This window comes from Alteromonas sp. Mac1 (assembly GCF_001562125.1).
GTDB lineage: Bacteria > Pseudomonadota > Gammaproteobacteria > Enterobacterales > Alteromonadaceae > Alteromonas > Alteromonas stellipolaris.
The window spans coordinates 3,438,916-3,496,586 of record NZ_CP013932.1; the positions used below are offsets into that span (position 1 = coordinate 3,438,916).

Sequence of the window (57,671 nt, forward strand, 5' to 3'; positions counted from 1 at the left end):
TAGCATCGAAGTAGCCCAGCTGGATTAATCATGGCGTATTGGCTTCTGCCGCAGAGTTTTTTGCGGCAGGGCTCAACCTACTTAAAACCTTAGAATCGATGAATAGTCTTGCAAACTCACCCGCTCGGTTTAGACTTATACATGGCAAATTGATGACCCAAAAAAAAGAACCATCAAGGGGTTGGAGTTCAGTCTGTCTTGGATATGGGATATCTGTAGACATGAGCGAAACCTTTCAACTTGGTGACTGGGAAGTCAATACATCGCTGAATTCCCTGTCTCGTAACAACACATCTGTTCACCTAGAACCTAAGATGATGGACGTGCTTGCCTACCTGTCAGCCCATGCGGGCGAGGTGATAAGTACCGAACAACTGCTTATAGAATTCTGGCAAGGTACGTTTTATGGCGATGCCCCGGTACAAAAATGCATTGCTATGTTACGCAAGAAGCTTGGCGATAATTCAAGGCAACCTTCATACATAGAAACCGTTCAGCGCCGAGGCTACCGTATTATTGCGAAGGTGGTGCGATTAGACGAACGTCAGCGGTGGGGCAACCTTCAAAAACTCACTCAGTGGAACCAAGGCTCACCGTATCTGGGATTACAAACTTTTCAACCCCAGCACGCGGCTATTTTCTTTGGTAGAAACAAAGCTATTGCTGAAGTGGTTCATCACCTCAACCAAGCAATGGATGATAACTTCAGCTTCTTATTATTAATGGGGAAAAGCGGCAGCGGTAAATCATCATTGCTGCGTGCTGGCGTTATTCCCTTTATTACCCGAAGTGAAGGTTTGGCGGGTATAAAAGTGCAGCACTACACCGTTATCACCCCTACCCGCGGCAAAGCCAGTAGTATATTCAGGCAGTTATTAGGTGCCCTTAACGATATGGGCATGCTGGTTGATACTTGGAATTTAGACGCCCATGCCTATGACCTAAGCCAACACCCGTCCCACTTAAAAGCACTGCTTAAAGAAAATGATAGCAATACTGAATTAAACGACAATGCGCCATCAACTCAGCCAGTAGCACGCCCTAACAATCTAATTGTTATCGACCAATTTGAGCAAGTGTTGCAAGACGCAAACTTGTCGAAAGATGACGCGGCTAGCTTAATTAGCTTTTTAACCGTGCTAGTAAAAACCCAGCGCCTTATTCTAATTGTGTCGTTACGAAACGACTTCTACGCCAACAGCATGGAATTAGAGGGGTTCGCAGGGCTTAAAGACGAAGGCCAGCAATACGATCTTCAACCTCCAAATGCTACAGATATTGCCCGTATGATACGCCTGCCGGCACTTTCCGCAGGGCTTAGCTTTGAAGAAAACCTACAAACGGGAGAAAAGCTTGATGAGGTATTGCTAGAAGCGGCGATTGGGCACCCCGATGCACTGCCCTTAATGGAGTTCACCCTAGACTTGCTTTACCAGCGTCGCGACAAAGAAAACACGCTGCTGTTTTCTGCCTTTGCCGACATTGGCGGTTTAGAAGGCGCAATAGCGCAACAAGCCGAAAGTACTTACCAAGGTATGAGCGACACAGCTAAAGCGAGTTGGAAGAGCGTAATGCACGAGTTGGTAAGCGTTAACGATGTTAATCAAACCGGCTTAATTGCTAGAAAAGTACCGTTTGAGCAATTCAGTGATGAGAACGACTTAGCCTTTATTCAGCAGTTTGTTGATGCTCGATTATTTGTTACCGAGTCTGACATTGCAGCCAATGAACATGCTTCTAATAATCCGGCCCCTGATGTGAAAAGCAATAAGCGCGTTTGTGTTGCCCATGAAGCCTTATTAAAACACTGGGATCGCATTACCGACTGGGCACAAAAAAACCGTGCGGCGTTGCTAAAAAGAACGGAGCTAATTACAGATTGCAGTCGCTGGTTAAATGCGGGCAAACCTCAAGACATGTTGCTGCCCTCTGGCAGAAAGTTAGACGACGCTCGCTGGATGGCCAAACAACCCCACTTGCACTTAACACCGCAGGAAACACTATTCATTCGCCTGTCTGAAGGCCAGCATAAAAAAACGCAGCGCTATAAAACCACGGCCATCGCCGCGCTAGCGATATTGGCTGTGGCCACAACGGGCCTGGCTATTTATAGCAATAATCAAACTCAGCTAGCCGTTGAACAAAGTCAACAAGCACAGGTACTGCGAAACAAAGCTGAAAGCTTAGTCGATTACATGCTGGGCGACTTACGCAGTCAGTTAGAGCCCATAGGAAAGCTGGACGTACTCGAAGGCGTTGGGCAAAAAACATTAGATTATTATGCAGGTATTGAAACCGGTGATGGGCTAAGGCAAGCCAACTCGTTGAAGCTTTTAGCCGAAATAAACATTAACCGAGGAGAGTTCGATCATGCCGGCGAACAGTTATCTCAAGCGTTAAATATTTTGAATAAGCAGGACACTCTGCCACTAAAACCGTCCTTTGGCTTGTCGCAAGAAACGGCACTAGATGGCATAGTTTCAGCAAATGCGACTTCACAAGGTACAGCACAAACTAGCGAGCAGGTGCTGTTCTTAAAAGGGAATATTCATTATTGGATTGGCGTCATCGCCTACTTTAAACAAAACTATACCACTACCATTGAAGAGTGGACGAAGTACCTTAACTACTCACAACAACTGTTAGCGCTTGATGAGCTAAATCCCAAGTGGATGCTGGAAGTGAGTTCTGCTCAACACAATATTGGTAGTTTAGCGCTTCGTATTTCCCAATACCAAAAAGCCAGCCAAAGCTTCCGTGATTCCATCGCTTTAAAACGCAAAATGCTAATTTCGCAACCTAATCATAGTGAAGTTCAAACTTCGCTGCGAGGTTCTTTATTGGGGCTAGTGGCTGTCGCCTTTCAAACTTTTGAATTTAAAGACGCCGAGCAACTGGCACAAGAAGCCTATACCCTTGCTGGTAAGTTGCTACTAGAAAACCCTGAAGACTACAACATTGCCTATCAAACCTTGTCATCTGCTAATTTGCTGATACAAGCCCAAATGGCGGTTGGCAACAAGCCTGGTGCAGAAAAAACAATAAACGACGGTGTAGTACTGGCACAAAAACTGGCTAAACAAGAACCTGAAAATGAAGCCTGGATGACCAAAGTTGCTACATTAATGTTCTTCTATTGGGATTATCATTTGCTCTTCGACACACAAGAAAAGAAACCTGACCCAGAACTGCTTAACCTCACTCGTGGTGCATATAAAAAAACTAAAAATCTGCCTATAAAACAAAAAATTTACAGTGTGAAATTGGGGTTCGAAGACCGCGAACATTCACGGGTGATATTAGATATTGCTAAGCCATCCCTAGACTTCAATAGTGAGTCTACCCCGCGCCTACTTTGGGAACTGCATTTAAAATGCAGTTATCACTCCTGCACTATTGGTAAGGATACCGGGAAAGATGTAGGCAAAGGAGAAAGTGAAAGCTTAGCCCTCGCACATTTCACATCAGCGCACACTAACAAACCATCGAAAGATATGAATGATTCATTAACTGAATTCTATTTTTTACTTGTGTCATCTAAGCGAAGTGCGGCTAAAGATGTGCTGCTAGGTCTGCAAAAACAAGGGTATTTACATCCTCAGTTAACAGACGCCGTTAATCGCGCTCAAGACGACATTTAACCCCTGAAAGGAGTTTCAGATGAACCATCAAGATGATCTTAGTCAAAAAAAGGCGCACAGCTACACCTTATATTTATCAGTATTTACCGAAAACCTTTTAGCTCAGACATTAAAAGAGGGCGAAGGCACTGAAGAGGGGGAAGCCTACTTTTTCAAATACGAAGGAGAAGACTATACAAACGGAAAGTTAATAATACCGCAAAGCAAGTTTGACGAGGGGTATGTGAAAATCACTATCATATTAAATCAAACAGCATCGGGTAATAAGCTCGAGAAATCCGGCTATAAATTCGCTTGGATCCATGCTCGCCGAGCTGGTGAAAAAGAAGACTACATTGGCCGAGGCCAGAGATTCGAAATGCAAAGTTGGGAAAACCACAGCGTTTCATTCTTCTTAACCGATAAAATGCAATATAAAACGGCGAAAGGTTGGAAAAGCCTAAACTCCTGCGCGCTGGCGCTGGATGTATGGGTACAACATACTTACCAATCGCAACTCACCAAGAAACTCACTGTTGATAAAATTAACTGCGACCCACAAATTGAGATTCAACCTGTGTAACGATGAGATTTGTTAGAACAAAAACTAGTGGGTGAGAATAATACTCTTTACACTTTAAGGGTTATTTAAGCTAGACTGGCAATATCAAATATTAGTTATATAAGCTAGCTGCATAATCTGGTTTTGCGCTAATAGATGAATGCAACATTTTTACTAACCTTAATACTTGCACTAAATTCGGCAAAAGGAGTTTCACCATGAAAAACAAAGCAATTGCGTTAGCATTATTACTTACTATTGTAGGCTGTTCTGAGTCAAACGAAGAGTCAGCAGAAGAAGCCAAAAAAGAAGCCATGATGGAAATGGAGAAAGCTGGCGACGCGACAGCTGAAGGCTACAAAGAAGCAAAAGAAAAAACAGTTGATGCTTGGGACGAGACTAAAGATTCAGCATCAAGTGCTTATGAAGACGGCAAAGACATGGCCTCTGATGCGTATGAAGATGGCAAAGATATGGCGTCTGACGCGTATGAAGATGGTAAAGAGAAGGGTGCAGAGATGATGGATGCTGGCGCTGAGAAAGTGCGTGAAGCATGTATTGCAATGAAGAAGAAAATGGGTGGTGACGTAAGCGAATGTGATAGTAAAGACTAACTTTACGCCCCCAACATTGTGTGTTTGGTACGTTTGTTACCAAACACATAATGCTTTCTTGCCTTTCTTATTTAGGCTAATGTCTCAATCAGTGCACCAAGCAATTTTATACTCTCAGTGCGAACTTCCTGTGAGCCGTCAATAAAGTTGAAGCGTAAGCAATTTCGGTACTTCCCTGTAGCCGAAAAAAGCTGCCCTGGCGCAATATAAATACCATATTCTTTGGCTTTATCTGCCAGTTTAACCGCGTCATATTTCGTATTTAATTCAACCCAAAGTACGTAGCCACCTTGTGGGTAACTCACACAGGTATCTGTGGGGAAATAACGCTTTATATCTGCCCTAAGTGCATCTCTTGCACTTAAATAATAGTGGCGCATTGCACGTATGTGTTTATCGTAACCGCCTTGCTCAATGTAGCTTGCTATAGCTAACTGAGGCAATGTGGGGCACATGGAACTGCTAACATACTTTGCATGAAGTACTTTGTTCCTGAAGCTTCCGGGAGCTATCCACCCTACTCTAAACCCCGGCGCCAGCGTTTTTGAAAACGACGAACACAGCAATACTCGACCATCCTCGTCAAACGATTTAACCGTTCTGGGCCGCGGATATGAATAGGCAATGTCGCCATAAATATCGTCTTCAATAATAGCGACATCGTATTCTCGTGCCATATCGTAAAGCGCTTTTTTCTTATCATCAGGCATAACAAAGCCTTGAGGATTATTGACGGTAGGGGCTACTAGAATAGCTTTCACAGGCCACTGATCTAGTGCCAGCTTTAGGGCATCTAAACTCAAGCCAGTTTCGGAGTCGGTAGGTATTTCTAGTGCTTTTAAATTCGCACCTTTTATCGCTTGCATGGCACCGTAAAAGCCTGGTGATTCAACCACAATCACATCACCCGCATCGGCTACCGCACGAAGGCATACCGACAATGCTTCTTGGCAACCAGAGGTAACAATGAACTCGTCAGACTGTAGTCTGCAACCCGAGGCTGCGGTAAGTCGGCTAAGCTGCTTCCTGAGATTGCGATCGCCCTTCACATCACCATACACCATGCCATCAAGTGGCCGGTTTTTCGTTAGCTCATGCAGGCGCTTTGTTAGTGGCTTAAGGGTTTTAGCGGTCATATTAGGCATGGCGTGCTGGAACTGGCATCGCGTTTCAATATCACTGTCTTTGTTGAACGTATTCAACAACATGTTGAGTACATCTTCCCACTGAGACACATCCATAGGCCGTTGCGGCGGCTTGGTCATTTTAGGCGTGTTATTCAATGTGGAATTTGACGATACGAAATAGCCTGATTTAGGCTTCGCTTCAACGTACATTTGAGACTCTAAAACCCGATAGGCTTCTTGCACGGTAGCGATGCTAACGTGATGCTCTGCAGACAATTGCCTTACCGAGGGAAGCTTATCCCCTTCCCCAAATAGGCCGCGATCTATTTGCGCTTTTAGTTCACTCGCAAGCGACTCATACAGTGTCATTTATATTTCTCAATACAGACTATCCCCATACAGATAACTATACCTTAAATTATCACCATAATTTACCATACAGTTGTAATGGTTATAGAGCATACAGTCGCCTAAAACGCGTATCTGTATGGCAAACTTTTAGCACTTTTGGCTCTAATGCATACACACATTTCACCGTACTATTCTTTGGCGTTATGAGTAACGCTGATTAATCTGCTACTCAACTGTCACTTATTAGTTTGAATAAAGAATAGAGAAAGGATTACCATGGAAACTTCGTTACTTTTTGCACTGGCCACGTTTGCTTTTGTTAGCACAGTAACGCCGGGGCCCAATAACCTAATGCTATTGGCATCAGGGGCGCAGTACGGTTACAAAAAGTCGATTCCGCATATGATCGGAATTGTTATTGGCGTAGCAGGCCTAATGATTAGTACGCTGTTGGGTGTAGGGGCACTTTTCACCTTATTTCCCGCCTTGTATACCGTACTAAAAGTACTGGGCATTACTTATTTATTGTGGCTGGCTATAAAAATTGCTACCGCCCCTACTGATGAAATTGAAATTAAGAAAACCACCCGACAAGGGCCACTAAAATGGTGGGAAGGCGCATTATTTCAATTAATTAACCCTAAAGCGTGGATGATGGCATTGGCTAGCGTGGGCACATTTACGTTACCTGGCGAACACTATGCAGAATCTGGATTAGCTATTGTGTTAGCGTTTGCCTTAATCGGTTTTCCGTGTATTTCAATATGGGCTGCCGTGGGCGCAAAAATTAAAATTTGGCTTAGCTCGCCCATGCGCAGAAAGCGTTTCAACTTCACCATGGCCGCAGCCACCGCTGCTACCTTGTTTTTGATTGTGTGAAAAGCAGTAAAGAACATGAGAGTATGTTAACGACTAGACGATGGACTCCCCCATACCAACGCCCTGATAAAAATGGTTTAGCCGCTTTGGCTTGCAAGTAAGCTAAGGATAACTTGCTGCGGCTAAACCCGTTTTAAAAAAGCATTAAGGCGCGAAAAAGAAGCCTTTATCTACCCCACTAAAATTGTTTTTATGATTCAACAAGTACCTTTTGTTCTTCGCGCCATCTATCAATCGTAAAATATTGTTCTGTGAGTCGTTGTTAGCCATATTGCTGATACTAAAATTCAACTGCGTAACATTTTCTGGCATACCGAGAATTTCAAAGATAAACACCGACAAATGATCATCGAGTTTTATTTTGCCTTCGCCCAAATGTAATTGGCTTTTGATGACTTCTTGCGTTTTTTCACCTCGGCTAAACGCCTTCACATCAAAGGCTTGTTTAATGTGGGCCACTAATCGTTGCTTATACGCCGTGCTGTCTTTTGATATTGTCTTTAACTTGGCCTTGTCGCTACTGCTGGCAATAAGCGACTGGTCGATACCGTACAGTGGCGTCATTACTTCATATATCCAGCGGCCATCATCTAAATGACGAATTTGAAAAGTGGCAATATTGCTATCGTGCGCATTACTTACGCCTGAAAACATCAATGCACAAATCAATAAGATAAATTTAACTTTTTTACGCATTTGCAGCACCTGTAAGCCTTATGCCGATATATCTAAGGGCATAAGGCATCAATTTGAGGTTATTGAACAGAGAAGTCGTTTCTATCGACGTAGCTTCCCATCAAACAGACCGGTACAGTTGGCGCCCCCGTTTCTAATGCATGGTAATGGTATGCGCCATCTGGGAACTCTTCGGTGGCATGGGTATGGCCATTACACTCATCAATAGTGGCTACATCAGCAGGAAGGGTGTTGGTCCCGTCAATCAGATCGTAAGCAGCGTAGATAGGAAAACCGTCTTTCGCTAAGCCCGCAAACGCAGCGTGATCTTCGTATTCAATATAAGTATTGGTACAACTAATGCCGTACAGATTAGTGAAGTTGTATTCTGGTGCATCGAACACCGTATTGATAGATTGAGGAATAAAGTGCCAATGATAATACCCGGCAGGATCAGCATGACCACCGCAATGATCTAACGCGGGGATGTTTCCGCTACCTGTGCCACCAATACCCGCTTCAGCAGTTGTCACACTGGGCGGATCGCCTTTAATTGGAATACCATTAATACCTAAACCGATACTGCCAACGGTAGGAATATAATAGGCTTCAGAGCGAAATTCTGGGGTGACGGGAATTAAATACGTTACTGTTAAACTTGAGTCGAAAGCCATAGATAAACAGTAACTGAAGTCGCCACCGCCACCAGAGCGAATATTCCCATCCTCATCAACAATATCGTAGCCGTCTGCGTCCATTCCTTGTGCCGCATCAACTAGCGATTGAAAGCCAGGGTTGGTTTCACCGTCGTAAACTCCTAAACCAGCTTCAATTCTAGGCGTAGATATGGAATCGGGGCAATAAGGCCCAACGGTCCCCTCACCTTCGGTATCACCCACGGTATTGGCTGCAAAGGTTAGCTCATAACAGGTGGTTTCGCTGCCGTTTTCAAGGGTACAGCTCACTTCGTTCTCGGTAAGTGGTAATACGGTAAATAAATCTACGTTGTAGTAAGTAGTTATCTCGTCATCCACTGTGTCGTCTACAGAATCATCTTGCGTATCATCATCGACAATGACCTCATCCACAACACTTGTATCATCACTTGACCCACCACAACCAACTAAGGTTACAGAGAATATGAACGCAATTAGAAACACTTTAACACTATGCATATTGGCAAACCTTTTAATTCCCAGAATGAGATGGTATGCCTAATTTTTTAGTTTTGGGAGTTTGAAAGGAAAACTTCACAGTAATTGCACATTTCGTAAGTGCTGTAACGCACATGACTGATCAATACGTGACTAAGATATGATGGCGGCACTGGCGGGTAAATACTTCTGACATACTGACATTCTGTCGTGAGAACTTATCGGTAAGGATTTTCGCCCATAGCAACCACAACACAAAACAAACGTAAATCTAGTTCTAACTGGTGGTAATCCGGCTCCATATAACAACAAAGTTGATAGAAGCCCTTGTTGTGATCTTTTTCTTTGAAATGAGCAAGTTCATGTACCACTAGCGCCTTTAATAATGGTTCGGGGGCGTGCAATAAGTCGCTGTTAATGGCTAAGTCATGTTTACGTGTTTTACCCTGCATACGATAGGTATGCGTACCTAAGGCATTAGTAACCATATCACCTTGCTTTTTAAAGGCCGCTCGGCCAAATGGGGGCGCATTTTTTACATAACGCTTTTTAAGGTCGGTAGCATAATTATAAAGTAACTTATCGGTCGTTATAGTATGCGCATTGGGGTATTTTTTAACGAGGTAATTGCTTAACTTGTTGTCAGCTATTAGTTGAAGTGCTTGCGCAACAACACTTGCAGGGTAGCCATTAAAATATCGTGCGTAGTCACTCACTTCACTTTCTCCTTAGTACGCACAATTATAAAGGAATCCCAATCAAGCCTCTATCGAATCCCCACATTAATTTAAAGTTACTATATAGTCAGGTCTATCCTGATGTGGCAGTATTTATTTAATTCGAAGGCCTGCGTTTTGTTGGCCGACTAGATAAGGGAAATCTATGCTGATGAACGCGCGTAAATATACTGGTATTGCTCTTGCAGTAACTGTTGCCATTTTAAGTGGTTGTGGCGGCGGAGGGAGTGGCGGTAACACAGTTACACCCGTAACAACTACACCACCTGTTAGCAGCGGGCCGTCATGGGAGCCCGGTGTTTTTGAATCACAGTCAACGTTCATCGCAAAGTGTGAAACACCAAGAACAGGCACAGATCCTTTTACGGGTAGTGCTTACCCTGATTCGCAAGGCTCAGCACTAGAAGAAAAGTTATGGCTACGTTCATGGACTAACGATACCTACCTTTGGTACGACGAAGTTGATGACAACAACCCAGATAACTTTTCGGTATTAGGCTACTTCAATCAATTAAAAAGCAACGAATTAACCCCAAGCGGAACTGCAAAAGATAACTTTCACTTTTCTCAGGATACCGCTGAATACAACGAACTAACCCAAACCGGTGTCTCTTCTGGCTACGGCTTTGACTGGGAGTTTGTTGCTAACACTTCGCCCCGTGAGCTTGTGGTTCGATTTACTGAACCAGACTCTCCCGCAGCGTTAGCCAATGTTCCTCGCGGCGCTTCATTGATTACAATTAACGGGATTGATTTCGTTAACGACAACAGCCAAAGCGGTGTAGATGCCATTAACGCCGCACTTTTCCCCGACAACGCAGGCACGGTAACTAGCTTCGAGTTCGAACTTATTGATGGCAGTCCACTGGTGGTAGATATCACATCTTCTGATATAAGCGTAGCGCCGGTGCAAAATGTGAACATTTTTGACACTACAAACGGTAAAACTGGCTACTTTCAGTTCAATACGTTTATTCGCACGGCCCAAGATGATCTTATCGATGCGTTTGACTTATTCGTAAACGAGAACGTAACCGAACTGGTTATAGATTTGCGTTACAACGGTGGTGGCTTGTTAGCACTGGCTTCTCAGGTTTCTTATATGGTTGCGGGGCCAAGCCAAACCAATAACGCTATTTTCGAAACCACCCGCTTTAATGATAAGAGCACAACAACGAACCCAGTGACCGGAGAGGCGCTACAATCCACACCATTTTACCGCAATGAAATAGACTACAATGCAGGCGTATTAACCAGTACCTTGTTGCCTAGCTTGTCACTCACTCGCGTATATGTGATCACCACAGGTTCAACATGTTCTGCCAGTGAAGCGGTAATGAACGCCTTACGTGGTATAGATGTAGATGTGGTTCAAATAGGATCCACTACCTGTGGCAAACCCTATGGTTTTTACCCTACCGACAACTGCGGCGAAACCTATTTTACTATTCAATTCCAAGGCGTGAATAATAAAGGGTTTGGTGATTATGCCGACGGCTTTATGCCAACAGATTCACCAAACTTCGACTTTGAACTACCAGGTTGTGCTGTAGAGGACGACTTTACAGCAGCACTAGGCAACCCCGAAGAAGGTATGTTGGCAGCAGCGTTAGGATATTCTGCGACAGGAAATTGCCCAGTAGTGACTTCAGTAGAAGATTTAGCCGATGCTTCGACCGGTAAAGAGAATATGGCGAGTACTTCGGAAAACGCTCAAGCTCAAGGAAGCGCTTTGCTAGCCATCGACAACCCAAACACACAAAGAGAAACGTTAATTTTACATAATAAAATTAACGAACCTGTTATTGAGGAGCGCAAATAATGGCGCTTAATAAGCCCCTCATGATTAACGCTGTAATAGGTTTAGTTGCCATTCCACTTGCCTTCGCAAGTGGTTGCGCAACCACCGCGCCCAACCAAGAAATCGACTTAGTTGAAGCTTATGCTAGCAACTTGAACTTAGCGCAAAAACAGCAAATTGAGAGTAAAATAAGCAGTTGGTTTGGCGGGCTAAAAATTACCCTTGCCGACGATGTTTTTTCTGAGTCTTCGCTGGTCAGCATTGAGCGTAAAGCACATATGGATGAGCGAAGATTACCTATTGAAGGAAGGCACAACAACCCTGCGTTTACGTTTACTTTGCTGACCGATGGTAAGCATTGTATTTTACGCAACAATCAAACCGGTGAAACCGAAACGCTTTCTGGTATAAGTTGCAAATAAAAAAGGGCAAAAATGGGATCAGAGTACTTTTCAAGCAAAGCAATAACGTACTCTGACACCATTAATTTAGATTCTTACTAACCGCAGCACTTCTTATACTTTTTGCCGCTACCGCAAATACAGGGTTCGTTACGTGCAGGAACTTTCTCTACAGTTACAGTGCCCTTTTTATTAAGAAGCACTGTTAATTCTTGTATAGATTCTACCGCGCCTTCCTTTGTATCAACGGTAATATCGGCATACAAACCAGCTTCAGCCACTAATGCATCTACTTCTTGTTTTCGAGCTTCATTGGTTACCACTAATTTAAGCGGGTATTTTTTACTGCCTGCAATACGGCTAGCGTTTCTTTCATAACCGTATGTTAGGGTCGTTTGACGGGCGTCTTTACGACCTTTAAAAAAAAATTTATCTGACATTTGGTGTTCCAAATATTTAAAAGTAGAAAGTGGGTATCATCATTCAATCGTCACAAAAATTAGCTAACTAACCTAAACCTTGGATAAGGAATATCAAAACGCAGTGATTCCGACCAAACATTTCAATTAGTGAACTATTGGCTATCTATTTTCAATCCATGCTGGGCGGTAAAAACAGAGAGGAAAACTTGGCTTACAGGCGTTGCTTATCTGAAATTAAGGTTAAATAACACACCATAATTACTAAGTGATGATTTGCTTATGCGTATTCTACTACAAGTGCGAAGCTCACACACAATCTACCTGCGATTAACGTAGCCTTTATAACAAAATACAAGCGGGAAGGAAGACTATGGGAAGGCAGATCTTCAAGCCTCGACGCTGTTGAATAAAACGCAAATTTCATCTAAAGCGCTCTGACTAATGTACTCAGCTGATGTATTCGGTTAATGTGCGTGGTTACTATATTCTGAACCCATTAATTCTGGAAATAAGACTACAACATGCAACCACACGACCACTCACCGCTAGATGACTTTATTGAATATCCAGAAAATGAAATGATGTCGCGCAGCGCTGATTTCTTGCAAACCATGCAACGCAGGCACAGCATTCGCCATTTTAGCGACAGGCCTGTAGACAAAAAAATTATCGAAAATTGCCTACTAACGGCGGGCACTGCACCGAGCGGCGCAAATCATCAGCCTTGGCATTTTGCGGCGATTAACTCTTCTACCGTGAAACAAAAAGTAAGGGAGCAGGCTGAAGCACATGAGCGTGGGTTTTATGAGGGGCGTGCTGGAGAGCAGTGGCTTCAAGACCTCAAACCATTAGGCACAGACGCAAGCAAACCCTATTTGGAATTGGCACCTTGGCTTATTGCCGTATTTAGCCAGAAGTCTGGTGAAACAGAAAGCGGAGATAAGCGCCAGAATTATTATGTTCACGAATCGGTAGGCATTGCGGTTGGAATGCTGATCACTGCCTTGCACAATGCGGGTTTGGCTACGTTAACTCATACCCCAAAGCCCATGAACTTTTTAACGCAAGTGTGTAACCGGCCAGAAAATGAACGGGCTTATATGCTAATCATTGCCGGCTATCCTGCAGCCGAAGCCACCATTCCGGCTCATGCTAAGCAGAAGAAATCACTTGAAAGTATCGCCAGCTTTCTTTGATAGAATGAATAAAATGGGGGCAGAGTACTTTTACAATTAATTGACTCTGACCCCATTATTTATCTACTTATTGGGAACAATAAGGTATTTCTCGCCTGTTTTCTTAGCATTGTATAAGGCTACATTTTCAGGCTGTAGTGCTTCTTCAAGGGTTAACTCTTTGGTATATGAAGACGCAAAAGTAGTGTTAATTTCAGCAGCAACTTTTTGATAAAGTGCACCAACACGTTTTTTGTCTAGTTTGCCTAAGAAGCGCATTAGCAACCAGCCACCAATTCCCCATGTCATGCCAAATGCGCGATTTAGAATAGTTGGAGAGAAGTCTAAGCCGCCGTAGATATAAACTTGCTTGTTGCTGTCTGAACCATAAGTATTGAAGCCTTTAGCATCTTTACTGCCAGACGCTTCCATCATGGTAAGAATGTCGCTGACTAATTCGCCGCCGCCAATAGCATCGAAGGCCAACGTAGCGCCCGTTTTATCGATGGCTTGATAAAGCTCTGCTTTGAAATTCTCACTGGTAGAATCAAGCACAATTTTAGCGCCTAAATCTTTAAGAATATCTACCTGTTGCTGGCTACGCACAATGTTAACCAAATCTACGCCTTCTTCTAGACAGATTTTGTTTAGCATTTGGCCCAAGTTAGATGCCGCTGCGGTATGTACTAAGGCTTTGTGACCTTCCATACGCATGGTTTCTACCATACCCAATGCAGTTAACGGATTTACAAACGAAGACGCCGCTTGCTGCGCCGTTGTGTTTTCCATATGCGGCAAACACACTTGGGCAGGAACACATGCATACTCTGTGTACGCGGCACCAGTAAGAATAGAAACAGTTTTGCCCATTAACGCCTGAGCTTCAGGGCTATCGCCTGCCCCAACAACCGTTCCCGCTCCTTCGTTACCAATAGGTAAAGTTTGATCTAGGCGCGACTTAATACGCATCAACATTGATTTATGGACCGGTGCCACCAACGCATTTTTGCTGGCATCAAAGGTGGCTTTATCAAGGCTGGCAGGGCCGAACATGGGCCACATATCAGAAGGATTGATAGGAGAGGCTTCCATACGAACGATAACTTCGTGGGGCTTAGGCTCAGGAACGTCTACCTCTTTAATAGATACCTCTAGTTCGCCTTCCGACTTGATAAGAGTAAAAAGCTGTTTGGATTTATTCATTTTAGTTGTCTCGCTATGTTAATCAAGATCTACGTGTGAGCTAAGCTAACATGTCGTTAACATCAGTAATATTTATATTGGTAATATATATAGGTGCAGATGAGTTATAGAAAAATAACGGGGTCAGAGTCCGTTTTATGAAAAAGTACTCTGACCCCATTATTTAATCCGTTTTGGGCGATCCATCTTCGTTAAATTCAGCAATTGCTTCGCCGGAACTCTCCCAACGTTCACGTTCTTCATCGGTCGCCTTTGGAGAAAACAGCCCTGTATACGCATAAAAAATGCCTATTAACGGTGCGGTCCAACATGCAAAGGCCAAGGGTATATACAAAAGATTTTCTAGATTATCGCCCGATACGCCAAGCCCCAGTGCAGAAATAACAAATGCCCCACCCGCATTCCATGGAATTAAAGGCGACATCAAGGTGCCACCCTCTTCAATTCCCCTGGCAAGGTTCAAGGTAGAATATCCCATTCCACGATATACCGGTGAGTACATACGCCCGGGTAACGCCACAGACAGGTAAGGGTCGCCAGCTACCAAGTTAGTCGCAAATGCGGTTCCAACAGCGGCAGTTTGTGTGCCTGCGAATGTGGTTGCTTTACTTTTTATTGCATTAATAATACTTCGCAAACACCCTGTAGTTTCAAGCGCGCCACCAAAGCCCAGCGCAATTAATACAAGCGAAATGGTCCACATCATCGACTGTATGCCACCGCGATTTAATAAACCGTCTATCTCTGCAATGCCGGTTTCAATTGAATATCCGTTATTTGCAAAATCAAAGACCGACTGCAAATTTTGCCCTTGGGTAATCATTGCCATAGCACTCCCCACCACTACACCAGCAAAAAGCGAGGGCAATGGCGGGCATTTCTTAAGTGCCAACGCCATTACAACAACAGCGGGTAATAGTGCCCAAGGAGAAATATAGAAATTGTCTTCTAGCGCGTTCGTAATACCCGCAATCTTCGCAAATGAAACGCTTTGTGTATCGATAACGAAAAAGCCAACAGCCACATAAATAGCCAGCGCAATTAACATGGCAGGAATAGTGGTGGCCATCATATTCTTAATATGAGAAAACACATCGGTGCCCGTCACTGCTGGGGCAAGGTTGGTAGTGTCAGACAACGGCGATACTTTATCACCAAAAAAAGCGCCGGAAACAACCGCTCCGGCGGTCCAATACATGGGAATATCGAAGCCTTCACCGATACCCATTAATGCCAGCCCTACTGTACCGACACTTCCCCAACTGGTGCCTAGGGAAACCGACACTACTGCACATATAATCATGCCAGCAGCCAAGAAAATTTCAGGAGAAAGCGCTTTTAGACCGTAATAAATGATGGTGGGTACGGTTCCGCTGGCTATCCAAACTCCGATAATCATACCAACGGTTATCAAGACCGATACCGATGGTAATGCAACATGAACAACGTGGAAGATACCTTCTCGGATGTCTACCCAAGTGAGGCCTAAATACATGCCAACTAAACTGGTTAGCGCTAAACCGAGGGTAAGAGGAATATGAGGCTCAAATACCCCGAAGTAGAAAATTTGTGTACCCAAAATAATCAGGGTTAACACCACAGGAGTTAAGGCAAGTAACAAACTAGGTGTGACAGGTTGCTTATCATTCATGTCGATGTCCGTTATTTAGAAATCCATTCCTAAATCAGATACGGGTATTAACTGTTAACAGATCGGCTGGAAAAAAGTGTCGTTGCATCACTGCTCTTAGTTTTCAACACTGGTATACTAGTTAAGCAAATTGAATAAATACATAGAGCACCTTTATAAACAATGATGAAAACACAACACCATTTAGCAGGCAATGAGTGAAAATACCTAAACGCCTCCAACCTCTTGTCGATGATGGTTTAATCGATGAAGTACTAAGCCGCTTGATGAGCGGGAAAGAAGCCGATGTTTTTGTTGTTCGCTGCGGTGAACATATTCGCTGTGCAAAGGTTTATAAAGATGCCGTTAAACGCAGCTTCAAAAAAGCGGCGCAGTATCAAGAAGGCCGAAAAGTAAGAGGCGGACGCCAGGCACGCGCCATGGGTAAACGTTCTAGCTACGGTCGCCAAATAGAAGAAGAAATTTGGCAAACAGCAGAGGTGGATGCCCTATCACGCTTGAACGAAGCGGGCGTGCGTGTGCCTGATACGTACTGTTGCATTGACGGCGTGCTGCTGATGGAGCTGGTGTCGGATGAACACGGCGATGTAGCCCCACAACTAGGGCACGTTAGCTTTAGCAAAGAAGACGCCATAGAACAGCATAAAATCATGATGCACAACATTATGCTCATGCTGTGCGCGGGTATTATTCATGGCGATTTATCCGAATTTAATGTACTTGTTGACAACAACGGGCCGGTGATCATCGATTTGCCCCAAGCGGTTAATGCTTCGGCCAATAATAATGCCGAGGCCATGTTTGCCCGCGACGTTAACAATATTCGTCGTTATTACGGCGAGTTTGCCCCCGATCTTTTGCAAACTAATTACGCGAAAGAAATGTGGGCGCTGTTTGAAGAAGCCAACCTAACCCCTAACTCGGTGCTTACCGGTGAGTTTGAAGATGACAGCGAGGATGCTGACGTAGACGCAATACTAGAAGAAATACAAGCCGCTGCTGATGAAGAGCAAGAGCGCTTAGCCCGCATTAATTTTTCAGATGATGATAACTAATAGACAGATAAAACAATGAGGCAGAATCATTTTTAAAAAAAATGTACTCGGCCTCTTTGGTCTACGCTCTATAAATTTCACCGCCCTCCGCTACGCCTACCCCAAATTGATTAAATTTAATACAATCAATAACTTATACTGTCAGCTTTACTTACACATTTTTATCATTCACATCAAATGATAAAAATTACCTATTATAAATCAGATAGTTACCTTGTGGCATGGAATTCGCTATCTCTCGGCGCGCTACACTATGAATAAAAACAAAAAATTAACTATAAGGATATAATTTATAATGAAATTTAAGAACACACTCCTTGCCGCCTCCCTCTCTTTTGCTGCACTCTCTTTTCAGTCTCACGCTGACGTTATTATCTCGGGCATGGGAGGCGAAGCTGGCTATGGTTCCGACCAAACGTTTTCCGAGTTTTCTCCTACGTTCAACCTCCCTTTCGATGTAAATATAGATGGAATAAACTTCAACACATTTAGAGCATTTACAAACGGAAACGTCGATTTATTTGGCGGTGAGTCAAACTTTGAACCAATGGTAACTAGCCTGACTGTGTTTGAGGCTCGAGGGAATTACGATTGCGCAAGCTGCGGTGACACTTATATTGGCTCACCGTCGGAGGGTGTTGTCGCCGTTACTTGGCTAGACATGAGCACAGATGCATTTCATAACGGCGACGACGAAACCAATCGTCAAAATACCTTTCAAGCATTAATCATCGACCGCTCTGACGATACAGGCCAAGCTGGCGACGTAGATATAGAGTTTCGCTACGACGAGCTTTCATACCGCGATGAAGGGTTCTCGCTTGATTCGTTTACTTTTGGGCAATCAGAAGCTGGATTTTTTCTACCTAACGAAGAGTTTATCGCATTGCCAGGCAGCGGTACTGCTGACATTTTAGAACTCGTTAACACCTCAAATGTTGGTGAGGACGGTATATGGGCATATTCTGTTCGTAATGGCGAAGTAACGCTAGCCACTGCGCCAACAGGTAGCGAAGGTACAGGAACTGAGCTTGACCCTTTTATGCCTTCAGATGATGTAGATGGCAGTTGGGAATTCGAGTTTAGTATTTCAGACAATGAAGTGGTATTTATCGACCCTGACGTAGCGATTGGTTACGACTATGTGGTGGAGTCTGGTCCAGAAATAGCATCAGTTATTCTGCCAACGGGCTTTGATGCTGACTACGAATTGTGGTTAATGGGTGCTTCTGGGTGGGAATTCACTGACAACCTAACAGCCGAAGAAGAGTACCTCTTTGGTCCTGACGGTGTAACTGAATTTCGCGTTTTAGGTATCGACACTACGAACATGATTGACCCAGACGATGCATTGGCATTTGTTACCGGTTTATCATTTGTTGAATCTGGCGATGTGGTTATGACGCAAACACCTATCACTGAATTTGTTGCCAGCCCAACATCAGTCAGTGAGCCTAGAATGTTTTTCGTTCTGCTAACAGCTTTTGGATTATTCGCCATCCGCGCTCGTAGGAAAACTAAATAAACTGCTAGCAGTTTATTTTATTTGCATTTTTTGGGGCTTTACAGCCCCTTCTTTTTACCCTGGAAATTGTCAATGAGTTACATATTATCGCAAATCAAAGTTGCGACATTAGCCGCCCTTTTTCTCATCTTCACCCTAAACGCTGGGGCTCAAACTTCCCTCAACTCAAGCTCTACATCAACTGATGCCACAATGCCTTCGAAGAACAGTGTTTCAGAAAGGTGGAGCTATCAGTGCAAAGATAAGCATTGCTTCATTAGCCAAGTATTGATTGCTCGCAACAACGAAAAGGCCGGCGTGGTAGGTGCTATAAACATTGCACTTTCCGCACAAAAACAACCTATTCTTACTCTAAGATTTAGCAGCACTGCAAAAAAAGAGTTCGGTTTAGGAATAAAAATAGATGAAGGTAAGCCGGTTCGAGTTAGCATTCAGCAGTGTGACACTAAAGTGTGCGAAACCAACATTGTTGTAGACGAAATCATGCTAGCAGAACTTAAAAAGGGCAAGCGCTTTATGGTTGCTTTTATGAATGCAGAAAAAGAACAAACCACTCTCCCCTTTTCTTTAAATGGCTTCACGCAAGCCTACGAAAAATTGCTAACTCACGGAAATTAAAGCAATAAAGAAATTGGCTTAAACAGACGGTGTAGATTTCATAGGCCTGAATGCCCGTTACGCTTTTTAACGGATTGTTAGGTAATTAAAGCCCGAATTACTCGGGCTTTTTTGTGCTCTTTCAATTTAACCTAACACATTTTTACCTGCTAATTACTCGGCTGAAGTTTTATTAAGCGGCCGCCTTCTTTGTCTTCAAGTACGTATATGTTGCCCATATCATCTTGTTCCACTTCACGAACCCGTTTACCCCATTCGTAACGCTCGGCTTCTTCCACACTCCACTTTTGACCGTCTTGACTAAACGTAACACGCACTAACGCTTCTGAAGACAAACCGCCTATGAAGCCATTGCCTTTCCAGTCTTTATGTAAATCACCTTTATAAATAATAAAGCCCGCCGGACTTATGGCAGGTACCCACGCATTTACTGGTGCTTTATAAATAGGAAATTCTTCGTGATTCGGTATTTTAACGCCTGAATAATGGTCGCCTTGCGAAACGATGGGGTAACCGTAGTTCCGCGCTTTTTCAATAACATTGAGCTCATCACCATGACGGGGCCCCATTTCATGGGACCACAAGTTTCCCTGCTCATCAAAATCGATACCGAGGGGGTTGCGGTGCCCTAGCGTCCATATTTGTTCTGTCACGCTACCGTTACCATAAAAAGGATTATCTTGTGGCACACTACCATCAGCGTTTAAACGCAAAATTTTTCCCAAGTTCATTGCCATATTTTGGGCGGGCGTAAATTTTTGTCTGTCTCCAGACGTAATAAACAAGTAGCCATCCGGCGAAATCACCATTCGATGCGAATAGTGGCCATTTCCGGTTACTTTGGGGGATTGGTGCCAAATAAGCTCTCTGTCAGACAAGTTTGCACCGCTATCAGAAATGGTTAGCGTTGCGCGCTCAATCACTGCCCCGCTGTAGGGATCGTCTTTAGGATCGCGCTCTATGTAAGAAATATAGATGGTGCTATTCGTTTTAAAATCAGGGTGAACAATGACATCCCCTAAACCGCCCTGCCCTCGCGCGGTAACGTCGGGAGTACCGGTTACTGCAAAGCGTTTCTGTTGGCTCTTATCAAGCAACCACAGCGTGCCAGCCTTTTCTGTTACTAAACTATGTCCATCAGGCAAAAAAGCCATTGCCCAAGGGTTATTAAATGAGGCTATGGCTTCTCCAACAATTATAGTGCCCTTACTACCTTTCATTTCAACCTTAACGGGCAAGTCTGACTGAGCCAACGCAACGAAGGAGGTTGCTAGCATAGTAATAAGAAGAGTGATTTTTTGTCGCGTGATACGTTTTCGCATAGTCGTGGTTACCTTATGAAAAAGGTTCGCGTAATACTCGTCACACCATAATGTGGCACGCAAATAATAATTAATAACGATGTTTACGCGTGTTTATTGGCTACGGCTCACTTGCGCTAACATCGGCTAATTTTGCTTTGTTTCATCGCACGCTATTCATCTACCGATACGATGATGGCGGGCTGTTGTGATATCTAGCCCAAAGGCGCCTAAACTGCCTTGAGTCTTCAAACCCACAGCGCTGGGCTATTTCTTCTACTTGCAGCGGCGAGTGCTGCAATAATTGCTGGGCCAAACTTAATCGCAATTTGTAAATATACTCTTTACTGGTAATGCCGGTGCAGTCTTTAAATATGCGCGCAAAGTGGCGTTTACTGCAGTGCCCTAAATCAGCCAGTTCGTCTACACTCCAATTTTTCGCAGGGTCTTGCTGAATTTTATCTTGGATAGTATGAATTCTTTGCTGTAAATGGTTTCTGTGCTCCAAATACGGTGACAAACTAGGATCTTGCATACCACGGCGAATAAACAATACCATCTGCCTGGCTATCTTTGCTGATATTTGGGGGCCAACTTGCTGCTGTACCAAGTGAAGCGCCAAATCAATTCCAGCCGATACGCCAGCGCTGGTATAAACATTACCATCTTGCACAAACAAACGATTTTCGAGTACTTGCTTAGCGGTAAGTAAAGCAGATAACTCATTGCAATGCATAAAGTGCGTGGTGCATTTTTTATTATTTAGCAGCCCCGCTTTTGCCAACACTAACGCCCCCGCACAAACACTGATCACTTTGGAAAATTGCTGCTGTGCTAACCACCCACATACCTTTTTCATCAGAGTCGTATCAAGCTTGATTTCATTACCCACCATGCCGGTGACTAACAGCCAGGCGTTTGGCTCGACGGTTATTGGTAGAGGGTCTACCGTTAAGCGCATACCAAGGGAGTTTTTGAGTGTCGTTTCTGGCCCAACAAAATGTAGTTTAAAATGGTTTTTTCCGTAGCGATTAGCATAAGCGAACACTTCTGCGGGCCCTACCACATCTAACATCAAAAGTTCTGGTAGTAATACTATATAAATGGGAATAGTGTCATTTTCGGTGCAAGTATTGGCATCTGTACTTATGTCAGTACTGAGAGTGCTAATATCGAGAGTGCCAGAACCGAGAGTGTCAGTTTCAGAAGTATCAGCTTCATGAGTGTTACCAGACTCAGCCATCATACAGTCACTGCTACTTTACGGCGAAAACGGCCACCAAAAGTATTAAGTAGCAGGCCAAATAAAACCAAAATAATGCCTAACCACTGCATAGGCGTTATGCTTTCATTAAGCATTAGTGCTGCAGAGCTTAGCCCTACAACAGGAACGCCTAACGACAATGGGGCAATTTGGCCAGCGGGGTAACGAGTTAGCAGGTAACTCCAAAGCCCATATCCCGTAATAGTGGCCCCAACCGCCAAATACAATAACGCGCCAAACGACACCCAACTAAACCCACTTAAACTGGTGATAATTTGCTCGGGCCCTTCAATAAAATAACTGCCGATGAAAAATGGTATAGGCGGTACCCATGCACTCCACACAACTAAATTAACGTTCGAATTAAAGCCCCGATTGCTAATGCTTCTCGCGCTAATATTACCCAAAGCCCAGCTTGCCGCGCCAGCCATCGTTAAGCCGAACCCCAGCGCAGTAATGCTGTGTTCATCTTTACTCAGTGCAATAAAAGTTAAACCAAACGCAGCAATAAAAAAGGCCCACACCTGATAATTTTTTATTGATTCTTTTAAGAAAAGCATCGCAAAAATCATGGTAAACAATGCCTGTGCTTGTAGTGCAAGCGACGCTAATCCGGCGGGCATGCCATACGCCATAGCAGAAAACAGAAATGCAAATTGCAGGAAGCTAATGGGCACGGCATAGGCCACCCACCATATAAATGGGGTGTTGGGTCGTTTGAAAAACAACGCTCCCACCGAAGCTACCAGTAAGAAGCGTAAACCGCCCATTAATAAAGGAGGCATACCTTCTAATCCCCAAGCAATGGCAACGAAATTCACGCCCCATATCACCACGATAAATATTGCGATCAATAAATCTTTACCTAACATATCCTTCCCTTTTCGCTGCCATTAATTGATTAGCGCTGATGCGCCGGAATATGTTTAATTTTGTCTACAAATGTAGTGATCTCTTGGTCGCTACGTTGCCCTAATACCCTTTCGGTACTTGCACTGTGATGCTGTAAACCCAGCCCTGGCCGATAGGCTTTTTCAGGGCGTATAGGCCTTCTTTGCAAGTCACCGCCGCAGTTAGGGCAAACCCCTTGCAATATTCCCCTTAAACAATCTTCACAAAATGTACATTCGTAAGTGCAAATGTAAGCCTTTAATGAGTTTGCAGGTAATGAAGCATTACAACATTCGCAATTAGGTTTAAGTATCAACATACTGGTATGCCTAGATGATTGTTGATAAAGATATTATGCCTGTTTGTACATGGATGGTAGGGCAAAAACTTAATCTTAGCGGGTCAAAAAGGACATAACTAAGAAATGATAAGTTAGAAACAGGAATACAGAAACAGAATTCAAAAAAATAGTCTTCAAGTAGAAGCAGCGCAGAAATGAAACCTGAGTAATTTTAAGTAGAGTAAGAACTTTTTGGGAGATAACGTACTTTTGGCTAGCCAGTGTACTATGCCCCCTATATTCAAGTATCATGGCGCCAATTTTAAAGCGTTGTAGGGTTCCCTCTTATGTCATTTAGCGATTTAGGCTTATGTACTGAACTTTTAAACACCGTTGCTGAAAAGGGCTATACCTCGGCCTCCCCAATTCAGCAGGAAGCCATTCCAGCAATATTGAGTAAGCAAGACCTTATCGCGATTGCACAAACAGGAACGGGGAAAACCGCGAGTTTTTCATTACCCATTTTGCAGCTATTGGTAGACAAGCCGCGCCTAGAAACCAAGGGTATAAGGGCGCTTATTATTGCCCCTACTCGCGAGCTTGCCGCGCAGGTTGCTCAAAACGTTGAACAATATAGCCAAAATCTAAACATTCGCTCAACGGCTGTATTTGGTGGCGTGCGAATTGAGCCTCAAAAATATGCGTTAGCGCAAGGTGTCGATATTCTTATTGCAACACCAGGGCGCTTGTTAGATTTATATGAACAAGGTGATATTAACTTCGACCATCTTGAAATATTGGTGCTAGATGAAGCCGACCGCATGTTGGACTTAGGCTTTATTGACCATATTCATCACATACAAAAGCTACTGCCTAAGCAACGTCAAACGCTACTCTTTTCAGCCACGTTTTCAAAAGAAATTAAAACACTCGCCACCACGATGCTAAATACCCCTGTGACTATTGAGTTAGCCAAGGCCAATGATCACATCGAAAAGATCACGCAAATATTGCATCCGGTAGACAAGGAGCGAAAAAACGAACTTCTTATACATCTTCTTGAAAATAATGACTGGTCTCAAATATTGGTATTTACGCGCACCAAACGCGGTGCAGATAGCTTAAGGAACGAGCTTGAAGCGAAAGGCATTCCGGCAGAGTCTATTCATGCAAATAGAACGCAGCAAGCGCGCACATTGGCGTTAAATGGTTTTAGAGATGGCAGCCTTAAGGTTCTGATTGGAACAGACCTTGCCGCTAGAGGTATCGATATTCAGCAATTGCCCTGTGTTATTAATGTCGACCTGCCCTATGTAGCTGAAGACTATATTCATAGAATTGGTCGTACAGGCAGAGCGTCGTCGGAGGGCTTGGCTATTTCGCTATACAGCGACGACGAAGCCAAACAGTTAAGATCAATAGAACGCCTTCTTGGCAGACAGTTTAAAAAGACCTTTATTTCCGGTTTTGCGCCAAAACCAAAACCGAAGCCACCTGCAGCTAAGGTAGAAGAAGACTTATACGGGAATTTTGAAGCTGACGATAAGCCTAAGGGTAAAGGCAGATCGAAAGGACGGAGAAAGCGCCGCTAGTTAGAAAAAGTAAAAAATGGGGTCAGAGTACATTTAACAGGTAGAGCACTTTAGATAGCCTAAGAAAAAATGGGGTCTAAGTAATGTACTCTGACCCCTTTATTTAGACCCCTTTATTTCAGCGCTCAAAAAAAACATCAACCAAATCGGCAAGGGTTTCTTCCAACTCTTCTTCGAAAACATCAATATCAATATCGAAGCTGTTCATATACTTGTCAGCATTCTCTCGCGATACCGTAATGTTTTTCATCTGGAACTCTAGCTCGGGAAGTGATTTGTCGTAACGAGGTTTCACAACCCAACGTAAACAATGACCGCGGTTGTCTTTCAGTTTTTGTTTGGCGAAAACGCAAAATTCCTCAACGTAGTCTGTTCCTTGAGGCCCAAGACAGCCAGGTTCAATACGGCACATCACCAACAACTTTTTGTACAGAGGGAGTCGAGTTTCCATTATATCTTTGAATAGTTTAAAGATTTGATTATCAGCAAATTTTGTTCATTTTTCCAGTATGGAATAGAGTCAATGTTAATTTTGTAAGTATTGAGTCCGCGAAATGGCTTCTGACCTTATAAAGTAAAGACTGTGAGAAAACCCTTTTCTTTTAATTTCAAACCGGCTTCCTACAACTAAGGTATAAGTAGGCGTAATGCGTTCTGTCAAACTTCTTTACAATTAATTTTAAAATCCAAATAAAAACACTATAAATCAATATTTTAAACAATGGCGCACTTCATGCTTAAGATTAAATTAAAATATAATAGAGTATGGCTTAAATGTTGTCGTTGAAGCAGTTGTTATGTGTAGTTTTATGTGTATCGTCAGCAAATGTGCTGGCTACGGTCAGAGTTGTCGATTTCGATTTGGATGCAAATTTAAATAGAATTCAAAATGGACAGGTTATCGATGATGAATACGCTGATTGGGGCATATTAATCTCAAGCTGTAATACAAACGGCGTCGCCGCTGCTGGTACAGACAGAGTTACAGGCGTATGTAATGACGACCCTAATGCTGCAAACCCTGACTATAGCAATAGACAAGCAGCTTTCAATACGCAAGCTAACAACACACAAGACCCTGACCTTGAGTTTGATAAGATTAACGGCAGCTGGGTAGGCAGTATTTCGGGCGATGAATACGATCAGCTTACAGATTACAAAAGCTACTATGCTGATATTAAAGCTCAAGCGGGCACCGGGGGCGGTTTATGGTCTCGCCCAGGCAATGCGTTAATTTTAAATGAGCAACCGTGCAATGCAACAAGCTGTACAAACCCTGACGACGAAGGAACACGTCCTGGTGGATTCTTTGTATTCGATTTTACCGATGGCCCAGTAGATATCCTTAATTTAGACTTTTTCGACGTTGAAGGCGTTGAGCGTACAGATACAACATCTCCTCAAAACCTTATCTACTTTTTCTACGCAGACGGCACGTCAGGTAGCACCCAAGTGCTAGCGCCGGGTAACAATGAATACGCAAGGAAAGATTTCGTTTCTACGGAATTGGCGTCGCTGTACACTAATGTGACTAAACTGGTTGTTAACCTTCCAGGCTCAGGTGCCATCAATAACCTTATTGTAAAAGCCACAGAAGTTCCTGAACCAGCAGGTATCGCGCTATTTTTAAGTGCTGGTGTTATTTTACTACGACGTAGAAAGTCGAAGTAGCTTGCTATGAATTAAACACAACGGCGCTGTAAAGCGTCGTTTTTGTTTATCCACTTTACCTTTTTTCGTAAACTGAAATCCCCCTTTAGGCCAAATGGTTGCTCCATGTATTACAATCGTATTGTCATAATCACCTTAATGTTTCTACTGTTTTCTATATCGAGCAATGCCATTGAGGTTGAAGAGCAGTATTTTGAGTCTGCTTTAGAGTCTATGTCACAAAATGATACGGAAAGCGCATATATTCACTTGAAGAATGCTCTTGCAGCCAATCCAAGTCATGTGCCCTCGAAGATATTGATGGGGAAGATCCTTTACAAAAAAGGCTTTTTTGATGCTGCGCTACAAGAGTTACATGATGCAGAGCAACTAGGAGCAGATAAAAACCTTACCGCTGTGACAATTGCGCGAGCGTTACTTGTATTAAAAAGTTACTCACGTATTTTGAGTATTGATACTGCTAGTTTGAAGCAGGATATTGCATTTGAAGTACTTCTTATTAAAAGCAGCGCGCAGCATCAATCGCCAAAACCTAAAGAGGCTATTCAGTATTTAAACCAAGCGAATGAACTACAGCCCAATAGCTTACGCGTTCTACAAACTTATGCGTCGCACTATCTCAACCTAAATGATTTCGAGAGAGCCAAATCTTATATCCAAAAGGCATCGAGCAAATATGGAGAAAACCCTCAAACACTTCATTTACGTGGCCAGTTAGCTTATCGACAAGGTAATACACAAGAAGCGGTGAGTTTCTTGGAACGCGCCCACTCTTTATCTGCGGAAAACCCTATTATTATGCGCTCGTTGGCAAGTGCCTACATGGCTATCGACAATAATGATGACGCATTAAAAATTGTACAAACAATAGTAGATCAAACCCCTGGAGACCCTTACGTTAAATTGCTTTTAGGGCAGCTTCGCGCTAAAAATAATCAAACCGAAATAGCCAAGCAAGTATTCGATGAACTTTTAGCGGCACTAACTTTATTGCCTGAAGATATTATGCAAAGCAGCCAAGAGCTGCAATTTATCAATGCATTTGCGTCGTACTTAAATGAAGATTATGAAAGCGCCGTGAAGGCATTTTCTACTTACCTTGCTAATAATGAAGACAGTGTAAAAGCGCTAGCCTTGCTAACTGATACATATATTAAGCTAGATACGCCGAAAGATGCCCTCACGCTATTAGATAGACGGCAAACCTTGGTTACTCGCAATATACCTCTGACGGTGACCTTGTGTAATTTATTTATTGAAAACAATCGCAGTTTTAAATGTGACAGGCTTATTGAACAAGCAGAATTCATTCATGGGCCACAAGCAACGTTCAGTTATGTACGTATGAACTCGTTAATAGAGCGCAGCCGTTTTGACGATGCCTTATCGGTATTTAACGAAACCTTTAGCGAAGCACAAGACGAGAAACTAAAGCTGTTGGGCATCCAATTAAAAATGCAGACGTCCTCATATCAAGCGGCTTTGGATGACATTAAAGACCTTTATCCTACGACCGAAGATATGAATCGGCTTAAATTACTTGAAGCAAAAGTTCAGGATAGTTGGGGTAATTTAGAAGCGGCGAAAGCCATCACGCAAGAGATTGTAAAACACAATCCCAACGCACCGGGAGCTTTAATTTTACATACGGAAGTTTTGCTCAAGCTGAATGAAGTTGACGAGGCGCTAGTCATTGCTGAACAGCTATTCCAACGCAACCCCAACCTTGCACATACTCTACTCTTAGGCGAAGCGTTGGCAAAATCTAATAATATCGAGGCCGCATTGTCACTCTTAATTGCCGCCAAAAGGGATATACCGCAAAGTACTCCAATTTCAGGCTTACTGTTAGAAATCTACATTAATTCTGAACAGCATGAAAACGCACTGATAGAAGTGGGTGAACTGCTGAAGCAAAACAGACTAGATCAAACTGCATTGGTTGCAAAAGCTTCGCTTTTAACAAAAATGGGACAATATGAAAAAGCCAGGTTAGCGCTGAATATTTTATATGGCCTTTGGAGCGACAACCCTAGGCTTTTGGTTAAGCTTAGTAAATTACAGATTAACGCAAATGATCTAACTGGCGCACGTACCTCGCTAACCGACGCTAAAACTATTGCACCAGACAGCGTAACAATAGCATTAGAAGAAGCTAAACTTAACTTAATGGCTAATCAGCTTGATGGTTTGGAAAAAACAATTGACGCTATTCAGGCCAAGGCACCTAACAGTCCTGAAGTTTATCTATTAGCCGGCAATTTTTATAATGCGACAAACGATAAACAAAAGGCGTTCAGCGCATTTTCCCACGCGTTTGAACTTGACCCTCATACATCTATACACGCAGCCTCACTATTTCAAAGTGCGAGCAGTGAGATTATGTTTATAGCCTTTGAAGAACTTATGCTTCCTTACGTTGAGAAATATCCCAACGCCTATTTCCATAAAAGACTATTAGCAGATTTCTATTTAATCCAAGGTGAACATGATAATGCAAAGACGCTATATGAATTTTTATCAAAGATAGAAGCACTTTTTGACAAAGCCACCGTCTTAAATAACCTTGCTTATATAGAAACGAAAGACGATTTACCAAGGGCACTAAAATACGCAGAAGAGGCGTTATCACTTTCACCAAATACACCACAAATTTTAGATACATATGGTTGGGTTTTGGCACGTCAGGGAAATTACACCGAAGCGCTGCCTAATTTAAGAAAGGCCTATTCTTTCGATGCCGTCGACCCTAATATTATGTACCACTTAGGTTTCGTTTTGTTTAAACAAGGAAAGCATCAGCAGGCTAAAGTAGAACTTGCCAATGCACTTGCGTCAGATTTACCTTTTGCAGAAAAAGAAGAAGCCAGAGCTTTATTTAACTCTCTTTAACGCATATATGCTTTACATCCTTTATTACCAGCATATTGCTTCAGTCTGCTTGTTTTTCCCAGTAATAGCCCACACCAGATTCGCCAAAGGTAACGATTAGTGTTTCTTGACGTTGAGGGAGAGGAATTTGATCAGTACATCCTTCAATCATCCAATAGCCCTGTTTGGTTTTTGTTGAAATGTTCGCTAAACAAACAACGAAGGGGCCTTCGGGAGTAGCCGTGTTGAAGACTCCTCGAGAATCGAGAGATGTCATTATCCACCCCTGCTGCGCTAACTGAACGGAAGACTCAAGCTGTTGTATTTTGGCTATATCGAACGACGAGTTCTGGTTTTTTCCATAATCGCCCCAAAATGTAGTCAGTGTTTTTGGTTCGTTAATAACCAATATATCCGCGTTAGAATAAAACTGATTAGCCATGGAAGAGACATCGCTGACATACTCAACTTTGCCTGAAAGTTTAGAGGGGGGGGCAGAAAGAGCGGCTTGCTCTGGGTGTATATTTGTCTCTTCACTACATGAGAAGATGACAAAGATACCAATGAGAAAACCGCCCTTCAACTTCATTAACATGTCGGCCAACGCGTTACCACCTTAGCCGCACCTTACTAATTGACTGCACAGGCTGAACGAGTACAAGCGAGAGTACAGAAGCGTAAGTCAAGTGCATTGATAACACCGTCATCGTTCATGTCACATTTCGCACCACAACTACTGCCATCAGTCGGCTTACCGAGATCTTGTCTTAGCAACAGGATGTCATTGCGGTCTACATCACCATCGTTATCCGCATCACCTTTAATTTGTTGCTGGATCAGGCTTACGGAAATGGAAATTGTATCTTGTGCAGACAAGCCACCGCCATCAGTACAGTTCATAGTGATGATATGTGTACCTTCGCGAAGACGACGAATACCAGACGCATTTATTCCAGTCCCCAACTCAGTTTGAATGGTTTCTCCGTTACCCAGATTGCCATCTAAGTTACTGCTCCATTGAATATTACTCACTGTACCCTCTTCGGTATCGTGAGTAAATACGCTTAGATTGATAGGCTGCACACCTACAAACGACGCACCATTTACAGGAGAGGTTATCTGGCAAGACGGCGTTGTATTTGGCGTAGTAAAGATACCATCAGACTCATCAGTATCAGACAGAAAACCATCAGAAGCAATTACGCGTACCAGCCCCTGTGTTGTCTGACCCAGGTCAAAAAGAGATACGTTGAGCGTATTTCCTGAAAAGTCTGTCACCAATGTTTCCCACGTTGTGCCCGAATCTGGGCTGAACTGCACAGTGTGTGTGAGCACGTCAGAAGGGTCATCATCACTGCTAGTCCAAACAATATCCACGTCAGGTGGGTTTAATATTTCTCCACCATTTGGGAAGGTAACTTCCACCACAGGGGCATTCTCACTTGCCGTTTGTGTTCCAACAACATCATTATTGGTTGCACGTCTGACAGTGATCGTAGAAATATCTAAAGAACTCATGATTGGCACTAACATGAGAGCTGTGCCATCGTCGGGCTGACCTGAGCCTCCACCAGTTTCACCGTCGCCTTCCAGCATCGCCGGTGTAAATAGCACTGAATCTATAATGTTACCCGATGAATCTTTAACTTCGAGGATGTAGTCCGTTCCGTCTTGGTTAGGTGGGATCACCCCTGCTGGTAGCTCAAATGGTAGCGCAGGTAAGAACTGAATCGAATAGTTATCCAAATCGATAATACCCCGAATCAACTTCCACTGAGTGAAACTCGCCACTTTTGTTGAAAAGCTTTTCACAGCAATTGGAGATGGCGCAATAAGGCTTGCCGTTGAAAAGTTCGTGTTAATGTAAGAGCGGATACCTTCGTAACTGAAATCTGAAGGCCAGCGGAAACCACTACAATAGCTCATCATCGCAAAAGTTTTATTTGGGTCGACGACTGAATTACGTTGGCTATCCCAGCCATAAACCAACTTGTTATCGCCTGAGCTCATTGGACCAATAGTTGCGCGCTGTGCTCCCGATACATTGAAGATATTCGGGAAATTGGGCGCACTTGCTTCCGCAAATGAACCACAAGCTCCTTTTTCATAGGTTTGGGTTCCAAAAACTTGTGTACCAACTAATGCCGCGTTTGAAGCATGGTGGCGCCCCATGGTATGAGCAATTTCGTGTCCGTGACGGTTACGGCCGTAGCTATTTCCATCTCGAATCACCCCCGCGGAAACTGAGCCAGGAATACCGTTAGCTTTGCCACCAGTGCCACCACCGCTCGCTGTTAGAAGACTACCGGTTTGATCAACTGCACCGTAATAAAGACGTTCACATCCGTACAGATCCCAGCAAAAGTCTAAGAAGCGCATGGACTCAAGACGGCTAAGCACATCATCTACTTTCGGATCGCCACTGGCGCCCATATCTAAGGTACCGGTAGTGCGGTCAATTTTAGATGTTGGGAAAGTGGCGAGTAAACGTTGTTCTAACTCGTTTAAGTCGGCATTACTTGGCTGGATTGTGGAACCCGATTTTTCATATTTCACTTTAACGAATTTCACTTCAAGCTCAGAGCCTTGGTTGAAGGTAACCGTAGACATACAATCATTTGCAGTTGGGCCTGCACTCTCCATACATTCAAGAGTGCCACCAACCGCCTCAAGCTCCAGTTCTACAGTACCAGAGAGCCAAGAGTCAGGCAGTTGAAAATTCAGGCTGTCGCTTAAGATGTCGCGACGAGATAACGCATCAGGTTTAGCCACAATTGAGCCACCAGAGTTGCTGGCTGTTAATGGCGAACCTGGAAGATCTACTCCACCACGGGTGCCTTTCAAGCGCGCGGTTGCTTTTACAGGGTCAGTACCGTCTTTGGGTTCAATGTAGGTTCTGACTAAGGTTTTCTTTTCCTCAATCAGCATCACTTTGTTATCCAAATCTTGAACAACTTGTGTAACTTCCATACCCACAAGTTTCAACGGTTCACCCATACAAAGTGAGCCAACGAAACCTGCAAACTCGGTAAAGCTCGTAACGACGAACACTGCTCCCCCGCCGAATACATGCGGTTCATAGTTGTTAATCGCGTCACTCTCATCAAAGAAAGGTGGATCTTCTATAGCGATCACACTGAAACGGTCGAGACTAAAATTAGCGCTTTGCGCATTGCTTATTGCGCTTGGAACAGTAGCGCCTGTATTGCGATTACCATCGGTAGATAGACAGTAGCTTTGGAAATCATCCTCCAAGGCGCCCATTGAGATAAGATGACTTGTTGCGGTGTTTATTCCGTTACCAGGCCCTGTTGACCCACTAAACTGACTCATTGACTGAACGGCAGAAATTGCAGCTTGCGCGTCCGCTTCTGAGTCAATGAGACGATATGGGAACTCTAACCGCGTCGAGCTAGCAAACTGGACGACAGCGATTGAAACACTTCCGTCACGTGGTACAACAAGAGTATCTTGGATTGCAGCAACAATACCTTGTCTCTGAATATTCCAGTCACTACTGTTAATACTGCCGGAGCCATCAACAATAAACACGAGGTCGGTTTTGGCGTTAGCAAATGTTGCCGCGCATATGGCGATCGCGATAAGCAGCGATTGGCAACACCGTTTAAATACATTCATGGTGATATCCTTATTTCTCTTTTGTCGGCACAACAGCCCCCAAATCACACGATTCCATACTGTGTGTGGGTTGCTCGCACTTTTAGAACGGCTAAGACAAAGTAGACTGCGAGAACAGTGCCTATTAAACGCTATTTATTGATGCTCTACGACGGTATTGCCGTTAGCATCGACATAAGTTATCTTCCAACTTAGCGTGGGTGGTTCGTCTGCAGCCCACTGAAGATTGACGTATCTACCTTCCTGAGAACCGGCTGATAAGTCACCGTAATTAAGTTGTGGGATTTCATCAAAGCTAGGTTCAATGATGACGTTATAGATGGGTTGGGTACCGATATTCTCGGCAAGTAAGTTGAATTCCACTTGGCTACTAGACTTAGCAATCACATCGAAGCTAAGGCCAATAGAGTCGGCAGAGGCAGCTATAGTAACGCCGGACAACAACACTCCAGCAACGGTTTTAGTCACGAAATGTTTCATGATCATATTCCTTCATGAAAAAAAGTCGCGTATGCCTTATGACACACGGCGACGGCGATTGGTTGCGAAAAGTCCAGCAACCAAAGTGAGTAGTAATGCTCCTGTAGCAGGCTCAGAAACGGGGGTCGGTCCGTTAGTGACGCTGACGCTAGTGGTGTTTAATGCGGTAATATCAATCAATCCTGTATTATCTGAGTTCGAGAAACTAGATGATAAGGTGTCGATAGTGAACCCCCCAGTACCCATGTTTATCGCTTGAAATGTAATAGAGAACATTGTGAAGCTTGCTGGCTGGTTGATATCTAAAAATGTGGGCGTTTCAAATGTTGAATCTAATACGCTCACAATTCCCGGTGACACTAAAGGAGGTATAAACTCTGCAGGGCTGTTTAATGAAAAACCCAAATCCGTACTGTAGTTAAAAACACTGACGAAGTTAAACAATGCATTATTAAACAATGCATCAACAAAGTAGGCCGATAGGCTTGGTGCACCGCCAGATGCTAAATCACTAATAACAAAATCGATGGTTACATTGTCGCCAACATTCAAGATTGAAGAGCTGGGCGTTAGTGTAATGATGGCGGCATTAGCAGTTGTACTGAAACCTATTAGCAATACAAAAGAAAGTATTGTTAGACGGAGCTTAGACATGCTTTTTGAGATAGACATAGTTATTCCTTTTTTAACTAGTTATTCCGAGTTGCGCGTTAGGGCGATTGAGAGAGCAGGCGGAGGTTTAACCAAACTACAGTAGCATTCCGTTGCTAAATCCATTCAATGGCTTGATTTATATGTGCGCAATCCGCGAATGACTATGCATTACGCAGGCCAAATCGGTGATTATTTGTGCAGGCAACATAGTTAATTTGTAGAATTAGGTTTTCACAAAGGGGTTTATACGATTGAAATTAAATAGAATTTCTAGCCATGTTAATGAGATTTAACTTTTGAGTTAAAATAATTTTTAATGAATGGGCAACATAATTGGCGCTCTGAATTAGCGCTTTACCAGATATATTCGAGGATAATTGTCAGCCTTTTTTACGTACATAGGCCAATTGCAAAAAAACTAACTAACACTCTGCTTTTAATAGGTTTATTAGCATTTAGATGCTAAGGCGACGTTAGTCTAATGTCGCAGTTCTTTACATTGGTGATCCAAAGCTATCCTCTTCGGTCTTGCCTATCGTGAAGTAATAAGAGCCCCGTTTACTTACTTCCCTCCCCCTATTGCCGGTTAGTGAACTTAACCCAATAATCACCGTTTAAAACCTTGTGCGTATATTAATTTTTAGTATCGTGGTTTCGTTCTAGTAAACCTAATCTAGCGCGCAAACCTTCGCTATCATTTACACAAGGATTTAAAATGAAACATTATGCTATTAACACAGAAGTAGAGTGGGAATGGGGAAAAGGTAGCGCCACAGGCAATATTCGAAAGAAGTATACCACCGATGTGGAGCGCACAATTAAAGGCTCATCTGTGAAACGAGATGCCAGCGAAAAAGACCCTGCTTATCTTATCGAACAGGACGATGGTACTGAAGTACTAAAATCGCACAGTGAACTCAATAAAACGTCCTAACTTATTTTTAGATTATCGTGCTTAGTATGATAACCCTTTCTTTTTCTCTCATAGCGATGTAGTGAGCATACCGAAGCATTTGCTAGGCAAATATTTATACAGTGAAATTGGGCAAGAGTATTAAAAGATTAAGTACCCTGCCCCCTTAATTTACTCGTCTGTTTGCGAAGCGTAATGATTCTGCATTAACCATGCATAAGCGGAAGTAAAGGCAGGCTCTTGAAACTGCTTTAAACCTGTTTCTGCAAAAGGCACTGCAATTGGGTTTCGGCGTAAAGATTCTTTAATATCAGTTGGGCTATATACAACAACATCTAACCCTTCAATTAATTCAATAGCCGCTTCTAATTTAAAGCCAATAGCGCTGCCAGCAAATTTACCTTTGCTTTGACGCTGACGGATTATTACAGCATCAATTTTGTAGTCGGCAACAAGTTTAGCGAAAGTACTTTGAAAACTTTTTAAACCTTTAGCACTACTATCGGCTAACGTTAACCGACGCGTACGGCAGTCGGGCACATGAAACAAACCATCTATCAGCGACAACAGACATACATTTGCTTCATTACCTTTTAAATCTACACCACAGACTTTCATATCAATTCCTATTCACATTTATAAATCATTATAACGTGTTTCACTGATGATATTTACCCACACTCAATTTTCTTTGGCTACTCAATATTTGTTTTTCCCAGAAATAGTGTCGAAAAATAGCAAGAAACAGCGAGAAATAGCAGGAAATAGCAGGAAATAGCAGGAAATAGGATCAGCATGCCTTTATATCAATAAAGTACACTGACCCCATTATTTATATTTTCAAAAATCACAAAAGTGTTTTGTTATTAACGCTGTTTTTCACAAACAAATTTATCGTCACACTGTGTGCACTTAAATAACAGCTCTTTTGAGCCACTTTTGTGAGGATTAACAATGCCTATTGCATTATTTGCGTTAACGTTAAGTGCGTTTGCTATTGGTACTACCGAATTTGTAATTGTGGGATTAGTGCCCACGATAGCGTCAGATCTTGGCGTAACCCTACCCAGCGCGGGATTACTCGTCAGCCTTTATGCTGTTGGCGTGGCTGTTGGCGCCCCTGTATTAACCGCATTAACCGGTAAATGGAACAGAAAACATGTACTGCTAAGTCTTATGGCTTTGTTTGTTGCCGGTAATATTCTGGCCTGGCAGGCACCTAGTTACGAAAGCCTAATAGTGGCGCGTATCTTAACCGGCCTTGCCCATGGTGTGTTCTTTTCAATTGGCTCTACTATCGCCACCAGCTTGGTTGCTAAAGAGAAAGAAGCCAGTGCCATTGCCATTATGTTTACCGGCCTTACCGTTGCCTTGGTAACAGGTGTACCGCTTGGCACATGGATTGGACAAAGCTTTGGATGGAGAGCCACATTCTTAGTGGTATCTGCCCTAGGCACCATTGCGCTTATTGGCAGTGCGTTACTTGTGCCAAACAACTTAAAACAGAGTAAACCTGCTACGTTAAGCGAACAAATGAAAGTGTTGGTTCAGCCCCGTTTAGTATTGGTATACCTAATGACCATTCTAGGTTACGGCGGCACCTTTACCGCGTTTACTTACCTTGCGCCTATTTTGCAACAAGAATCAGGTTTTGCTCCTTCTGCGATCAGCTTGATTATGCTGGTTTACGGTGTCTCGGTTGCCGTTGGAAACATATATGGCGGTAAATTAGCTGATAAAAAAGGCCCTATTCGCGCGCTCACTATTATCTTCAGCGCACTGGCCATTATTTTATTCGCCCTAACCTTCACCATGGGTCACAAAATTGCGGCAGTAATTACTATTCTAGTGTGGGGGGCGTTTGCATTTGGAAACGTACCTGGTCTTCAAGTATATGTTGTGCAGCTTGCTGAAAAATTCACACCAAATGCGGTAGATGTTGCTTCAGGGCTAAACATTGCAGCATTCAACATTGGTATTGCGTTAGGTTCAATTGTTGGCGGTGCCATTGTTGAGGGCATGCAACTGTCTGACACAGCTTGGATAGGCGCTGCTATTTCTGTGTCTGCGTTAGTGGTAACAAGGTACAGCGGTTACTTAGATAAACGTGATGCTTCCGCTACGATAAATGCGTAAGGGCGCCATTATGACTACCAACACGTTTGATAAACTAGCAGCGCACAACTTTTCAGTAGGCGTAGAGCTTCCACTAGATAACGACTGGGCATATTTTGATGCTACAAAAGGTACGCCGTTTGGCGTACCTGATTTAACTCAACATCACAGTCGTATCCAATTGGCAGACAAATTAGGTTTTAAGGTAGCTTGGGTGCGCGATGTGCCTATATATGACCCAAACTTTGGCGATGCCGCACAAGTTTTTGAAACCTTCACTTACCTTGGCTATCTCGCAGGTATTACTGACAATATTTTACTGGGTACAGCGGCCGTCGTACTGCCCTTACGCCAACCCTGGTTAGTAAAGAAAGCCGCGGCGAGCGTACAGAAGCTTAGTGGTAACCGGCTTATTCTTGGCGTGGCAAGTGGCGACCGCCCCGTTGAATATCCGCTCTTTGGTGTCGACTTTAACACCCGGGGTGAGCAATTTAGGCAGTCGCTCGACATTGTAAAACACGGCAATGCGCAATTAACCAATGGTATGGCAGTACTTCCTAAATCGCAGCCTGAGTCATTGCCTGAATTATTCGATACGCCGCTTTACGTTGCTGGGCTTGCACAGCAAAGCCCGCAGTGGGTTGGGGAAAACATGGACGGTTGGCTCGCCTACCCAGGTACGCCAAACGATCATATAAAACGCGTAGCCTTATGGCGGGAAGTTGCAGGCAATAAACCTTACGTTAGCTTTATCCACCTCAACTTGGTTGAAGACGACGAAGCACCGATAAAACGCCACCGATTCGGGGTTGAAACTGGCGTAAACGGGCTTATCAAAGAACTTAAGGCAATGAAAAGCGCGGGCGTTAACCACATTGGCCTTCACTTCAGGCGAAATACTCTACCGGTTGAAGACGCAATGCAGCGAATTGCTGAGCACGTGCTACCGCATTTTCATCAGTAACGGAAATTAACAAGGAGGCATTATGCCTAACGTAAATCAGTCGCAGACTAAAATTCCTTCTCTGGGAGTAGGCACATTTCGTTTAAAAGACGAAGAAGCGTATAACAGCGTGACGATGGCGCTAGAAGTAGGTTTCCGCCACATTGATACCGCACAAATTTATGGCAATGAAGAAGCTGTGGGCCGAGCTATTAAAGACAGTGCCGTAGCACGTGAAGATTTATACGTTACCACCAAAGTGTGGAACGATAAGCTAAACAAAGCGAGCTTTATTGACAGTGTAAAAGAAAGCTTGGCGAAACTTCAGCTAGATTACGTAGACCTACTGCTTATTCACTGGCCGTCACCAGAAAACGGTGAAAGCATGGAAGAATACTTAGGTGAACTACTAAAAGTAAAAGAGTTAGGCCTTACCAATGAAATCGGTGTTTCTAACTTTACAGTAGCTCAAGTTGAACAAGCCGTAGGTATTTTAGGTGAAGGTGTTATTGCCACTAACCAAGTTGAAGTTCATCCTTATCTGACCAATGATAAAGTGCGCGCTGTGTGTGACAAGCATGGCATTGTTGTTACCGGCTACATGCCATTTGCCGTAGGCAAAGTGTTAAAAGACGACACCATTGTTGCCATTGCAGAGAAACATGGGGTGAGCGCAGCCGAAGTAGTAGTGGCCTGGGAGCTTGCCAACGGTCTCGTGACTATTCCATCGTCTACCAAGCGTAAGAATTTAGAAACCAATTTCAAAGCACTTAATTTAACACTTGATGCACAAGACATTGCAAAAATTGACGCACTTGACTGCGGCGACCGTCAAGCTACTCCTGATTTTGCCCCTGAGTGGGATTAGAAGGCGTTATGCAAGCGAAGGTTTAGTGGTCCCAAGTTTTTGCTTTTGAAAACCTTAACGACGCGCTTCGTTATTCTAAAGAAGCTAAACAAAAAGCAGTGGTGACTGTTACCTAAATAAATGGGAGGCAGAGTACTTTTCTAAGGAAAAATATAAAATGTACTCTGCCCCTTTATTCGAGAAATATTTACAGCTTTATTCGGTAAAATAGTCATCCTCTCTAGCCGTTACATATATTACGGCGCAAAAAACGCACTCTCTTTTCTGGGTAAAACCAAGCTACAAGCCCTATTTTGTCTGCATTTTAGAAAATATCTTAACGGTCTTTTCGAAGTAGGCCTACGGTTTGCAACTTACAACTTAAGTATTAATCACATTAACTCACAAACTGAAGGGATACATTATGTTACGTTGGGCTTTAATATTTTTAGTGGTTGCATTAGTTGCAGCAGTATTAGGATTTGGTGGAATTGCTGGTTCTGCAGCGGGTATCGCCAAAATTATATTTGGTATTTTTGTCATTCTACTGATCATTTCAATTGTGATGAATATGGTCAGGGGCAAAAGGTAGCCAACCACCAATGTGAAAATTGGTTTTAGGGCTTGTAGTAAGTCTGAATTAAACAGCTATTAGTCATTTGATTAATGGCTGTTTTTTTTAGCTTTTTGCTTCATCAATGAAATTAATGGAGAACGTTATGAGTAATAAACAACTAATTACAAACGTAGGCATCGGACTTGCCGCTGCATCCGCAGGCATTCTAGCAAGAAAAACGTTACAAAAGTCGTGGGAGAAGGTGACCAATGAACCAGCCCCAAAAGACAAAGGAAGTGAAGATACAGACCTTAAAGAGGCCGTCACTTGGGCAGTAGTGTCCGGCATTGGTGCCGGTATTGCTAGAATGGCGGTGCAATATGCGCTGGATAAACGTAAATCTAAATAACGTTTAAAAATTGATATCTCTTATGAACATCTGCATTTATAAGAGGTATCAAATCGCTGGCTGGGTACGTAAAACCTGGCTGAGTACGTAAAACTAAATACATTGGGCTGAGTACATTAGACTGAGTATATTAGGCTGAGAAGATTGGCGTAAGCATACGGGCTAAGCCCAACAGTTTCTTTGCCGCTCTCATCTTTCTATTGATACACGAGTAGAAATAACACTCTGCGTTTCTCTTCACTATTTTCATTACACTATTCACGCTTAACTATTTCCCACTTAGTTATTTACGCTGGACTTTGTTTATCTCCCTTCTGGTATAAAAAAACGCAATAATAGCGCTTAAAATAACGACGGTAACAATGGTGTAGAACATAGACACCATGGGATAGCCCCACACTACAATCAGTACATAGTTTATTGAAGCGGGCACAACCAGTTGACGAGCAATGCCTAAATACATAGGAAACATGGGCTTTTGCATTGCCTGCAATATAGCCACACTTTGAAATAAAACCACGTAAGCGTAAAAAGCTAATGTATCAATTCTAAGGTAGGTTACACCTGTATTTTTAATTGCACTGTCGCTGGTAAAAAGGCTCATTGCCAATGGCGATAAAAAATACATCACGGGAATAGACACTACCGCCATAAAGAAGCCGATTAACAACCCTTTGCGATACGTTTCACTAACGCGGTCGTAACGGTTAACGCCCATATTTTGACCCGCTATCGCCATTACCGCACTATTTAACCCTAAAGCTGGAAGCAACAACACTTGCTCTAGGCGCAGCCCAACGGTATACCCTGCTACATGTTCACTACCAAATTGACCAATAAGCGCAACGGTAATAAATCCACCTAATATGATGGTGAGCATATTAAAGCTAGCGGGCAGTACTTGTTTAAGTAACGCCTGCCAGCGTTCTTTATCAAAGGCTGGCATAACCGATATGTTTAATCGCTTCATCAGCACACGGAACAAGTAAAACGCAGTGGCAAACTTGATTACTACAGTGGCCAGCGCTATACCGCTTACCCCTAAATCGAGAAAGAAAGTAAAGAATGGGTTGAGCCCAAAATTCGCGAAAAAACCAATCATGAGCGCGTTTCGGTTAGATTTTGTATCGCCTAGCGCCATTAGTGCACCCGCAGCACCGAAAGATAAAATGAAACCTACCGACCCTGCCAGCGTTACCCATAAGTACTCCATTGCAAGGGGTTCAATGTGAGATTCTGCGCCAAGCAACACAACAAGAGGCTGTGCAGCAAAGTAACCTATCACACAAGACAATGCGCTAAAGGCGATGGCAAGGCCACTAACATTATCTAGCCACCCTTTCACTTCATGGGTTTCCCCTCTTCCGGCGCCCGGTGCGATCATTGCCGATGCCCCAGTTTGAATGCCAATGCCAATAGATAGCAGTAAGAAGAAAACGCTGGATGCAATTGATAAACCAGCGAGGGCATTGTCTGACAAATACCCAGCAAACCAAATATCAGTCAAGTTATACAATGTATTAAAAATCATGCCCGTTGATGCAGGGATAGCAAGCCGCACCATGTGGGCGATAATAGAGCCTTCCGTTAACGATGGTTCAGATTTGGTTACTTCTTGCATCACGCTTCCTCGGCTACAACGAATACCCGCAACAACATACCGATTTTTAAGCCCACTGGAAAAGTTTTCTTGTGAGAAAGCGGTTAAGAGTGGAGTCAGGGTACTTTTAAAGAGTAATGCACTCTACCCTTTTACTTCAAAGCTAGTTTACTGCACTGGTTTTCCCTATACTTTCGCAAACTGTTGAAAAAAGGAACAAGGAATGTATCGATTTGGAATTGTGGGCGCCGGTATGATTGCAGATTTTCATGCTCAGGCCATTAAAGCTATACCCAACGCACAGCTAACAGGAATTTATTCACGTTCAGTTGATAAAGCGAATACGTTCGCTCAAAAACATAATTGCACACCTTTTGACGATTACACTTCTTTTATAAACTCTCCCGATATTGATGTGATTACTATCTGCACGCCCTCAGGTTTTCATTTAGAGCCTATAGCCGCTGCGGCAAAGGCCGGTAAACACATTATTTGCGAAAAGCCCCTTGAAGTTACCACTCAACGAGTGGATGAAATGATAACCGTATGCGCTGAAAACAATGTGATGTTGGCGGGCATTTTCCCCCGACGTTTCAATGCATCATCCCAACTACTTAAAGCAGCTTTAGACCAAGGGCGCTTTGGCAAGATTGCCATGGCCGATGCTTATATTAAATGGTGGCGTACTCAAGAATATTATGAAAGCGGCGCTTGGCGTGGAACTTGGAAGCTAGACGGCGGAGGCGCCTTGATGAACCAATCAATCCATACCATCGATTTATTGCTTTATGTGATGGGCGACGTTAAATCAGTAAGGGCAGAAACGAGGCTAGTTGCTCATAAGGGAATAGAAGTAGAAGATGTGGGTATTGCCATGGTGGAGTTTGAAAGTGGCGCATTGGGTGTAATTCAGGGCTCAACAGCCTGCTGGTCTAAAAACGGACACCCCGCAGAAATACAAATTACAGGCTCTCAGGGTTCTGTATTCATGAGCGATGATAAATTCCGACTATGGGAATTTGCTAATGAAAGTGAGCATGACAATGAAATAAGGCAGCAATATGGCCTTGATGAGAGTGAAGCCGGAGCAGGAGCTGCCGACCCTTCAGCCATTGATTTTGTTTGGCACCAAAGAAATTTCGAAGACGTGTTGAAGGCACTTGAGAATGGCACTACACCATTGGTTGACGGTTTCGAAAGTCGCCGCTCTATTGCATTGCTTAACGCCATCTATCGTTCAGCAGCAAAAGGCGGTGAAAAAGAATTCGTTTTATAAGAATGGGGTCAGAGTTTTAAAGTGATTTACTCTGACCCATTATTCATTAAATACACTTCAATGTATGATTGAATCAGTGATGAAAACTAGAGCGATACGGAACCACAAGTTGGGCGCTGATAATTATACCGGAGCATTCTGTCCTTATTATAGTCTGTATAATGCTGTAACGCGGTTTCGTCAGTAGACTCCAGAATGCCCATTAATTCTGCATGGCTATTCTGATAGGGTTCCCACCGTATAGTTGGCTGATAAGGAACAAAACGCTGGGTTTCACGAGATAGTACAATTAGCTTTTCCAATGGGAATCTTTCGCCCAGCTGACCATTAAATGCTGCACGCATTAGCCGCTGTATAATAATAAACTGTTCTAGCGGCTGCATAAAATTATCTATAGATGGACTGAAGAGGTAATCCCGCAAGTAAGGCTTTAGGTGCTTCCCCACTATCGTTTTCTTCATTTCTAATAGCTGTTTTTCATCAAAGTCCAAGGGCGTGGCAGTAGCTTCATCAGGCACGCCTTGACCATTATTAGAAACTTCTCTCACTGCAAATGTGGTATGTAGCCACAAATCAATATGTGCAAACCGGTCTGCTGATTCTGCCAGCCAATGCATATCTTTACTTAAACTTGCCGGTTTTTCACGGAATTGTGAGGTGTGATCTTCCGGGTACCAATAGTTATTTGGCAATCCTGAGCTCAAGCTATTACACAGGCACGCCGCTGTATTTTTCTCGCTTACCTGCAAGCAATTTAAAGATACATCCAATAACTTTCGACTAGAAGGAGCTCCCGTGAGTTTTCCATTGATAAAGCCCTTTAGACTCGTTACGAGCGTCGAGGGCAAGCTTATCTTACCAAATTCGGTACCCTCAATTACCTGTTTCAACTCTTCAATCGGGCACTGCTCGTAACGGTTTAAAACTCCTATCTTCTCAGCTAGGGCCGTAAACGCCAAAAATTGTGAAAGCGCAACTCTATTCTGAGTAATTTTTTCCAGCGTAGAACCTCTACTTTCTTCAGGGTTGGCCGTGAACGCGTCTACGAAGCGATCTGCTTCAACTACTCTGCAACCCAGTGGCGTATCTTCCAAAACAGGGTGGAGGTAAGTTACTCGTCTGATGAGTTCATCATCCCCTGGAGTTATAGTTGTTGCAACAACACGCTGATCTGCTGCATAGCCTATCCCCTGATTAACGATGCTTGCTGGAAAAGTCCCTACATCATACCACTCACCCTCTAGCTTCAACATCAAAGCCACTAGTGTTGGTGAGTTCTGAGAATTTGGCTTTATTTGCCAGCGAATGTCTGTGATATCTAGATTGTCGCCAGTTAAATTCTGCCCGAAAAGAACACCTCGGACACGGAAGCTCCTTGATGCCATTTTAAAATTAGTAGAACGTGATGTGACATCCGTGGAAGTTCGACTCCGACTAGATGAAGCAAGAGTACCAGATGCTCTGGCTGTAGCATCCGCGGCAGCAACAATGACATCAGGAAATAATTGAGAATAGCCGCCCAAGCTTTGACGAACAGCCACTTTTACCGTTTCATCGCTGTAACGGTTAGCTATCTTAAGAGCCAGATCTTGGTTAACCCTTTGTTTACTAGCGTCTTTTGGAGAGGCTTGCCAGCCGGTGTTTTCTGCTGAAGAAAGGTTAGTAAAAAGCTGTTTTGTCTGTTCGGATGTATGAAAGCGAAAATTTTTATTCAATTTTTCCACCACACTGGCGTGAGATTGTTCAAACAGAGCATCGGTGACTACAGCCTTAGCATAGCTATTCGCCCATTTTTTCACCGACTCTTCTCCTACATCTTTGAGTACCTTGCCGCCCTGCTTGATAATTTCGTTCGCTGCGTCAACGTCAATTGGCGAAAACGCTTGACTCACCACACGTGAAATAAGGTTAGACTGTGCGTCGATCGCATTAACAGAATTAGCATAACGAGCCTCAACTTTATTAACTAACTCACTAAAATAGGAGGGGTTGCGTCTCTGAACCTTCCCTATATCATTACTTATTTCATGCTCAAGAACTTCTACTAGATCGGAAACTTGTCTCTCTGAACTGCCCAATTCAGTAATCTGTTGCGCTACATTGGCTCTAACGCGTTGAGAACTAGAGACAAGGTTGTCAGAACTGTAACTTTGATTGACAATCGCAGCACGTACAAATTCAGACGCAGTAGTCTGTGTTCGCTTTGCTTCACCTAGGCTTTGTGTTTGGATAAGCTGATTTACTGCTTCACGAGCTAAAACCCGCGATATCTGAGATATCTCATTTGCATACTTTATTGACTCGGTGGTATCGTTTTTGTTTTCAGCTGGTTTTTCATCAATTCTGGAAATAGCTAAATCAAGATCTCTTGCTACATCACTGCTGACTGAATTGATTCTCAGGTTGTTTACTGACAACGTTAGGCTGTTAGCTAAAGGCGCAGATGCCCAGCCAATAAGTGATAAAATAAGTAGTCCTGTAGCGACATAGGATAGTGGTCGACTCAACAACCCCAGATCTTTTGCGAACTGATTGCTGGAAATAATTCTAATTATCCTACCTGCAATTGTTTTGGATTGCGGTTTCTCGACTTTTTCCGGCTTTTTAAATACATCATTTAAATCAATTTCTTCTTTCGCTTGCTCCATAGTTAGAAGCATCAGCAATTGATTTAACTCATTTTGAAGTGCATCAACCTGCTGCTGTGTTAGAACCAGCTCGCTATCGGTCTGGTTTACCATAGATAGGTACCCTAGTATTTCTTCGACGCGCTCAACCGCAGGTTTTAATTCGGGGTTTTTTGTTAGTTTGTCTAAGGTCGTTTGCTCGTGCCCCAATCTCTCCCGAATCTCTAATGCTTTTTCTATCCAAGCGTTTGTTAACTTCTTCTTTGCTTGTTTATTAATAATATACAGACATGAAGCAGCACCTAGCAGACCGAGGCAAATAAGAATGGTTTCATAGTCCTTTTTAATACTATTGAGGGGCTTAAGAAGTACATCGAAACTATTGATTATACCGGCAGCTAAAATAAGATCCCCATCAGCCAGTACATTGTTCAACCAGATAAAAATAATGACGCTTAATGTAGCCACAATAGCTATAAGTGAAAAATCTCTAATTTTTTCTATGAAAATCAAAGAGCCCGTACGGGCAATTTTTTGCCGCAAATCCCCTGCTACCCATCGGTTCTTGAAGATTGGGAGTAACCAAAAGTGAGTCAGCGCCCAAACAGGCAATAAAAAAAGAATAAATTCTCTGGGATTCATACGGATAGTCCTTTCCATTCATGAAAAAAGTATACTAATTGGTAGATAAAAGTTGCCTATTCGGGACAGCATTTCAGGAAAGCAACATGCATGTATTAGAGACTTACTACATCACAGTATTTTCTAAGTACGCTTTATGAATAATTTAAAGGATGCCCCTTGTGTGTATGAGCATTTATTGCCCAAACATTATTAAAAGCAACGGAATATAAAATACTTTTTGCCGGACATCTTTGTGATTAAGTCATTACTATTGTTTCGAAGGCTTGGAGTATACTACCTATATTTGCAACTGGTCAAAAATTAAACAATAAATTTAGTAATGCTAAGGTGTTGGCACTCAAGTTTAGATAGGTATTCAGAACTAAAACTATTAAAGTGATGTTGAAGTCATAATAAATGAGTCCTTAACATACTGATTTTCTGACTAGAAAGTAATTTGATAGTTTAAAAATTCCACAGCGAGGTGTATGGTTACTACTTAAGTATAATAAAAAGTAAGTTTTCAGCACCCAATATCAAGGATGATTTATGAAGCTTTCAAGCATACTTTCACTGGTGAACCAGGTCGAAAAGTCGAAGTTCATTAATGCCATTGACCGCATATGTAGTGATGCAGTTAAGCATGATAAGCAGATTGCTGCCCAACTAGACAAGTTAGATGGCCAAATAAAAAACGCATCAAGCACTGACATTACACAGTTGTTTAAAATAGTCCTTCCTTATTTCGAAAAGTCCGTCCGTGAACAGTTAGCCATGCTGGGCGCACAGGCAACTCTACTTACAAACATTCTCAGCCGCGATGGTAACTGCATAGCCAGAATCAATTGGGTTGAGTCGCTATACGCTAAAGAGTGGACTGTCATCGATACGAGAGCGAATGAACTAAAATCAGAAATTGAGACCGTTGAAGAAGGCGACACTTTCACTGATGGTAAACGCCTTGGTATTTATCACGCTTGTTTAAAAGAAGCTTACTCAAATGATGAACGTAGTAATCGTGAATCGAAAATTACGGATGATGAGCGCGGTATCCTTAACGTTTTGGCAAAAAGCTTAGATGTAACAGCAGACGATCAAGCTGGTGTAGAACACTTGATAGATCAAACGCCTAAGAATGGTGTTCAAGATGCACTAAACGAGTTAAGAGAGATTGGTCTAATCTTTGTGAGCCGCAAGCTTCAAACCGTTTACGTGCCAGATGAAATAGTAAACTTGCTTCACAGACTGCAAGGCAAAGAACTGGCTGACAAACACTTTCTTAGAGTTTTACGCACGTTTAGCGACGCTGAACTTTCTAATATACTCAAAAACCACAGAAAGAAAATTCGGGGTATAGAGCGCAAGCAGAAAATCCAAAATGTTATGAAGTTGGGGGTTGCGGTATCCCAAGTACTACAATCTGATTTATATGCCGAAGACACACCGCTTAACGATAGAAAGGAGCGACTCAAAAGCCTGATTTCTGACTTGGACTTAGATTTAGATAAGTTAGGTACCACACTTGAAGAACGTACCACTATCATTCTAAATACACTCAACACCTGCACTGAGCCTGAGTTTAATGCACTAAGTGCTACAGGTTTCAAAGAACTTTTCTCTGCATTGCAAAACCACTTCCCTACTCTATCAACAGTTTTAAAACACGAGTTTGAACTAGAAGAGCAAGAAGAGTTAGACGTAGAGAAGCTAAGGGCACTAAGCATCACGCCCTACGATATTCTCTACATGCTTACTAACGACGAAGTTAAAGCGGTTGTAGAAAGCATGGGTATTAAAAAGCGCGGCAACCTGCGCTTAAACATTTTAAACAGCTTTGCCGATGCCACCGATAAGTTAATAGATAACTACGCAGCTCTGGCAAGACGCGATTTGGCAGCGTTAAAAGCTGAGAACGTCGAAATTGCCGAAGCAGATATTGGCGTTAAGTTTGAAGAAGTAACAAAAGCCATTTTCGAACAACTCGGTATGGCCGTAGATGAAGATCTTCGCCGCTCTATAAATACCTCAAAAGACAAAGCCGACATATTAATTTCGCTTAGTGAAATTGATGTAATTGTTGGTGAAGCCAAAACCTGTAAGAACGGTGACTTCGCAAAATACTCCACTACATCACGGCAAGTGAAGGCATACGTAAACCGCTGTGAGCAAGCTGGCAAACGCGTGGCGCAAGTTCTAATAGTAGCCCCCACCTTTTCGGATGATTTTGTAGAAAGCGCGGAAATGGATACCGAAGTAAACATTTCGCTGTTAGAAGCTGAAGGTTTAAAGAAAATATTGGACGCTTACGAAGCAAGACGGAATCCAAAGTTTTCTGCGAAATTGTTTACTAAGGGTGGATTATTGAAGGCTGACTTGATAGCGAAGAATATATAAAGGGGGGATTGTGAAAGTAATTGCAACGCTACTAACGGGAACTCTACTTTTCGGTTGTGCCTCGGTAAATATGCTTCCCGCTGCTGTTAATGAAGTCGATTTTGATTCACCAGAGGGTAAAACGGGATGGTCAAAGTATGAGCAGGTTGAAACATTTCATGGCTATACAACAACGCAGATATACGAAGCGTTAAAAGTAGGCCTTGGTGAATCAGGCTTTTCTCTTCGCCTTGCTGATAAAAGCAAGGGGGTGGTTATTGGTGAGCACGGTATAACACTTCATGATTGGAACGTAATCGCTGGTGCCTATTTTAAAGAAGATGGAAATGCTACGGTCATTAAAATAATCATAGAAGGATCTAAAGATACGGGTATCAGCGGGGATGTGACAGGAGACGGATGGACAGGGCAAATATTGGGTGCGACTAGCCGATACCTCAACGACAATTATCAATCTGTTTTAAAAGTTAACCGGGATGATATGTAAGAATCGCGTAACATCATCCTTCTAAGAGAGAATTTACTTTGACCCCTTTACTCGGTATCACACTAAAGAACGAAAAATTGGGACGACCTACCATCAAAGACGTTAGGCACAGCAAGAAACAAAATGTGGAGCCATAGTACTTATAAGAGAAAAGTACTCTGCCCCCTTTATTCACTAAAGGAACTAATGCTGTGACTATCGCAGCCAACATTGCTGACACTGGTATTCTGAATATGCCAATGTGATTTCCCGACAGTGTAGTTGGTGTAGTAGTAAATAATGAACTTTCCACTACTTTATTTGTTGAAATATCTATTAGAAGAAATAAAAGACGATCGGATGACTTGGCTCCATTGAGTGCAAAAAAATCATTAATTTGGAAGAGCTTCGACCATTAAAAATAGCGCTTCCAAATATTGATGAACAAAAAGAGCTTTGTCGTAGGTATGAGATACAATAGTCGCTAATACAAATAGAAAAAGAATATTTAGAAAAATTAAAACTAAATAAAAAGGGCCTGATGCAAGATTTGCTAAAGGGAAAGTAACCATTTAACCAGTTTTGTTCTAGGGTGTGTTGGCCTTAATAGCTCCGTCTTGACGAGGTTAACCACTCATTTATGAGTGCAACTAATAATGAAGAGCTTGTCTCTTAGTCATTGTACCTTCGAGTACATATGGCTTGCCCCGTCAGGGGTGTTAACTCTATGTAACTTATAGACACCCTAGAACATCTTATTTTCAGGAAGTAAAGTAAATGGCATTTTCAGATAACGTTTGGTGGACCAGAAAAGCGCGAATACAGGCAGAAAAGCGTTTACTGTCAAACGCTTTTCAATCGCAGCTTTTACTCCTTTGGTATTCCTTTTTTGGAGTGGCTGTTTCTATTTTTTATTTAAAGTTTGCGCCATCTGATGGGCAAGAAGATTTAGCAGGTATTAGCTGGATTGTGTATTCAGTGCTGGTGTTGAGTATCTCTGGCTTTATAGCAGGACTTTCTTTCAAAGAAAGGGCTGGCTTAATCAAAGAAAGCTATGAAACCCTTAATACATTTCACCATAAAGCAAAAGCCAAAGATGCTGATATAGGACAAATATCGGCAGAGTATGAACAAATCATGGGGCTTTGTGAAAACCATACAGATTATGACTATTACCTAGCTTTGTGCCTTGAACATGTCACTTGCACAGTCCCAGTAGACCCCAAGACGGGGTTTAAGCAAGAACCAAATAGCGAAGGTATTTTAAAGGGTCTGGATAGATGCCCCACTTGGTATCACTGGTTTAGTATTTCGTGGTGGCTGACGAAACGATATGTATTGTTAGCACTACTGTATTTGCTACCAGTTTTCCTATTAGTTGCTATTGAGAAGTTAGCATGACTATACAACAGCAATTCAATAAGCACTTGTCAGAGGATAACTTAAAGCGCATTTTTGTTGAACATATTGTTTATTCTGGTGCTACGGGTATCGATAACTTAGATCAGTATGCTTTCCGCGCACAACTTGATGATCAAATTACTATTCTTTCTCGAAAAATGCTGGCAGGTACATACAATTTTACTAAGTACAAATTAAAGCTAGTGAGTAAAGGTAGAGACAAAGTTCCAAGAGAAATTTCAATCCCTACCATAAGAGATCGCGTTGCTATGCGTGCTATGTGTGACTTTCTTACTGAAAGTTATGATGGTGTGGTGGAGTTTAATTTACCGCAAAAGCTAATTAAACGTGTAAAGTTAGACTTAGCTTCTGGTGTATATACTGGTGTGATCAAACTAGATGTCAGTAATTTTTATCCATCAATAAAACACAATGAATTAAGAAGACGCTTAGGTCAAAAAATACGATCTAACGATATCAAAAATGTTCTTTTTTCTGCAATTACATCACCAACAGTTAGCATTTCAAAATCAACTGATATGCCATCAACAAAAGGTGTCCCACAAGGTTTATCGATATCAAATATATTAGCGGCTATATATTTATTAAATATCGATAAATATTTTAAGGCGCTACCAAACATTAAATATTACAGATATGTCGACGATGTCATGATTTTCTGTGAATTTAGTAATGCGCAGGATATAGCAGCCGATGTACGCAAACGATTTGGTCGTATTGGTCTTAAGATGTATGATACAACTAAGCGCCCAGATAAGTCTACTATTGCGCAACTAAGAGAACCTTTTAATTATCTAGGCTATCAATTTAGTGATTCAATAATTAGCGCCCGCTCTGGCTCAGTTGAGCGATTGAAGCATTCACTTGTTTCTATCTTTACAAGTTATAAGTACTCAAAACAAAAAAGCAAAGAGTTCCTACTATGGCGACTTAACCTCCGCATCACCGGTTGCATTTTCGATAGTAAAGCAAAAGGTTGGCTATTTTTCTTCTCCGAAATAAATGACGAGAAGCTGTTACACATACTTGATCATTTTGTAGTTAAGCTAACAAGAAGGTTCAATGTAAATATTCAGCCAAAAAAATTTGTACGAACATTCAAAGAACTCAGTCATCGAAAATACGAAACAGAATATATCCCAAACTTTGATGAATATACATTGATGCAGATGAAAAAAGTGCTTTCTGATTATTTCAAGGTCGATGTAAGTAAATTAACAAAAGTCGAAATTGAATTTGAATTTAATAAAAGAATAAATAAACAAGTCAAAGACTTATTAATTGATGTGCAAAGCTTTTCATAACCATTAATCAAGGTGGCATTTTGTTAGAACGGATTTTCACAATAAAAAAAATTGGCACTTATTAAGACTGTAATGATGGTCGAAGCCAATTTAAAAAGCTTACACTTTTGTATGGTCGTAATACCTATGGTAAGAGCACCTTAGGTGGTATTTTTTCGTCTTTAAAATCTGATGAAGCACAGACACTTATTGCTAGAAAAAGTATACCTGTAGACGGAGTAGCTCAAAGGGTTGAGTTTTGCTTTTTGGGTTCTGATGATAAAAAGAAGTAAAAACCATTTTGAATAACGGTGGTTGGACGAGTCAATTACCCGAACATTTGGGGTCATAGTAAACAAGACTGAATCGACCAGACTTCTCTAGACACTTAATTGCTTTATAATTATGTGTACTAAGGAGAAAAGATGTCTCAGCGATTTACAGAAGAATTTAAAATACAAGCCGTTAAACCAAGGTTATTCGGTGGCAAGCGTTTCTGAGAGGCTGGGAGTTACTAGCAGTTCGTTGTATAACTGGATAAAAGCCTACGGCCCAGACAGTGAAGAACATAGGCAGTCTCAAGAACAATCCGACCGAATTAAGCAGCTAGAAAAAGAGCTTAAGCGCGTAACAATGGAACGCGACATCCTAAAGGAAGCCACCGTATTTTTCGCGGGCGAGTCAAAGAAAAATACGCGTTCATAAAAGCTAGGCTCAAGAATTTCCCAATAAAATTCATGTGTGAAGCACTCTCAATACAACGAAGTGGCTTTTATACATGGGTGGATAAACCGAAATCAAAGCGACAGTTAGAAGACGAGCGCCTGATGAGGTTAATTAAGCATTCTTGGCTAGAAAGTGGCTGTGTCTATGGGTATAGAAAAGTCACGAGTGACCTTAAAGATTTAGGTGAAGCTTGCAGCAAACATCGTTTAGCTAAACTGATGAAATTAGAAGGTATAAAGGCACAAGTCGGTTATAAAAAGCATAAAGGGCATTACAGTGGAAAGCCTGCTGTTGTTGCCGATAACGTGCTTGATAGGCAATTTACGGTAGCTAAACCGAACAGATACTGGGTCACTGACATTACCTACATCCGCACTCATGAAGGCTGGCTCTACCTTGCCGTCGTTTTAGACTTATACTCTCGCGCTGTGGTTGGTTGGTCGATGAGTTCTCGTATGGAATCAGAACTCGTTACTCAGGCACTGCTAGCAGCAGTATGGCGACGAAAACCCAAAAAGCAGGTGCTTATACATTCAGATCAAGGAAGTCAATTTACAGGCTATGAGTGGAGTGACTTCTTAACAGAGCATAATCTCAAGGCCAGCATGAGTCGTCGAGGAAACTGCCACGACAATGCCGTCGCAGAGAGCTTCTTCCAGCTACTCAAGAGAGAACGAATAAAGAGAAAAATTTATACAACACGTGAACATGCAAGAGCCGACATATTCGATTACATCGAAATGTTTTATAACTCTAGACGCAAGCATGGCGAAGCGAATAATATGCCTCCACTGGCTTATGAAAAGCTAGAAAAATTCAAACGAAAATCTGTCTAGTAAAGTCTGGTCGATTCATTTATTATTTCACTCGCGTGAAGTAACAATAAATCTACCAATTCAGGCGCAAAGCTCCCCCAGTAAGCGCCTAGCAACCTGTTTCCCCTGAGTCCGTTGCTGATGTTGATTATGGGCATACTGCTCAAGGTGAACCACTTTGCCAGCAGCATGTTTAAAGCAAGTTTCAAATTGCGTGATTAAAGTTAGCCATTGTTCGTGTTCAATATTGAGGCGCTCTAGGATGGTAGGCAGGCTGTGTGAGCAAAGTCCCTTTATAAAGTTTGTGCCAACGTTGAATTACTGCTTCTGTAGTAAATTCATCCGCTTTATCTTTAGTAACAAGCAGCACCACATGCGTATGATTGCTCATCACCGCATAAGCGCATACATCAATAGCAAACACTTCACTTAAAGTATGAATGCGGTCTTCCACCCATTGGCAACGATGCTCAAAGCTTTTGCCGTCTTCCTCACCGCATAAGAATGCGCGGCGTACACAGCGAGAAACGCAGTGATAATATGGCGTATCCAATAAACTAATTTACGACTTTCTGGCTCTAGGTATCAAGACTTTCTAACGTTGGTTTATTCCTTTAACAGTGTGAATAGCTAACCAAATTAAAGAAAGTGTACTGCGGTACAGTTTTGATACCGTCGTGTTATGCCTGTCTTATTAGCTTTACAGCTAGGCCTTTACTGCACTATTCGAATGTAATTTCGTGTTTCAATTATTGTAGCCTTAATTAATCAAACCGTAGTCGCCAACTAACTCGCGATCTACCAGTTTGAAATTTTCTAGCTTCAGCTCTTTCCAATGAGTTTCTGGAATGTGTTCCATAAGTATAATTTGAAACCCTCCTAAACCATTCATAGTATTCACAAAGCGATTAATTTCTATCAAGGCAGTGTCCAAGCTTGCTCTATCATCCTTTGTTTCCCCACTGTAAGGTGTACTCACTTGATCAAGTACTAGAAAAGAAGGCATCCAACTCACCGAGTTCCTTTTTGCTATTTCATGAATTGCCATAAAGTAGGCAAGATGAACATAAAGATAGTTTGAGGCGCTGCCTATATCTTCCATCTTTTCCACTGACCTGCCTTCATCTAAAATTAGATTAATTGCTTTCTGTTTTTCAATGAAAACGGCTTGTGAATTTTCATAACCTTTAAGCTGCAAGTTATCTAGGTGCCCATTTATCAACCTATTAAGTTGTCCAAAAATAAATTCTTTCCTAGATTCAATATCTGAAACACTCCCCTCTAGCTCTATAATTTGAGAATCCAATTTGCCTAATTTATCACTGTAATCAACGGGTGTCGTTTTATCAGAATAAATAGATAGCTTTGCATCCAAGTGCCCCTGATATTTATATATTTTTTCCGGTGTAGCGACACTCCTAGAATTAATCTTTAAGGAACTAATCTTACTATCGATTTGGCTTAATTCATTTTGTAATTGTTTACTTTTCTCTCTGATATCAACAAATAACAAGGATGTTTCATTTTGCTTCCAGCTTGTTTGAACAGCAATCAGTGACTTTTCTAGTTCTAAAAGTAATTTATTTGTATTTGTTCCCGGCAACAGCTCTTTGTAATTATCAAGTAAAAAATTAATCGAGGCTAATGACTCATCGCCCTCTTTCAAGTGCTTTTGATACGATTTATATTCTTCATTGAAGGAAGCATAACGCCTCAACTTATTGCTTAACTTGAACTTTTCGTTTTCCAATGCTGCGATTTCGTCGTTTAAACTAATAAAAGACTCTATTGGTTTTTCAGCAATTGCCTTTAGTAATTCCAAGGATTCTACTGGATCGTCTATTTTGCTGTTAAACAAGCCCAGCTCTTCAGCCTCTTCCTTCAATGCTATTATATCTTCTTCAAATTCAAGTCTTTTGCCAGCAATAGAATCAATTCTCCGCTCAAGGCTTTCTTTTTGAGTTTTTAGTTTTTCTAATCTCTCGCTAACAATTGCACCTTTTGCGTCAACAACACCGATAGCCATACGGAAGACTCTTTCTATGCGCTCAACTAACTTTTGATCCGCGGGTCGAATATATAAATAATCAGGTGAAACTAGGGCTGTTTGATCTTGATAACAAAAAGGCACAAAACTCCTAAATGAAATCTTAGAACCGGCTTTAATAGTTATTCCACCATAAGGAACTTTCAAGTCACTGTTTAGACCCAGCTCTTTGTCTATCAATGATTTGATATTTTTTTGCGACATGTTGTTTACTGGATTCTCTGGAATTTCACCCGAACCGCTAAAATAGGCTGAACTTGTATCTCCTTTATGAGCAGCAGGTCTGCAAATAGTTACCAAGCCCTCTTTTGTGTAAAGCCTAACTCCATACCATTCAGATTTTTTGTCTATGTTTTCTTTCGAGATTCCTTTAGCTGAAGATGCCATTAGACAATAGTCAATTAAATAAAGTATCGATGACTTCCCTTTGCCGGAGTCTCCTGTTATTACGTTTACTGCATTGTTGTCGAATTTAAGATTTCTTAGTTTTCCATTTTTTTGCCAAATCAGGACGTTAGCGATTTGAAAGCTCATATTTTTATCCGTAGTAATGAATACAAAGTAGCGCTGGGCTCTTCAATAAAGCGAGCTACGTTGACAGATGCTAATGCAATATCTGAATATGTTTTGCCAATCGAACTTGCTGAATCTAAAACAGGGTCCCTACAAACTAAATAGCCTTCATCTAACTCAAACAATCCAACTTCTATGCCCATTAGCACCGCATTAGTAGTTGTTATTAAAAGATCCCTATACTTCTCGTTAAACCCAACAAAAATTTCAGATTTAGATGTAACGGTATCTTGTACAGAAATTATTTTCGTATCCTTGCGCTTAAAATAGTTTCTAGCTTTTTTATCAAATAATAATGGAGGTATTAAAAAAACTTTTTCTAAATCAACGGAACCATATGTTGAAACAAAATTTTGTATACAGAGAATGCAAAGAGCTTCATTTTTGAATAAGTTAATCACTTCTTAACTTCCTTATACTTTTTTTTCCAATCTTGCCGCCAACCAAATTTATTCTTGTCAGACAACTCGATTGATTTTCCTTCAATAAGTCCTTTCGCTACATTTGAGTTAGATACAGTAATGGATTGATCGATTGTTTTATATAAACATGACTTTGCAAGGACAGCATGGCCGTCTTCGTCTGAGAATGTCTGCAAATAATTTTGTCGAAAAATGTTTTTCCAGCCCTGTATTATTTCACTTTCAAAAGTTGTGTTTTCAGAATCAGTAAACTCACCGTCCAAAATCAAAGTTTGAATAAACATGCAGCTCGCAGCATATTGGAGAGCGAAGTCCGTTATTTCGTCCTCGTCAATACCAATGTCAGCTAACATCTTGCTGAATAAACCGTCTTTGGGATCGATTTTGTTTATGTTCTTAAAGCTATGATAGCGACCAAAATCAATTTTTCGATCTCCAGCAAGCCTCATAATTCGGTCAAATTGAAAACTATTTCTGAAAGTTTCATAATCTATATTTAACCGTTTTCTATCTTTTATCAATTCAAACTTTTTCACTTTAAAGACTCCTAAAACCTCATATAGAACCGTTTCCGATTGAGATTGCGGAATCGCAAAATATTCTAGTTTTCTGCGAAGCCTAGAAATTATTTTTTCGTAATCGAACACAAAATTTATATTTTCAAAAACACTACGTAATTCAGATTCCGAACATGAATTAAGGTGGTCAACGTATTTTTTTATCGGATTGGTGTTGCAACCTTTTTCTTTTTTTAACTCTGCGGCATCAAGCTTTGCTTTTAATGAAGGTAAGTTTTGAAGAATTTCATCTATTTTCATGGGTTTTGAAATTAGATTCTGAACGATACCAGCTTCAGTTGTAGGCTTCTTGTTTGTATAAAAAGTGAATCTTAGTCTCTTTCCCGTTAATTCATTAAAGGCATTGACCCAGTTGCTGAGTGTTTTCCAAAGATCTAAATCGCTATTAGTTAGAGTTCCATTCTCTGATATCGAGTGCTTCACTTGAACTAAATAGTTTGAACCATCTATTCTTTCGTGATGAACATCATCTAAGACTTCAAGACCAACTATTTCTCCTTGTTTCATGTCAATGAGATATTCTAAACAGACCAAATCTTGATAATCAAATCCTATCTGTTTCGAATCAGCGGATACACTTTCAAAATAATTCACTGATTTAACACTCCATAATCTCTCAGCGTCCGTTCTAATAGATAGAAACTATCGTTGGCTCAAAAAACTCGCTCTAATTTATCCCACTATCGTTGCTTAACAATAGATCAATTATACGAAACGTAATTATCTACATATAGAAATTAAAACTTTATCTTTATTTATCAAAACCATATCACTTATACGGCTTTAAATAAACACATCGCGCTCCACATAGCGGCACAAAAA

Annotated in this window: 47 protein-coding genes and 2 pseudogenes (1 of these 49 running past the window's edge); 26 read left to right on the plus strand and 23 right to left on the minus strand. The window is 42.2% G+C overall.

Annotated features, from left to right (window positions below):
• The 4 genes from AV939_RS14745 to AV939_RS14765 all read left to right on the plus strand — a co-directional run.
• Nucleotides 1-28 carry the final stretch of a ricin-type beta-trefoil lectin domain protein gene (locus AV939_RS14745; RefSeq protein ID WP_057790135.1) on the plus strand. Its footprint begins 416 nt before the window's first position, so the window shows 28 of its 444 coding nt (coding positions 417-444); the start codon falls outside the window, past its left edge; it ends in the stop codon at nt 26-28.
• Between the two features lie 193 nt (nt 29-221).
• Complete coding sequence (locus AV939_RS14755; protein WP_057790131.1) at nt 222-3,641, plus strand: nSTAND1 domain-containing NTPase; 3,420 nt, start codon at nt 222-224, stop codon at nt 3,639-3,641.
• A 19-nt stretch (nt 3,642-3,660) separates the two neighbouring features.
• Nucleotides 3,661-4,203: a hypothetical protein gene (locus AV939_RS14760; protein WP_057790129.1), complete on the plus strand. Its 543-nt coding sequence runs from the start codon at nt 3,661-3,663 to the stop codon at nt 4,201-4,203.
• A gap of 197 nt (nt 4,204-4,400) precedes the next feature.
• Complete coding sequence (locus tag AV939_RS14765; RefSeq protein WP_057790127.1) at nt 4,401-4,796, plus strand: hypothetical protein; 396 nt, start codon at nt 4,401-4,403, stop codon at nt 4,794-4,796.
• 71 nt (nt 4,797-4,867) lie between these two features.
• Here AV939_RS14765 and AV939_RS14770 read toward each other — a convergent pair whose 3' ends face one another.
• A complete protein-coding gene (locus tag AV939_RS14770; RefSeq protein ID WP_057790126.1) occupies nt 4,868-6,292 on the minus strand; it encodes an aminotransferase-like domain-containing protein in 1,425 nt (474 codons plus the stop codon).
• Nucleotides 6,293-6,550: 258 nt separating this feature from the next.
• Between AV939_RS14770 and AV939_RS14775 the strand changes: the two genes are divergently transcribed.
• The gene (locus AV939_RS14775; protein WP_057790124.1) at nt 6,551-7,153 is read left to right on the plus strand and encodes a LysE family translocator; all 603 of its coding nucleotides are present in this window, start codon (nt 6,551-6,553) and stop codon (nt 7,151-7,153) included.
• Between the two features lie 144 nt (nt 7,154-7,297).
• Here AV939_RS14775 and AV939_RS14780 read toward each other — a convergent pair whose 3' ends face one another.
• The 3 genes from AV939_RS14780 to AV939_RS14790 form a co-directional block, all read right to left on the minus strand.
• Entirely contained in the window at nt 7,298-7,849 is a 552-nt protein-coding gene (locus AV939_RS14780) for a hypothetical protein (RefSeq protein WP_057790122.1), read from the minus strand.
• 59 nt (nt 7,850-7,908) lie between these two features.
• Nucleotides 7,909-9,003, minus strand: coding sequence for a YHYH protein (locus AV939_RS14785; RefSeq protein WP_057790120.1), 1,095 nt, complete (start codon nt 9,001-9,003; stop codon nt 7,909-7,911).
• A 197-nt stretch (nt 9,004-9,200) separates the two neighbouring features.
• Nucleotides 9,201-9,698: a M48 metallopeptidase family protein gene (locus AV939_RS14790; RefSeq protein ID WP_057790117.1), complete on the minus strand. Its 498-nt coding sequence runs from the start codon at nt 9,696-9,698 to the stop codon at nt 9,201-9,203.
• Between the two features lie 172 nt (nt 9,699-9,870).
• On the opposite strand from AV939_RS14790, the gene AV939_RS14795 reads away from it, so the two are divergent.
• Both AV939_RS14795 and AV939_RS14800 read left to right on the plus strand, forming a co-directional pair.
• Entirely contained in the window at nt 9,871-11,541 is a 1,671-nt protein-coding gene (locus tag AV939_RS14795) for a S41 family peptidase (RefSeq protein WP_057795984.1), read from the plus strand.
• Nucleotides 11,541-11,942, plus strand: coding sequence for a hypothetical protein (locus AV939_RS14800; protein ID WP_061997819.1), 402 nt, complete (start codon nt 11,541-11,543; stop codon nt 11,940-11,942). Before AV939_RS14795 ends, AV939_RS14800 begins: the two co-directional genes overlap by 1 nt.
• Nucleotides 11,943-12,019: 77 nt before the next feature.
• Here AV939_RS14800 and AV939_RS14805 read toward each other — a convergent pair whose 3' ends face one another.
• Nucleotides 12,020-12,361, minus strand: coding sequence for a PBPRA1643 family SWIM/SEC-C metal-binding motif protein (locus AV939_RS14805; protein WP_057790115.1), 342 nt, complete (start codon nt 12,359-12,361; stop codon nt 12,020-12,022).
• Nucleotides 12,362-12,864: 503 nt separating this feature from the next.
• Between AV939_RS14805 and AV939_RS14810 the strand changes: the two genes are divergently transcribed.
• Nucleotides 12,865-13,539 carry a nitroreductase family protein gene (locus AV939_RS14810; protein ID WP_061997820.1) on the plus strand — a complete coding sequence of 225 codons (675 nt, stop codon included), beginning with the start codon at nt 12,865-12,867 and terminating at the stop codon, nt 13,537-13,539.
• 63 nt (nt 13,540-13,602) lie between these two features.
• Here the strand turns inward: AV939_RS14810 and AV939_RS14815 are convergent, their stop codons facing one another.
• Together AV939_RS14815 and nhaC are read right to left on the minus strand one after the other, a co-directional pair.
• Nucleotides 13,603-14,721 (minus strand): zinc-binding dehydrogenase, encoded by a 1,119-nt coding sequence (locus AV939_RS14815; protein WP_061997821.1) that lies wholly within the window; start codon nt 14,719-14,721, stop codon nt 13,603-13,605.
• A 163-nt stretch (nt 14,722-14,884) separates the two neighbouring features.
• Nucleotides 14,885-16,372, minus strand: coding sequence for a Na+/H+ antiporter NhaC (gene nhaC, locus AV939_RS14820; RefSeq protein WP_057790108.1), 1,488 nt, complete (start codon nt 16,370-16,372; stop codon nt 14,885-14,887).
• A 197-nt stretch (nt 16,373-16,569) separates the two neighbouring features.
• Here nhaC and AV939_RS14825 point away from each other — a divergent pair, with 197 nt between their 5' ends.
• The 3 genes from AV939_RS14825 (at nt 16,570) to AV939_RS14835 (ending at nt 19,570) form a co-directional block, all read left to right on the plus strand.
• Entirely contained in the window at nt 16,570-17,427 is an 858-nt protein-coding gene (locus AV939_RS14825; RefSeq protein ID WP_057790106.1) for a PA4780 family RIO1-like protein kinase, read from the plus strand.
• Nucleotides 17,428-17,722: 295 nt separating this feature from the next.
• Complete coding sequence (locus tag AV939_RS14830) at nt 17,723-18,952, plus strand: nidogen-like domain-containing protein (RefSeq protein WP_061997822.1); 1,230 nt, start codon at nt 17,723-17,725, stop codon at nt 18,950-18,952.
• A gap of 72 nt (nt 18,953-19,024) precedes the next feature.
• Entirely contained in the window at nt 19,025-19,570 is a 546-nt protein-coding gene (locus tag AV939_RS14835; protein WP_061997823.1) for an invasion associated locus B family protein, read from the plus strand.
• Nucleotides 19,571-19,719: 149 nt separating this feature from the next.
• On the opposite strand, the gene AV939_RS14840 is transcribed toward AV939_RS14835, so the two are convergent.
• The 4 genes from AV939_RS14840 to AV939_RS20445 form a co-directional block, all read right to left on the minus strand.
• On the minus strand, nt 19,720-20,892 hold the full coding sequence (locus AV939_RS14840; protein WP_061997824.1) for a PQQ-dependent sugar dehydrogenase: 1,173 nt from the start codon (nt 20,890-20,892) through the stop codon (nt 19,720-19,722).
• A 160-nt stretch (nt 20,893-21,052) separates the two neighbouring features.
• Nucleotides 21,053-22,117, minus strand: a complete 1,065-nt coding sequence (locus AV939_RS14845) for a GlxA family transcriptional regulator (RefSeq protein WP_231751128.1) — start codon at nt 22,115-22,117, stop codon at nt 21,053-21,055.
• On the minus strand, nt 22,114-23,007 hold the full coding sequence (locus AV939_RS14850; protein WP_061997825.1) for an EamA family transporter: 894 nt from the start codon (nt 23,005-23,007) through the stop codon (nt 22,114-22,116). The genes AV939_RS14845 and AV939_RS14850 overlap by 4 nt, the downstream gene beginning before the upstream one ends.
• 29 nt (nt 23,008-23,036) lie before the next feature.
• Entirely contained in the window at nt 23,037-23,345 is a 309-nt protein-coding gene (locus AV939_RS20445) for a DUF1272 domain-containing protein (RefSeq protein WP_061997826.1), read from the minus strand.
• Nucleotides 23,346-23,653: 308 nt separating this feature from the next.
• Between AV939_RS20445 and AV939_RS14860 the strand changes: the two genes are divergently transcribed.
• Nucleotides 23,654-24,898, plus strand: coding sequence for a DEAD/DEAH box helicase (locus AV939_RS14860; RefSeq protein ID WP_061997827.1), 1,245 nt, complete (start codon nt 23,654-23,656; stop codon nt 24,896-24,898).
• Nucleotides 24,899-25,016: 118 nt separating this feature from the next.
• Here AV939_RS14860 and AV939_RS14865 read toward each other — a convergent pair whose 3' ends face one another.
• Nucleotides 25,017-25,349 (minus strand): hypothetical protein, encoded by a 333-nt coding sequence (locus AV939_RS14865; RefSeq protein WP_057790095.1) that lies wholly within the window; start codon nt 25,347-25,349, stop codon nt 25,017-25,019.
• Between the two features lie 323 nt (nt 25,350-25,672).
• Here AV939_RS14865 and AV939_RS14870 point away from each other — a divergent pair, with 323 nt between their 5' ends.
• Together AV939_RS14870 and AV939_RS14875 are read left to right on the plus strand one after the other, a co-directional pair.
• Nucleotides 25,673-26,569, plus strand: coding sequence for a PEP-CTERM sorting domain-containing protein (locus AV939_RS14870; RefSeq protein WP_057790093.1), 897 nt, complete (start codon nt 25,673-25,675; stop codon nt 26,567-26,569).
• A gap of 105 nt (nt 26,570-26,674) precedes the next feature.
• Entirely contained in the window at nt 26,675-29,461 is a 2,787-nt protein-coding gene (locus tag AV939_RS14875; RefSeq protein WP_061997828.1) for a tetratricopeptide repeat protein, read from the plus strand.
• Nucleotides 29,462-29,501: 40 nt separating this feature from the next.
• Here AV939_RS14875 and AV939_RS14880 read toward each other — a convergent pair whose 3' ends face one another.
• The 4 genes from AV939_RS14880 to AV939_RS14895 all read right to left on the minus strand — a co-directional run bounded on the left by AV939_RS14880 (nt 29,502) and on the right by AV939_RS14895 (nt 34,231).
• Nucleotides 29,502-30,044 carry a hypothetical protein gene (locus AV939_RS14880; RefSeq protein ID WP_156454643.1) on the minus strand — a complete coding sequence of 181 codons (543 nt, stop codon included), beginning with the start codon at nt 30,042-30,044 and terminating at the stop codon, nt 29,502-29,504.
• A 26-nt stretch (nt 30,045-30,070) separates the two neighbouring features.
• Nucleotides 30,071-33,079, minus strand: a complete 3,009-nt coding sequence (locus AV939_RS14885; protein WP_061997830.1) for a VWA domain-containing protein — start codon at nt 33,077-33,079, stop codon at nt 30,071-30,073.
• A 135-nt stretch (nt 33,080-33,214) separates the two neighbouring features.
• On the minus strand, nt 33,215-33,559 hold the full coding sequence (locus AV939_RS14890; RefSeq protein ID WP_057790086.1) for a hypothetical protein: 345 nt from the start codon (nt 33,557-33,559) through the stop codon (nt 33,215-33,217).
• A gap of 36 nt (nt 33,560-33,595) precedes the next feature.
• Nucleotides 33,596-34,231: a PEP-CTERM sorting domain-containing protein gene (locus tag AV939_RS14895; RefSeq protein WP_057790085.1), complete on the minus strand. Its 636-nt coding sequence runs from the start codon at nt 34,229-34,231 to the stop codon at nt 33,596-33,598.
• A gap of 697 nt (nt 34,232-34,928) precedes the next feature.
• On the opposite strand from AV939_RS14895, the gene AV939_RS14900 reads away from it, so the two are divergent.
• Complete coding sequence (locus AV939_RS14900; protein ID WP_057790083.1) at nt 34,929-35,147, plus strand: DUF2945 domain-containing protein; 219 nt, start codon at nt 34,929-34,931, stop codon at nt 35,145-35,147.
• A 150-nt stretch (nt 35,148-35,297) separates the two neighbouring features.
• On the opposite strand, the gene AV939_RS14905 is transcribed toward AV939_RS14900, so the two are convergent.
• Complete coding sequence (locus AV939_RS14905; RefSeq protein WP_057790081.1) at nt 35,298-35,744, minus strand: DUF3010 family protein; 447 nt, start codon at nt 35,742-35,744, stop codon at nt 35,298-35,300.
• 336 nt (nt 35,745-36,080) lie between these two features.
• Here AV939_RS14905 and AV939_RS14910 point away from each other — a divergent pair, with 336 nt between their 5' ends.
• From AV939_RS14910 to AV939_RS14925, 5 genes are all read left to right on the plus strand, one after another.
• Nucleotides 36,081-37,262, plus strand: coding sequence for an MFS transporter (locus AV939_RS14910; protein ID WP_057790079.1), 1,182 nt, complete (start codon nt 36,081-36,083; stop codon nt 37,260-37,262).
• Nucleotides 37,263-37,272: 10 nt separating this feature from the next.
• A complete protein-coding gene (locus AV939_RS14915; RefSeq protein WP_061998221.1) occupies nt 37,273-38,205 on the plus strand; it encodes a TIGR03571 family LLM class oxidoreductase in 933 nt (310 codons plus the stop codon).
• Between the two features lie 22 nt (nt 38,206-38,227).
• Entirely contained in the window at nt 38,228-39,052 is an 825-nt protein-coding gene (gene dkgB, locus AV939_RS14920) for a 2,5-didehydrogluconate reductase DkgB (RefSeq protein WP_057790077.1), read from the plus strand.
• 403 nt (nt 39,053-39,455) lie between these two features.
• Entirely contained in the window at nt 39,456-39,623 is a 168-nt protein-coding gene (locus tag AV939_RS20060) for a DUF1328 domain-containing protein (protein ID WP_082604849.1), read from the plus strand.
• 127 nt (nt 39,624-39,750) lie between these two features.
• A complete protein-coding gene (locus tag AV939_RS14925) occupies nt 39,751-39,996 on the plus strand; it encodes a DUF4235 domain-containing protein (protein ID WP_057790075.1) in 246 nt (81 codons plus the stop codon).
• A gap of 283 nt (nt 39,997-40,279) precedes the next feature.
• On the opposite strand, the gene AV939_RS14930 is transcribed toward AV939_RS14925, so the two are convergent.
• Nucleotides 40,280-41,617, minus strand: a complete 1,338-nt coding sequence (locus AV939_RS14930; protein ID WP_057790073.1) for an MATE family efflux transporter — start codon at nt 41,615-41,617, stop codon at nt 40,280-40,282.
• Nucleotides 41,618-41,819: 202 nt separating this feature from the next.
• Here AV939_RS14930 and AV939_RS14935 point away from each other — a divergent pair, with 202 nt between their 5' ends.
• On the plus strand, nt 41,820-42,872 hold the full coding sequence (locus tag AV939_RS14935; RefSeq protein WP_061997831.1) for a Gfo/Idh/MocA family protein: 1,053 nt from the start codon (nt 41,820-41,822) through the stop codon (nt 42,870-42,872).
• An 86-nt stretch (nt 42,873-42,958) separates the two neighbouring features.
• On the opposite strand, the gene AV939_RS14940 is transcribed toward AV939_RS14935, so the two are convergent.
• The gene (locus AV939_RS14940; RefSeq protein ID WP_061997832.1) at nt 42,959-46,141 is read right to left on the minus strand and encodes a hypothetical protein; all 3,183 of its coding nucleotides are present in this window, start codon (nt 46,139-46,141) and stop codon (nt 42,959-42,961) included.
• 531 nt (nt 46,142-46,672) lie between these two features.
• Between AV939_RS14940 and AV939_RS14945 the strand changes: the two genes are divergently transcribed.
• From AV939_RS14945 to AV939_RS14975, 5 genes and pseudogenes are all read left to right on the plus strand, one after another.
• Nucleotides 46,673-48,517: a hypothetical protein gene (locus tag AV939_RS14945; RefSeq protein WP_061997833.1), complete on the plus strand. Its 1,845-nt coding sequence runs from the start codon at nt 46,673-46,675 to the stop codon at nt 48,515-48,517.
• A 10-nt stretch (nt 48,518-48,527) separates the two neighbouring features.
• Entirely contained in the window at nt 48,528-49,004 is a 477-nt protein-coding gene (locus AV939_RS14950) for a hypothetical protein (RefSeq protein WP_061997834.1), read from the plus strand.
• A gap of 756 nt (nt 49,005-49,760) precedes the next feature.
• On the plus strand, nt 49,761-50,384 hold the full coding sequence (locus tag AV939_RS14960; protein ID WP_061997836.1) for an SLATT domain-containing protein: 624 nt from the start codon (nt 49,761-49,763) through the stop codon (nt 50,382-50,384).
• Nucleotides 50,381-51,709 (plus strand): reverse transcriptase domain-containing protein, encoded by a 1,329-nt coding sequence (locus AV939_RS14965; RefSeq protein WP_061997837.1) that lies wholly within the window; start codon nt 50,381-50,383, stop codon nt 51,707-51,709. The genes AV939_RS14960 and AV939_RS14965 overlap by 4 nt, the downstream gene beginning before the upstream one ends.
• 404 nt (nt 51,710-52,113) lie before the next feature.
• Nucleotides 52,114-53,250: pseudogene (locus AV939_RS14975) on the plus strand (IS3 family transposase).
• A gap of 253 nt (nt 53,251-53,503) precedes the next feature.
• Here the strand turns inward: AV939_RS14975 and AV939_RS20400 are convergent.
• The 4 genes and pseudogenes from AV939_RS20400 to AV939_RS14995 form a co-directional block, all read right to left on the minus strand.
• Nucleotides 53,504-53,791, minus strand: a pseudogene (locus AV939_RS20400) (transposase); the annotation flags it as partial.
• A gap of 198 nt (nt 53,792-53,989) precedes the next feature.
• Nucleotides 53,990-55,810: a DUF3732 domain-containing protein gene (locus tag AV939_RS14985; RefSeq protein WP_082746060.1), complete on the minus strand. Its 1,821-nt coding sequence runs from the start codon at nt 55,808-55,810 to the stop codon at nt 53,990-53,992.
• Nucleotides 55,807-56,250: a three component ABC system middle component gene (locus AV939_RS14990; protein ID WP_061997841.1), complete on the minus strand. Its 444-nt coding sequence runs from the start codon at nt 56,248-56,250 to the stop codon at nt 55,807-55,809. Before AV939_RS14990 ends, AV939_RS14985 begins: the two co-directional genes overlap by 4 nt.
• Entirely contained in the window at nt 56,247-57,443 is a 1,197-nt protein-coding gene (locus tag AV939_RS14995; RefSeq protein WP_061997842.1) for a hypothetical protein, read from the minus strand. Before AV939_RS14995 ends, AV939_RS14990 begins: the two co-directional genes overlap by 4 nt.
• Nucleotides 57,444-57,671 lie beyond the last annotated feature (228 nt).

What these genes read in the sequence shown, in the direction of transcription:
- AV939_RS14755 (WP_057790131.1), top strand. Translation starts at nt 222, where the DNA reads ATGAGCGAAACCTTTCAACTTGGTGACTGGGAAGTCAATACATCGCTG.
- AV939_RS14760 (WP_057790129.1), top strand. Translation starts at nt 3,661, where the DNA reads ATGAACCATCAAGATGATCTTAGTCAAAAAAAGGCGCACAGCTACACC.
- AV939_RS14765 (WP_057790127.1), top strand. Translation starts at nt 4,401, where the DNA reads ATGAAAAACAAAGCAATTGCGTTAGCATTATTACTTACTATTGTAGGC.
- AV939_RS14770 (WP_057790126.1), bottom strand. Translation starts at nt 6,292, where the DNA reads ATGACACTGTATGAGTCGCTTGCGAGTGAACTAAAAGCGCAAATAGAT.
- AV939_RS14775 (WP_057790124.1), top strand. Translation starts at nt 6,551, where the DNA reads ATGGAAACTTCGTTACTTTTTGCACTGGCCACGTTTGCTTTTGTTAGC.
- AV939_RS14780 (WP_057790122.1), bottom strand. Translation starts at nt 7,849, where the DNA reads ATGCGTAAAAAAGTTAAATTTATCTTATTGATTTGTGCATTGATGTTT.
- AV939_RS14785 (WP_057790120.1), bottom strand. Translation starts at nt 9,003, where the DNA reads ATGCATAGTGTTAAAGTGTTTCTAATTGCGTTCATATTCTCTGTAACC.
- AV939_RS14795 (WP_057795984.1), top strand. Translation starts at nt 9,871, where the DNA reads ATGAACGCGCGTAAATATACTGGTATTGCTCTTGCAGTAACTGTTGCC.
- AV939_RS14800 (WP_061997819.1), top strand. Translation starts at nt 11,541, where the DNA reads ATGGCGCTTAATAAGCCCCTCATGATTAACGCTGTAATAGGTTTAGTT.
- AV939_RS14805 (WP_057790115.1), bottom strand. Translation starts at nt 12,361, where the DNA reads ATGTCAGATAAATTTTTTTTTAAAGGTCGTAAAGACGCCCGTCAAACG.
- AV939_RS14810 (WP_061997820.1), top strand. Translation starts at nt 12,865, where the DNA reads ATGCAACCACACGACCACTCACCGCTAGATGACTTTATTGAATATCCA.
- AV939_RS14815 (WP_061997821.1), bottom strand. Translation starts at nt 14,721, where the DNA reads ATGAATAAATCCAAACAGCTTTTTACTCTTATCAAGTCGGAAGGCGAA.
- nhaC (WP_057790108.1), bottom strand. Translation starts at nt 16,372, where the DNA reads ATGAATGATAAGCAACCTGTCACACCTAGTTTGTTACTTGCCTTAACT.
- AV939_RS14830 (WP_061997822.1), top strand. Translation starts at nt 17,723, where the DNA reads ATGAAATTTAAGAACACACTCCTTGCCGCCTCCCTCTCTTTTGCTGCA.
- AV939_RS14835 (WP_061997823.1), top strand. Translation starts at nt 19,025, where the DNA reads ATGAGTTACATATTATCGCAAATCAAAGTTGCGACATTAGCCGCCCTT.
- AV939_RS14840 (WP_061997824.1), bottom strand. Translation starts at nt 20,892, where the DNA reads ATGCGAAAACGTATCACGCGACAAAAAATCACTCTTCTTATTACTATG.
- AV939_RS14845 (WP_231751128.1), bottom strand. Translation starts at nt 22,117, where the DNA reads ATGATGGCTGAGTCTGGTAACACTCATGAAGCTGATACTTCTGAAACT.
- AV939_RS14850 (WP_061997825.1), bottom strand. Translation starts at nt 23,007, where the DNA reads ATGTTAGGTAAAGATTTATTGATCGCAATATTTATCGTGGTGATATGG.
- AV939_RS20445 (WP_061997826.1), bottom strand. Translation starts at nt 23,345, where the DNA reads ATGTTGATACTTAAACCTAATTGCGAATGTTGTAATGCTTCATTACCT.
- AV939_RS14860 (WP_061997827.1), top strand. Translation starts at nt 23,654, where the DNA reads ATGTCATTTAGCGATTTAGGCTTATGTACTGAACTTTTAAACACCGTT.
- AV939_RS14865 (WP_057790095.1), bottom strand. Translation starts at nt 25,349, where the DNA reads ATGGAAACTCGACTCCCTCTGTACAAAAAGTTGTTGGTGATGTGCCGT.
- AV939_RS14870 (WP_057790093.1), top strand. Translation starts at nt 25,673, where the DNA reads ATGTTGTCGTTGAAGCAGTTGTTATGTGTAGTTTTATGTGTATCGTCA.
- AV939_RS14875 (WP_061997828.1), top strand. Translation starts at nt 26,675, where the DNA reads ATGTATTACAATCGTATTGTCATAATCACCTTAATGTTTCTACTGTTT.
- AV939_RS14885 (WP_061997830.1), bottom strand. Translation starts at nt 33,079, where the DNA reads ATGAATGTATTTAAACGGTGTTGCCAATCGCTGCTTATCGCGATCGCC.
- AV939_RS14890 (WP_057790086.1), bottom strand. Translation starts at nt 33,559, where the DNA reads ATGAAACATTTCGTGACTAAAACCGTTGCTGGAGTGTTGTTGTCCGGC.
- AV939_RS14895 (WP_057790085.1), bottom strand. Translation starts at nt 34,231, where the DNA reads ATGTCTATCTCAAAAAGCATGTCTAAGCTCCGTCTAACAATACTTTCT.
- AV939_RS14900 (WP_057790083.1), top strand. Translation starts at nt 34,929, where the DNA reads ATGAAACATTATGCTATTAACACAGAAGTAGAGTGGGAATGGGGAAAA.
- AV939_RS14905 (WP_057790081.1), bottom strand. Translation starts at nt 35,744, where the DNA reads ATGAAAGTCTGTGGTGTAGATTTAAAAGGTAATGAAGCAAATGTATGT.
- AV939_RS14910 (WP_057790079.1), top strand. Translation starts at nt 36,081, where the DNA reads ATGCCTATTGCATTATTTGCGTTAACGTTAAGTGCGTTTGCTATTGGT.
- AV939_RS14915 (WP_061998221.1), top strand. Translation starts at nt 37,273, where the DNA reads ATGACTACCAACACGTTTGATAAACTAGCAGCGCACAACTTTTCAGTA.
- dkgB (WP_057790077.1), top strand. Translation starts at nt 38,228, where the DNA reads ATGCCTAACGTAAATCAGTCGCAGACTAAAATTCCTTCTCTGGGAGTA.
- AV939_RS20060 (WP_082604849.1), top strand. Translation starts at nt 39,456, where the DNA reads ATGTTACGTTGGGCTTTAATATTTTTAGTGGTTGCATTAGTTGCAGCA.
- AV939_RS14925 (WP_057790075.1), top strand. Translation starts at nt 39,751, where the DNA reads ATGAGTAATAAACAACTAATTACAAACGTAGGCATCGGACTTGCCGCT.
- AV939_RS14930 (WP_057790073.1), bottom strand. Translation starts at nt 41,617, where the DNA reads ATGCAAGAAGTAACCAAATCTGAACCATCGTTAACGGAAGGCTCTATT.
- AV939_RS14935 (WP_061997831.1), top strand. Translation starts at nt 41,820, where the DNA reads ATGTATCGATTTGGAATTGTGGGCGCCGGTATGATTGCAGATTTTCAT.
- AV939_RS14940 (WP_061997832.1), bottom strand. Translation starts at nt 46,141, where the DNA reads ATGAATCCCAGAGAATTTATTCTTTTTTTATTGCCTGTTTGGGCGCTG.
- AV939_RS14945 (WP_061997833.1), top strand. Translation starts at nt 46,673, where the DNA reads ATGAAGCTTTCAAGCATACTTTCACTGGTGAACCAGGTCGAAAAGTCG.
- AV939_RS14960 (WP_061997836.1), top strand. Translation starts at nt 49,761, where the DNA reads ATGGCATTTTCAGATAACGTTTGGTGGACCAGAAAAGCGCGAATACAG.
- AV939_RS14965 (WP_061997837.1), top strand. Translation starts at nt 50,381, where the DNA reads ATGACTATACAACAGCAATTCAATAAGCACTTGTCAGAGGATAACTTA.
- AV939_RS14985 (WP_082746060.1), bottom strand. Translation starts at nt 55,810, where the DNA reads ATGAGCTTTCAAATCGCTAACGTCCTGATTTGGCAAAAAAATGGAAAA.